Raw genomic sequence first — 57,671 nt, 5'->3', positions numbered from 1 at the left:
CGGGTCATCGCAGGAACCAGAAGCGTATGATAGCGACAGGCCCCCACGCGCAACCAACCTGACGACACCGCGGCCTCTGCGACATCAGCCTCGTCGGCCATATGGATGGCCACCTGGGTTCTCAAACAGGACAGAAGGGTCTGCCATATGGCGTGCCGTAAGCCCTCGTGTGAAGTCCTATCCATGCCCGGGGCCAGGTCCCAATAGGATGCTAAACTGTTTAGCACGGCGATTCCGCCCGAATCCTTGGCACCATCCAGGATCCCCTCCATTTCAACAGACCACCGGTTGAGCTCGCTAATCCCCTCGAAAATCGGAGTTTTCGGCCCGTAATCAGGCGGGGCTTCATGAGCCACCACCCCCTCCACGCTCTGGAAAAACCCATGCAGGAAAAAGCGGTCAATCCCCAACACCTTGTGCCAGGCGATGATCTGATGACACTTTGCCGTCGTGGTGTCCCAGTCGAATAGCGCAAAGGTCTCGGCAACCGCCGCCGGTGAAAGGGTTTGGGCGCGGAGCGACCCGGCCCGAAGGCTCCCCAGATTCACCGTCGGGGTCTCCCGGTCCCCCACAAACGGCGCAATCAGGTCGGTTCCCGGACAATGTAGAATCTTCATCAGCGGCATGACGCTACCGAGACAACCGGCCTCGGCCACCGGATCATCCTCGGGCGACATATGCCCGACAAGCGTGAGGCCACAGGTTTCGCACCACGTCCGGTAAGGCGTCATGAACACATTAATAAAGCGTCTGGCGATCCATTCCCGCAACGCCATACGCGTCTCCACATACTGGTTCGAGAGCGGTTCGCCGAACAATTGATACAACCTCGGCATGAGGTCAAACCCGTAGTCCTGCCGGAAGGCTTCGAAGAGGCCTGGGGTGACAGGCCAAAAGCCATGCGGCTTTTCCTCATCTGTAAAAATCCCGGGGATCGTCTTCCCGAACTCGTGCCCCACCCACTTTTTGTAAGGATCCAGGCTAAGCGTACGGAAGGTCGAAAACGTATCGGGATGCAGACAGTCCGGTAAGGAACCCCACGACCCGTTTACGCCGCACAGTTCCCGCACAATCGCCACCAATCGGTAGCCCTTGGGGATGGCTGGAACACGCAAGACATAAACTTGGCGGATGGCGTCGCCCCGCACACAGGGGAACGTCGGAGTCGCAGGATAATAATGCCGACTATCCCAGGGCGTCACAAACCAGTCGCGCCGGACCGTCCCCACCTGAGCTGTGAGGTCACGGACGGCCAAAGGGTGGTCAACGGGAACCAAGCCGGCCCAAACCACGGGCTGTTCGGATATCTCCCAAAGTTGGCCCGCAACAAGACCAGAAGGAGGTTCGCGCAGCACCAGTTGGGCGGCCTTCAGATCGGCACGGTTGGCCATCACCTGTCCCCCCGCGGCCCCACTGGGATAGGGATCTTCATCATAAAGCCAGAGTTTCATATCCAATCGGCGGCCTTCCTCGACCAACGCCTGGATGGTCGAATACCATTCATCCGAGGCATAGGGAATCAGGTTCCCGCTCCGGCAATGCATGGCTAGCGCCCGGATGCCGCCTTTCCGGCAGGCCCGAAGATACTGGATCTTCTCCGCCACAGAGGAGGCATCATTGAATAACCAGAACGGAACCATTCCAGGTTGAATGGCATCAAATTTCATTGAATGAACACGATTAGTCTTCATAAAAGCAACACATGCTTTTGAACTTTAATTGTTAATTTTGCCTATGGACGTTCCACTGTGCTCAACCCGCGGCGCTTTGTAATTCTGACGCCCCCCGTGCGCTTTCCAGCCCTTGTAAACGCGCAACAGGAAGAAGTAACTGATCGACGCGAAAATAGCGGACCAGATGTACATCCAGCGATAGTATTCCTCGTCCCCGTGATAGAGCCTCTTCATGAAGTCTAGGAAGAGTCCCGCCACCACACTGCCGAAAATCGTGACGATGGATCGCGCCATCGCATCCGCCGAGCCGAACTGGCCAAACTGATCCTTGGGGAAAAGCAGCCAATTCAGCGGCATGGCGGCCGCTAATTGTAACTGGGCGATGGGAAATGCAATCAGCGTCAAGATGATAACACTTCTGAAATCATGGACAAAGAAGAAGGAAGCAATCGCCATGACAGGGCCAAAGAGCCCAAGCCCGACAAGCACCCGTACCGGGTGAATCCGATCACTCAACATCCCCATAGGCACCATGAGCAATAATCCCGGAATCGCCATCCAGGTATTGAACTTACCCAACTGTTCCAAAGAAATTCCCAGGTGGAGATAGAACAGGGTTGCCACAAAACCACAGGCACCGGCCACCTGCCCCGCCGCCGACATCGCAAACATATTCAGATAATAAGGATGGGTGAAACATTCCCGGAAATAGGTCTCAAAACAGGCCAGCAGCCCCGTCTTGTTCCCCACCAGGGGAGTCGGCGGGGGATATTTGCCTTCCTTCAGGCTGAAACACATGGACATGAACCCGACAAAATAGAGGACCGCCGCACCCAGGAAAATAAACCGCATGTGCGTCTGGGCATGGGGAAACACGAAATAATTGAAGGTCATTCCCGCCAATGTCCCCACCACCCGGAACGCGGCCATGAACCGCGCCAGATAGGCCGCAGGCACCATGTCGTTGAATAGATAGTAGTAGACCGACGAAATGAACATGTTGAAGAACTGGAAGATGACGAGCAGCAGCCCAATCATGCCGATGATGACGGTGTTCTTCCCAAAGCCCCCGTATCCCGCCATCAACCCATGCACCCAGGAGCCAATTTCAGGCGCAAATGCAATAGCCACAAGCACGACGGTAATGAACGGTGTGGGCGCCAGCAGGAAAGGAATCCGCCGCCCCCATGGTCCCCGGTGCCGGTCACTCCGGAAACTGATGACCGGATTGACAAAGAAGTTCATGGTACTGGGTACCGTCACCAGAAAAATACCCATGACCATGTTGGGCGCGCCGAGGGCCTTGAGTTGCAGGGGGAGGATCGACGGCAGCACCGTTTCCATCAGACACATGGTGAAATCGCCCCACAAGAGCCAGAAAAATACCACGACCAGTCCGAAGGTGGTGTAGCGAAGCGTGCCACAGGTGTAGACGCGCGGTTCGCTGTGGGGTCTACCCCGCCGGGTCATACGGTTTATAATCCGATCCATCATCGAGGAAATTTTAAGTAGAGTCATGATTTAACAGTTTCTTTCATAATCTGATCGTCGCTTTTTCGGAGCCCTTGGCATTTATCGTTTGATCTCCGAATGCTCCGCATCTTTCTGATCAGCCACATCATAAATTTGAAATGATTCTAATATTCTTTTTTTGCAGGGTTCGACCTGTCTGACGGCCTCTTTATATTCAGCGCTGTCGAAATAGCCTTCCGGTGGCTCCCAGACGGTCCGAAATCCAATATGATAATATGTGTTTTCTGGAGGGAGGCCGAAGCGTTTCGCGGCATAAAGACTGGCTTTACCATGATACCAGGAACCGCCCCGCAGGCAGGCATTCTGGTGGGCGGTATAGGCGCGCATCTTATCCCGTTGCGGATTATTCGGATAAGGCTCGACCCACTCGGAAGTCCATTCGTACTGATTGCCGAGCATATCCATCACGCCATAAGGCGAAGCTCCTTTAGGATATTTGCCAGCACGGGTGTAGATGCGCTTATGATCCCAGCCGCCCTTTTCGTCAGGACTGAAATGGCCGATATCCGGAATAAAGGTGTTGCCCCAGGGATAGAAACGACCGTCGGTTCCCCTGGCCGCTTTTTCCCATTGCTTCTCGCTCGGCAATTGCTTCCCGGCCCAATTGGCATAGCGTTGCGCTTCGTTCCAAGCGATGGACGCCACCGGCATCGCCTGCGCTCGAGGATCGGAATAATAACTTGAGATTTCATCGAGTTTCAGCTTGAAATCGGGTGTTGCCTTGATGAACTTCACCCACCGTTCAGTGGATACCTCATATTTATCAATGAAGTATCCTCCTGTATACTCCTGACGCTTCGGCAAACATTCCCACATCCAAAGAGTGTCGGAATTCGTATACCCAAGCTGGCGGGCGATGGTCGTGGCCTCGTCCTGATTCAGCCCCATGATGAAACTCCCCGCCGGTACATAGACCATGAGCGCGCCATCGACAGGATGCACGATTTCCGTGCCCGCCACGGGCGCCTCTTCTGCGGAGCAAAAGGAGCACCACCAGATGCCCAGCGCCCACACGAAAATGGACAATCTTTTCATAATGGTCCTGTTATCCGGATCAACACGACCGCGTATTCACCCAGCGGCATTTCAAGCGTCATGCGATCCCCGGAAAAGGTCTGACGCTCATGCAGTTGAATCAGCTCCAGATTCCGGTATTTATCCAGGATGGCTATTTCGGTCGTGGCCCCGTCCGCAATCAGTTTACCTCGCAATTCAATTCGCGAAACGCCTCGCTTGCCATCGAATTTAGAGACCAGGATGGCCGCCTTCTGCCCTGTACGCTCCCGCGCCGCCAGGCAGGTCAGCGTATCCGCTTTCCCTGTAGGTTGCGGAAGTGACGGGGCCCAGGCCTCATGAGCTTTTGATGGCGCAACCGTTCCGCCATCAACCGAAACCTCCGCGTGCACACGATCCGGGTAATCCAACAACTGGCGGAAGGCCTTGAAGGCATGGAACGTCTTTTGAGGAACACCATAGATATCGAACAGGCCGCACCAGGGACTCCAGGGCTGCGTATCGTAGTAATTGGCGACATCCACCGAGGCATCCTGCAAGAGGGATAAGACGGAAGCGACAAAACTGGCTCCCTCCTCGCTCTTATACCGTTCAAAATGCTCCCGCTTGACCGCTTCGAAGCCCTTTTCGAAAAACCCCTCGTGTTTGAGGTTCCATTCATTCAAATGACTTTCAGTTTTAGCGTAGCCGTGTTGGTCAAGCTGCGTGCGAACATGCCGCGCATTTTCTGCAACAACCTGCGGATCATTGCTGTAGGTGTGCCAGGAAAAAAAATCCAGGGGAGCCTTATGCTTGCGGCAGTAGGCCAGGAATTTCGGCACCAGTTCACTCCTGGGGAAAGCGGCCGCATAGCCACCCACTTTCAACGCTGGATCAAACGCGTGGATGGCCTGGGCCACCGTCACATAGAGATCGGCATACTGTTTAAAGGTTCCCGACCATGTCATACCGCCCGAACAGTCCTGATCCCACGTAGGCCCGAGATCCGGCTCATTCCAGATTTCCCAATATTGAATATTAAAATGGAACCCGTTCGCCCACCCCTGATTGTAATGCCGGATGATGCCAAGACACATTTTTGCCCATTTCGTGTAATCCCTGGGGGGGTGCGCATAGTACTTTTTCTGCGTATGCTCGATATTCGCGCCGAGCCGCCAGATGATCTTGGCGCCGACATCCATAATACTTTGAATATACACGTCGGTACGTTCGAAATCGTAATGGGCGGGATCCTCCGGATCGGCATTTTCATCCGGGAAGATCTGCGCCACATCAATCACCCGTGAATTGGGCCAATCCTGATCGTGGAGCCGCACATGCGGAACGGCCAGTTCCCGATAATAATCCGAGAGATCCCACAGTGTGCACATGTGCCGTGGCCCGTTCCCCATCCCCTGCAGCGGCTTGATGGAGCCGGCGGTTTTGTCGAAATCAACTACGATTGTTTTCATCAACAACCCTCTTTCTTAATATCCGGAAGGGGTGGGCGAACCAATGGACAGGCTTGCTGGGCGTGGTATATCTCAATCAACTCTGCAAACGCCTTCTGGCACAAGCCATTCGGTGCCCCCCCATTGGCCTTGAGTTCGGCATCCAGCAATGTCCGTAGATAAAGCACCCGCCAGCGCCATGAGGCCCGGGCCTGGGGCGTGATCTGCCCCTCCACGCGCTGGACAAGGGCGTAGGCCTCTTCCGCACCCGGGTCCGCCTGAGGAGCAGCGCCACGGGACGGGAACCAATTCATATCCAGCTCGACCCCCTCCAGTTCGCCCGGCCACCACCGCCAATGATGATTCTGCTCCAGGGTGGTAATGACCTTGACGATCTCATCAACCACCTCCGCCGAATACTCAAAGGCAACGTATTCCCGCAGGGTCTCCAGGGCAGGCCGATCGTTCCAATAAAACTGGCTGAACACGACCTTGGTGATGTCGTCGAAGAGTCCCTCGGAGTAGGGAAAGCCTCCCGAGATCTTCCCTTTAACGGCATCCCATTGTCCTTGGGAAAGGCGCGGCAGCGGCGTGGCCCCAAATCCGCCCCACGGGAATGTTTTATACATACTGATTTCGGGGAACCCGACCATCGGCAATCCTCCCGGCATGGCCCGGGCCGTTCCTTCGGCCATCATGTAATCAACCCACGGCTCTTTTGCGGAAAAGGCTTTATCCACCCCCTGCCATTCGGGTTCATCAAAAAACCAGGTCGACATAATGACCTTCACTCCCGGCAGTTTCCTCCGGGCCAGCGCCGCAACCGGTTCGGCAAGTTTAAGGAATCCTTTCGCGCCCCAGGGCTGGCACGCACTGCAGCCACACCCACCCTGATCGTAAGGCCAAATCCACAGATAGCGCGGCTGCAAATCGGCGCACCAATCGAACTCCTGGCCCAGAACACCCAGCACGTACTCCAGGCTGCCGGGCTTGCTCGGGCAGACATCACACTCGTACCAGCCACCACGCCGGCCACTCAGCTCCGCCCGAAGTTCAACTGGCGAATTATGGTAAGCCTCGTTGGCGAGTAAGGTGAAACTGACATCCAGGCCGATACTCCTGGCCGCCTCGCAGATCGCGTGAAGGCGCGTACGGAACGTCACCGCCTCAGGATCGTCAAAACCACTGAAGTGATGCATGTCGTACCAGACCCCCAGTACGTTGTAACCCCAGAGTCCCAGTTCTTCCACATACCTTTGAATTTTCTCAACGGGTGCATCATGGTAGAAGTTATGGAAATGCGTCGCCAGATAGATGCCACGTACGGGTTTCTCCGGCACCGAGGTACCCCGCCACCATCCCGGGGTGAACCCGCCTTGATCATAGCGTGAGGTCCGCAGAAACTTGCCTACGCCATAAAGCAATCCGCGCTCGTCGTTTCCGGCAATTCGCACGCCACCGTCCGGGCGGTCTTCAATCCGGAAGCCATCTACTCCGATACCAGGTGCGATCGCAAGCTCCACCCGGAATGGCACCTCACCTGCGGTCATGACCCTGGCCTCACAGCGTTGCGCGACCTGTCGCGCGAATAACGCCACAATATTCCTCATCACCTGTGATACGTTATCAGGAATCACCACCCCTACACAGGCAACCGGCGCTGGACTCTCATTCATGATCTGTAATCTTACCCGGCATAGCCGGAACTAAAACTCACTTGATTCAACTTAAAACAAGCCCCTCTAATCACGGTGGCGTTCGACGTCCTCGGCGAACGATTCTACGTTCTGGCTGTTAATCAGCCGCCGGGGACGTCGGCTGCCACCTGTGCTCCGCTCTAATTTTCCCACACGGTTTCTTCCATGAATTACCCGGCTACCGGCTGGGGACTCCACTAAGGCGTCAAAACATTTTTGATCATGTTGAACGCCAGCTTCGGGTTCCGATAGGAATCCACGATTCCCTTCGCGTTCACCCCGGAGATGGAAATGGACGAGCATTCATAATCAAAGAAAATCCAGATGAAGAACCCGGCCATGAAATCCCTCTTTAAAATCTCTTTTATTTGACGGCACAACAGCTCAGCCTGGAAATCCTCTGAATAATGGGGCATGGAAAGGGATCGTACGCCCGCACTGGCCTCCGCCCCGAACTCGGATACGATGATCGGCTTATCCTTGATTTTTCCGGCAAAATGGTCCAGCAGTTGCGGGAGATAAGAGGCTTTCTCCCCATACCAGGCCGCATAATTATTCACCCCGAACACATCAATGAAAGCGGAGGTTGGCGGCGCTTCGCCCGTGGGCGTTCCTTTCACTTTTTTGACGACGGCCAGGTGTTCGGGCGGTTCCGGACTCTCGGCAGACAATGTCAAGCGGGACGGATCGTTTTGCTTGAAGACGTCATTGATTGTCCGGAAAAAGTTAACAGCAAGGGGATCGAACGTGGCCGACTCATTCTGGATGTTCCAGCCAATGATGGACGGATGATTGCCCAGTTGCTGGACCATGGAGGCGGCATACGTAGAACAATGCTTCAGAACGCCGGCGTTTCCAAAGTGGTAATGATTGAATTGCCAGCAGGGGAGTTCGGCAAGACAGACAATACCCTCCCGGTCACAGGCGGCATAAAATTCCCGCGAGTAGGGATAATGTGCGGCGCGAACGGCATTCAACCCGCAATGCTTCAGGAGTTTGAGATCATTGATCCACTGCCAGCCGGGCACACTGTTCCCGAAAGTCGGATGCTGCTCATGAAAGGAGGCCCCCAGGATTTTAAATTTCTTCCCGTTGATGAGAATATCGCGGCCCAGGGTTTCGACCGTCCTGAAGCCGAAGGCATCATGGGCACGATCGATCACCTGATCTTTACGGGATAGGGTTAAGGAAATTTCCGAAAGCAGCCCCTCGCCCGGGCGCCAAACGACCGGGTTGTCGCAAAAAATCCTGGTCGCAGCCTTATCCGTACCCGCAAAGTTGATTTCGTCTGTTTTCTTTTCAGCCCCGGAAATCAGTTCAACACCCAGTGTACAGTCCGCCTTCTGATTGAGGGTGACCGTTATATCTGCAAACCATTTGCCGTTCTCCCGGCCCGGCACCACCCGATAATCCCGGATAAAGAGATCAGACCGGTATTCGATGTAGAAAGGACGGTGAATCCCGCCGTAATTCTTCCAGTTGAATTGTTCCTGTGGGCAACCGTCCTTATCCCGGTGGTTATCCACGGTCATGACGAATGAATTTTCCCCATCAACCGTGAAATCGCTGATATCAAACTCAAACTTAAGATGCCCATTCCGGTTCTCGCCGACTTTGACCCCATTGATGGATACCGTTGTTTTGTAGTTACTTCCTTCAAACACGATAAATTCACGCAGGCCGGGCTTCTTGTGCAGCATGATCCTTTTGCTATAGGTGATCTCGCCTTCAGAGAATTTTCGTGCTCTGTCCCTGAAATTCTGATTTTGCAAGGGACGGGTAATGGCGGAAAGTTCCTGCTGGTCCGACGGCCATTCCAACTCTTTCGTCTGCATGTTCCAGGAAAGCGGGACATAAAAAGGCTTGCTAATAGTTTCCGGCGACGCGACGTCAATCGCTGAGTTCAGTTTCAACTCGCCGTCCCAGAATCCAGATAAGATTTTTTTTTCACGGGTGCCGTTTTGACTGTTCATTTTTTCATCTCGATCTATACGGAATCTTGCCTGATACGCTTCGTTTGTTAAGAACGATAACTTTAAAGGCGCTCAAGGTCAAATATAATACACATAATGCAATGCGCATAATATTGGAAGTATAAGCCATTTGCCATTGACAAACCGCATGGTCATTCAGGAATTGCAGCAGACCTCAACAGGGTCAGGAATTCAGCGGGAGAAAGCACGGCAACAGAACCGCACCGCTCAGGTGGAAAATGCTTCTTATTCCCTGTCACCAAAAAAGCGCCAGCGGTGTCCGCGACTTCCAAGAAAGGGAGGTCATCGATATCGGGAAGGATTACACTCAAGGGCCTGGCGTTAATAAAAACCATGATCTCGCGAATACAAGCCAGAATGGTATGGGTGGCATGAGAATCGAGGCCGAGACGGGGCTCGTGACAAACCCTCTCATATTCGGCGAGAATCCGATCATCCGCACATACTTCAATTCGTCCAGCCAACACCGCCCGGAGGAGGGTTGAGCAGGTTCCCCCCTCTGTCAACAAGGCTGAAACGAGGACATTCGTGTCAAGCACGACTCTCAATGAACGACCCTCACGCGACGGACATCCTTGATGACGGCATCAATTTCCGGCATGGTCATCCGGTCCGTTCCCGCCGTTTTCGCTGAAGCCTGTGCCACATCCAACGCCACCTGTGCCCGTGCCCGGCGGATCGCCGACAATTCCCGATCAAACGACTCGGGATGCACAAGGGAGACAAGGGCATAAGGTTGACCGCCTGCCGTCAACACGACCTCTTCCTCCCGCTCCAAACTTGCCCGAACGGAACCCGTATTCCCTCGAAACTCGCGTACAGTCATAAACTTCATCGCTAACGCCCTCCTCTGTGTACCTATTACGGTACCACATTCGAGTCACAAATCAAACTTCAATAAAGGTTACCGGAGGGCGCATGTGACTTCAGTAGGGCTTATTCACAGGCCCACAGTAAAACGGGAAAGATTTACCACGGAGACACGGAGACACAGAGAGGAAGCAGAAAGAGAAGAAAATGTTTAGCGATTTTTCCAAATGGCGAGTACACCATTTGAAAAAATCGCTAAACACCTCTCCGGGAGTAATTCCAGGAGAAAGAGGAGATGGGACAACAAACAATACCTCTCCTCCTTCTGGCTGTTTCCTCCTCCACGAAACCGTGGCGTTTATTTTGGCCACGGTATTCCCGTGGACGAAATAAACGCCACATTGTATTTTCTGTCTCTGAGTCTCCGTGTCTCCGTGGTAAATCTTTTATCTTCGCCTTCATTTGAGGCACTGAAAACCCCTACTGAGCTCATATGCGCCCGTTACCGGACACGGTAACAGGATTCAGGCGCTTGGCTTCTCATAAAAAGTGATGCCCATGCGCTGGATATGTTCAAGGAGATCGGCATCGCTGATATCGCGGAAGAGCGACACATCGAAAGAATAAGGCAGGTGCAGTTCATCAAGTGCGTCCATGATGTCACCGAGGATATTCAGTGTCAGGGCTTCCCCGCCCTGGAGGGTCAGATCAATATCCGAGCCATTCTTGAAATTCCCTTTGGCTCGAGAACCATACAGAACGGCTTTTTCAACTTGCGGGAACGTGGAAAAAACATCACAGATTAATTGGATGATGTTGTCTTTCAGGCCGTATTTCACGCCATTTCTTCCTGTTTGATTTCCCCTAACTTGACTTCCAGTGCCTTGAATTCCTCGAAATAGATATTTAGAATGGCTGAAATAATCTGATCCGCTGTGGCTTCGTCATAGGTATGCGAGGTCAAATTGCGGCTTTGAATCATGTCCATCCAAGCTTCCCCGTTTTCAATCAAGCCGGCCTTGAAAGCCTCACGCGTCGTATCTTTTGACCCATACAGATTGCGGACCTCACGGCTCTCAAAAAAATCTTTCAAGGTATTCCATGCCAGTTCATGCGTATATTCGAAGGCCTGTATCAGCCCCTGCCCTTCGAGCTTAGACAAGGGACGTTGTTTCGCCAGTTCAACCGCTTCTTTCAATTGTAAAAAAGCTTTGGCGAAATGATTGAGCCGCTGAATCCAACGGGTATCCAACTTAGTCATGAAACTCTCCTCAGACGTTTACTGATTAAACCCTAACCCAGCATAGCCGGAACCAATATTTTTGACAGAATGCACAAAATTTACAAAATAAACCCGTCGAGTACTCACCATTTTGATCATTCTGTTCATTCTGTCAAAAATTCTTTTCCGCTCCGAATCCTGACCGAAACGCGATTGATTAATGCCCTAAGGGACTACCCTATTCCTGCTTCAATCGCAAGCGAGGCGTGATCAGGATGCGCCGAGACTGGATATTTTTCTCTTCCGTGACTTCCCTCAGCAACGCAACGCCTGCCCGGCCAACCTCGGAAAGGGGCGACTCAATGACATCCAAACGCTGGTCAACGGCGGAAAAGTCTTCAATTTCGTATGCCACAAATGTCATGGCTTGCATGGCCTTATTTCCCGAATGCCGGGAGACAAATATCGCCATCCTCCCGAATTTCGGCTCGGCGAGGAAGATCGCAGTGGGCGGCGGGGTCAGGTGCTGCAAATGCTCAAACATTGCAGTGATGTCCATATCCTCGGGTCGACTTAAGGTGGTCTCGATCAGTTTGGGATCGGCCTCCAAGCCCATGTCTTTTATGGCCCGCTCAAAACCGGCCAACACGCCGCGCTGGTATTCAAAATGCATACTCCCCCCCATGAAGCCGATACGTTTATGACCAGCCGCCACCAGATGCTGTACCGCCATCCGCCCCACCGCCTGGTCATCCACCACCACGCTATTGACGGGCTCCGTGCACTGGTGGTCACCCAGGACAACAAAAGGGCGTCCCAGGGATTTCACAATGCGCACGATCTCATCATCCACCCGCCCCACCAGCAACCAGCCATCGACTTCACCCGAATGCGCCAAGGCCGTCAGCTTCTGGCGCCGTGACTCATGATCACAACGCAGAAAGGTCAACATTCCCCCTTTACCGGAAATATTGTATTCAGCTCCTTTCAGCATCGCCAGATAGGGAGCGGCAATCTCAGGCCCACGTACGTCTTCCACGATGACAAAGACGATACGATCCAACCCGCGCGCCTCCCCATCGCCAAACCGGCGCTGGGCCAGCTTACGCGCCGCATGGTTGGGCACATAACCAAATTTACTGGCGACTTCCATGACCTTTTGCCGGGTTCGGGCGGAAACCCGCGGATGATTGTTGAGCGCTAGGGAGACCGTAGCCAAGGACACTCCCGCCTTTTTTGCAATTTCGCTCTGTTTTACCATATTTAACCCAGCCTTTTGGTTGAAGATTTATGCCCGATGCAATGTTGCAACAATGCAATGTAAGCATAATGCAACGCCTGTTGCAATGCGTTTTCCGGGACGTATCTTCGGTTGAGCCGTCGTCTTATCCGCGGGTTACCGGATCAGGTACACGCTACCGGTGGTGAGGATATCAATTCCCATCTGGATCTCTTGCGCATCGGCCACACCATTTTGATTGGAATCACTGTTCAGGGAAGTCGGATACACGGCACCGATGTAAATATCATCCAAACAGGCCGCATTCGTCTCATCATTCAGCAGCAACACCGAGGCATAATGGGTGAGCGTCGTATTGATGAAGGGCAGTTTCTGCCGCACCAGGACCCCGTTCAGGAACACCGCGCATTCCTTGGTGGCATAGTTGTTGTTCACACTGATGCGGGTCCACTGCCCGTTCACCAACGGTGCCACCGGCTGCTTCCAGACATTAGACCTGCATTCCTCCCAGCTCTCACTGACCCGGTTGTATAGATTCAAGTAACCATTACTCGATACCACCATCATGAACGCCGCGCCCGATTCGACGCTCCGGGGATCATCAAGGAGGTCGTAGCAGAGAATACCCCTGAAGTCGGTCCACACTTGCGTCGCAGCGCCCGCATCCACCCGGTTGGATAAGACCATGCCAAAGCCGATATCGACCCCGTTCGAAACACTATTGGCCCGGTTCGTCTCCACCACCACCCGGCTGTCGGAAGCCCCCCAGCCGCGGAAGCCCAGCGCCGACAGCGGCGTCCCCACCTGATAGGTATCGAAGTTATCCTGAAAGGTCAGCGTCGAACGCGCCTGCTGACCCCACCGCTCATCCACCGTGAAGGACCCCGACATCACAAGGCCGTCGGCCTGTAACGAGCCGTTCGTAATGACAAGCGACCCGCCCGCCGCGATGGTCAGATGCGTCGCCACCAACGCCCCGGCCACGGTCAGGTGTGCGGCATTGGACACGCTCAGGGTGCCGCAGGTCAGCCCGCGGGTATTCACCACGGCCCCCGCGCCAATGCTGAGCGCACCATTGATCGTGAACGCCCCGCCGGTCAGGCTCGCCAGACTTTGCACGAGGCTCACGCTTTCGTTGTAGGTTCCCGCCGCCACATTCACCGTATAGCGGGGCAGGGCCGCCTCCACGGCCGATTGGATCGTGGTGTAGGTCTGGCTGGAACCGACTTGGAGCGTAAAGGCCAGATAGCCGTAGGTGCCGATTTCACTGGCATCCGTAAGGCCGTCCGTATTCCAGTCGTTCGACAGGGTTGCCGAATTCGTCCGGCTGATCCCGAAGTCGTCCAGATACGAACTCGTCATACTGCCCCCCTCAACTTGGAAGGATGAACAGGCGGTGACATTGCTGACGAATGGCAAGCGTTCCTTGAGCAACAGGCCGTTCAAAAACACCGCGCACTGCTGATTGACGTAGTTCTGAAAGACGGTGACCCGTACCCACTGCCCATCGGCCACCGCCGTCACGGGCGCCCCCCACGTGGTGTTGCTGAGGGTCAGCCAGCCGTTCGTGCGGTCATACGCCAGCAGATACCCCGTACTGTCCAGTTTGACTTGCGCCACGGCATTACTGTTAACACTTGGGGTACTCAAGTCGAAAAACGGCTCCATACGCAGATAACAGTCGGTCCACACATTCGTCTGGGCGGCCACGACGATGGCATTTGACAGCATCGTCGTCGCCGGAATTTCCGCCGCCGCCACCCCGTTGGTGAACACATTGGTTTGCACGACCACCAACGCACTGGACGCATCCCAGCCGACATTGGTCAGCGAGGATACCTGTGTCCCATGAGCGTATTCAAACCCATTGCTGAACGGGATTGTCTGGGGCACCGGGGCGGCCATGCTGGACGTCACCCCGCACAACCCCACAACAACCCATCCCGTAAAGCCCCTAATCTTTTGTATCAAGTCCATTGTGTTGTCCTCCGCATTCAGTCCGCCAACCGACACCCCGTTCAGCCGTTGCTACTGAATGATCAGACTGGTTCCGAGCGTTCGTAATCTTGTGGAAACCACCACCCCGTTTCCGCTCGCCGTGCTGATGCTGACAATATAGTTCGTGTTGTTGATCGTCGCCATATACCGGCTGCCGGAGGAAAACTGGCCCGAGATCGTTCCCGCGCTGGTATTACTGATGATCATGAACGGCGTATCGAGCACCGGCGGAGACCCCAGATTGAGATTCAATGTGCAGCCATTGAGGTTCACGTTGGTCGCCACGAGATAACCGAACCCGCTCGAGGAACTGACGTCAACGCTCAAGGTCGAATTCGACACAAACGACAGCGCCCCATTGATCGTGCTGACGCCATTGGACACCAGCAGCGTCCCGTTGGTCCCGATGGTCACGTTGCCGCCGCGGTAGAGCGACCCGTTCAACAGTTCCAGCCTCGCATAGTTCGTTGCCCCCAGGCCTGCCGCGAACGTGTAATCCTGACCCGTCGTCGCATTGGTCGCGGCGTTCAAGCGAAAGGCATTTGTCCCGGTGAACAACATCCTTGCCAGTGACGTGCCGCTCCAGTTGGTCTTCACATTCACACCCGTCACATTGCGGAACGCGATCGTGCCGCCGTTGATGGCAACGGAACTGCTACCACTGGCCGCCGAAATCACGGGCGTATTCGTGGTAAACTGGTAGATTCCTCCGGAGTTGCTGATGACGTTGTTGTTGACCGTGCCGCCGAAAGTCAGGCTCGTGGCTTCCACGAGGCCACCGTTGATTACAGTCAGGTAACTGTCAACCGCGTTAGCGGCAGTCGATATTGCTCCGAGATTGACTGCCATGCCGCCATCGATCACCATCCCGTTACCGGTGCTGGCGCCGATCACCAGATTGCTGCCTGTGCCGAATAATTTGCCGCCACTGGCGATCACCAGACGATTGCTTTCCGCCACGCCTGATTGACCGCCGGCACCATGACCAATACTGATGGCACCCACATTCGTGAGCACACTGCCGGTATCCACCCAAACAAGACTACTTCGCACACTGGCACTCCCTGCCCCGCTTGAGGCTTTCCCAATCGTCAGGCTACCCGCACCAAGATCCCACAGCGAGTTGGCCGTCATCGTGACGCTGTTGCTCGTGCCGGAGTTAGCGTTCGCAAGCATCAAACCTACATATCCGCTTTTGGAAAACACTTTGGCCCCGTTAGTAAACACAGCGGTGTTGTTCACTACAGGTAACCCACTATACCCAACGGTAAATTGATTCACATTGGTCACAATCCCTCCGTCAATGCGCAACGAGTTGGATGAGCCGAAAAAGCCAAAAAATAAATTAGAGCCTCCAAGATCCCACCGTGAAAGCGCCGTCGGGCTACCGACAACCAGGCATTGGTTCAAAGAGCCGCCGATCACCGCGTCACCACCACCACTGAAGAGTTGGCCGCCGTTGGTAACGCTCAGGTAACTGCCTGCTGAACCGTTATTACCAATCGCAACTGCTCCGAGATTGGTCGCCACAGCACCTCCGGTCACGCCTCCGCCATCGATCACCATCCCATTACCGGCGGAATAACCATTTACGGTCACGCTACTTCCCGTACCGAATAATTTACCACCACTAGCGACCACCAGTCGGCTACCGGTCACAGTACCCCAACCACCAACCCCTGGGGTGCCGCTATTGCCGCTAATGTTGATGGCACCCATATTCGTGATGACGCCACCTGCATCCACCCATACAAGGCTATTACTCGCCAAGGTGCTCCCCGATCCACTCCAGGCGTAGCCAATCGTCAAACTGCCCGAACCAAGATTCCACAGAGAGTTGTCTGTTACTGTAATGGTATTGCTCGTGCCGGCGTTGCCATTAGCATTCTGCGAACTCACAACACCACTCTTCGAGAACAATCTGGCTCCAGTGGTAAGCACGGCGTTATTGTTGATCTGGGCTACACCATTATAGCCAACTGCAAATTGATTCACATTGGTCAAGGTCACGCCAGCCATGAGCAGTGAAGCAGTTGATACAGTCAAACCAACGTATGAATTCTTGCCACCCAGATCCCATATCCCGCCCGTGCCGGTGACCAGAGCCTGCATGCTGGCCGTGCTAATGGAAACGTCGTTGGTCGAGAACAGTTTGCCGCCATTGTTCAAATAGACCACGCCGTTGGTGCCGGTCCATGTTAGGGTGTTGACATTGGTCAGAACACCATTGTTGTCAATCTGCAGCCGGCCGCCATTATTCAGGGTCACGGTGGATGCGCCGAGCGTCGCGTTAGTCAGGATCAGCCACGCCTGTCCAGCGGCATTGGCATTACTAAGCGATAGCGCGTTCAGGGGGTAGGTAAGAGTGGAGTCGAGAATGCAGGTGTAGGTGTTTGCAATGTTTGACGTCAGGTAGGCCGTCTCACCCGCAGCACCGCTGCCGGGGTAGTTACCCACTGATTGGTTCCAGAGGAGGCCATTGGTCCAGTAGCCGCTGCTGTTGTTGGCGGTGTTAGTCCATGTGGCGGTAGCCGCCTGAGCCGATCCCGCAAATGCCGCCAGAAACCCGGCCAGCACCAACACTGGGACTACTCTCCTCATCCGCAAGCCCCTCACAAACTCAACCCTCATTTGCGTATTCATCTTTAACTCCCCTTCTGTTTACCGACTCGCCCGCTTATCACGATTTCAGCTTAACGAACGGTAATATTGGACACTATTTCTCAGGCACAGTCAACAATAAACTAAACATCTTTCGCAATGCGCGTTGCTTGTCTTCGGGTTGCACAAATCCAGAAACTCCATTTTGACAATAAAGAGAGCATAACTCTTTTCCCTCGGCCTGCCGTGAGCGATGTCGAACGACGGACGATTCTACGCTCTGGCCGTCAATCAGCCGCCGACATGTCCGCCGGAGTACCGTAGGCGGAGGACGACGGCTGCCACCTGTGGCCGCTCTGATTTGTCCCCCCTTGTTTCGTCCATGAGTACCGCCACGTGGATCAGTTTTGAGGTGCCAAATTGGCACCTCAAAGTTGCAAGCTCGTTCATATCGAGCAAAAACATGAAATCTTCAGGGATACGATCGACATTCCGCGTGACTGCCCGCTTCAGGATGCTGGTGCGAACTTCGTATAAATCAGCCAAAGATTCACTGTTCGCTTCGCTAACTTTCTATATACCCGCACATTTAGAATCAAGGTTTGATCACTTCACCCAGTTCACCACCCGGCAAAACACGGCGGATTTCCACGCTCCCTGCCGCTTTTTTCTCAAGTCGCGGGCCGGCAAAGAGGAAGGCGGGCCGGATCAGGCCGCCCAAACCGATCTCATTGGCCTTGGAATTGCGAACCACTTCAATCGCCAGGAGGTTGTCGCCCTCCTGTTTTACATCCTCCGTCAGATCGAACACCGAGGGCTTGCTGAAGGCCCGGCCGGAGGTCCCCACAAATTTGCCATTGAGCCACACCCGGGCTTCATCCTCCACCCCCCCGACAAACAGTCCGATCGGCTGGCTCTTCGCGTCAACCGGGAGGGCGAAATGAACCCGGTACCAGACGGCGCCAGCGCGGAGCCCCGACAACCCCTGGGCATCCCAGGTCGAGGAATAGGTCTTGGTCCGGATACAACCGGAATCATTGACGGAAGGCTCGAAGTAATTCATCCGGTGCCCCACCTCGTTCGGATCGAACATCGTGGGGAGGGCGTCCGGCAGTTTATAGATCATCCGGTACGGAGTGCTCGCGTATTTCAATCCCTGCTCCACAAAATTCAAAATAAAGCGCTTGAGATATTCGGGCACCTCATTAGCCACCAGTTCGGTATTGACCTGGTAAGTCTTAGCCCAGTGCGCGCCCATGGCCTCGTAGGCGGTTTTGGCCGCCGTCAGATCGAAGTCCAACGTCGTCTGGTAGTAGGCCTGGTAAAGCCGGAGTGCTTCCACGCCATACCCCACATACTCAATGCGGGTCTTGTCCTCCGGCGTACGGGCAATCTTGAGGGCTTCAGCCAGATCCTTCTGACTGGTCTTGACCCACTCCTCGTTGAAAATCAGCGGGAAGGCACTGAAGGAACCGGCTTCCTGCCCGGCGGCGTGCTGCGTCTCGATCAGCCGCAGGAAATAGCGTTCCATGGCCGGCGCACCGCTTCCAAATGATTTTTCACAATAGGTATGCAGCACCTGCTTCCAGTCGCGGGAGGTATCCCACGCCAGCTTCATGAAGATATAGTCGGATGCGCCGTTAATGGACCAGGCCTTGGTGGCTTCGACCGTGAGTCCAACCACGCCATTGGCTTTGTAGAAGGGCAGTTCTTCACCCCAGATCCGCACCTTGCTATAGGGCAGCATGTTCTCGGCCAAATTCCAATTATACCCGCGGTAGATCAGGACATTGCCCTGTTCACGCGCGAGCTTGCCCCACTGCTCCACGACATCCCGGTAATACCGCTGGGTCTTGGAGTTCGGATCCAACACCCCGTGGAACCGGGAGTAATTGATGGGGGCAAAAATCGCCACCATCTTGGAATCGGGTTTGTAGCGGGCCGGGTAATCCGCATGCGTGGAGTAGGAATAAAAGCCCACATAGGCATTGGGATACTCCTTGTGCACCTCGGCCAGGATCCGGTTGCCCATCAGCACCAGCTCATCAGTCCGATCCAGCTCACCCACCACCGGATCCACACGCCCCGCCCCCGCCGCCACCGACTCGGCCGACAGGGAATAATCAAGCCCGTCAGCAGGTCCGATCCCAAAGGCGCCCACGGAATCCCGGGTCCATTTACCCGCTGCAATGTTTTTACGATAGGCGTCCTTGATATCCTGGACGAACAGTTCAATCACCCGGGGATGAGTGGATTCCAATTGGGGCCCCCGGCGCTGAAGGGTTCCGTCCGAAGCCCGCACCAGCGCCAGCATGGTCGGATCCTTTTCGATCTCCACTTTATGCTTTTTAATGAACGCATCCCACACATGGCCGGCCGCGCCAGCCGCAGGATGGGACCAGGCCCCCCCCTTCTGCCGTTGCAGCCATTGACTGAAATTCGCCTTTTCCAGAGGAAGGCGTGGCTGCGGATAGCCACGGTACCAGAGCCGGCGCATCGAGAAATCGGGAGCGGACGACTCATCCATAGCGGGAACGCTCACCGTGCTCTGACGGGGAATGATCTCGCCCATGGCGCCCGGCATCACCCAGTCGCAACCGAGTTTCTCAAGGAGGCTGTACACGCCCAGGAGCACGGCGTCATCGCTTTCGCCACCGATCAGCACCTGATTCTTCGTGACCTGGATACGGTACCCTTCCAGGGACTCACAGGTCTTCCGGGGAACGCAACCCAGTGTCTTCGCCCGATCGCCCAACACCAGGGCGGGACCACGTATCACCTCACTGGCATTGGTCACAACCTCCAGGGTGGCACCGGCCATCTTTTCAAGATGGTAGTTCAGTTCCTGGACCGCCATGGCATTCATTGACCCGGCGTAGATCCGGGCCAGAGGCTTCCCCTCTTTGACGAGCACCACCTGTGCCTGCGTCACCTGGCATAGGGAAAGCAAGCCCCCCGTAGCCACTGCCAACAAAAACCCAAACCATGGTTTCAACTTCATCACTCGACTCCTTCTTATTTTGTTTATTTTGTTCATTCTGTCGAAATCACGTATCCCCCAGTCTCAGTGCAAATCGTCCACACGAAACGGCAGGGCCGGAAGCCCATCTTTGTTAAACAGATTCGCCCAGGGATGACTGCTGGCCCAGGCATAACGCACCGCCATCGGCTTGGGGATCTTGTCGCTTGAGACCACAACCGTATCTCCATCAATAACGGCATCAGCCCACACAAACGCCCGGCCGGCGGCGTTCGAACTGGCCCCCTCGCCGGACAAGGCGAACCCCTGTAGCTTCTGGCCGTTCTTAAAGGCCAGACCCTTGCCGATATGGGAATAGCGGATGATCACCTTGTTCCCTTTAATCTTATGGGACTTGTAAATCGGCCCATAGATTTCGCCGCCCCGCCCGTAAACCGCACCCAGCGCGACCCGCGCGGCCCTGACGCCATAGCCCGACTTATTGGACGGATGGCTGCTTCCGCCCATATCACTGCTCGTGACCATGAACGTGTTAGAATAGTTCATGATACGCAGGTATTGCTCACGGGTTTGACCATCGTTGGGAACCACAGCGGGAAGTTCCTGGAACGTGTCGCTCTTGCAGGTCACCAGATCATTCGTATCCCACGCGCATCCCCCGCCGCTCGGTTTCTCAAAATAGATAAAGGGATAGTCACCCTGTCCCCACACTTTACGCCAACTCCGGATCAAGGCGCCCATCAGGGTGTATTGATCAACCCCGACAACGGCCGTTCCACTTTCGCCCTGATCCCACAAGATGCCGCGGATGGCAAACGTCTCAAACTGAGGGATACGAATCGCATGTTCATAAACCCGGCCAATCGTTTCCTGCCAATAGGCCCCCTTGCACTCGCCTGCTTTCAGCGGCATGATCCTTCGCGGCTCTTCTTTTGTCCCAGCCAACTTGGCCGCCGCAGCGGCTTTCGCCCAGGCATTCGACGCCTCCTGGAACTTGATCACGGCTTCGTCGTAGTTCGTCGCCGCATAGTGGGCCTGCAAGGGCTGGTCGGCATTATCAAACTTCTTGCTTGCGGCATATTGCGCAATCTGCACCTGACAGGCCGCATCATTCGAAAGGGCTTCCGCCGTAATAAAGAGGCCGGATGGCGTCCCTTCGCACGCCGACGAGATCAAGCCGACCGGGACATTGAGTTCTTTCTGTAACTGCAACCCGAAGCTGAAGGCCATGGCGGAAAAGCGCCCGAGATTGGCCGGCGTGGCTTCCTCCCAGTTGCTGAGGTAGCCGCCCTTCAGCCGGATTTGCGGATAGGGACCCGCCGCCATATTCTTCGCCAGAATCGCATCATTGAACGGCTGGTTGGTAAAACAAGAGATCGGCAGCGCCATATTGGACTGCCCTGACCCCAACCAGACTTCGCCTACGAGCACGTTCGTGCATATAAGATTTGAGATTCTAGATTCAAGATTGCCGGTAACCTTGAGTTCGCAAGGCTCGGCACTGGCCGTCATGGGATCCAGCTTGACTCGCCATTTACCCTGGGCATCCGCCATTGTATCTTTTTTCTGTCCAAAAAACTCAACGGTTACCCTCTCATTCGGCGCCGCCGTCCCCCAAATGGGAACCGCCATCCCGCGTTGCAGCACCATATGACTGCTGAACACCTTGGGCAGCGCAACCGCACCGCACTCTTGAATCCCCGCCACTCCCGCCCCCACTGCCAACAAAACCATAAGCCATTTTTTAATTTTCATCACTCGACTCCTTTTCATAAAATCATTTGATCCCCTGCCCATGCGGCGCCGACAGAGCGACGCCCTCCATTGAAATCCCCTCCACTATCACGACAATGTCTTTTGGAGGGCGTCGCTCTGTCGACGCCGCGTCCTTAGAGGTGCTGACTCCATTTTACGGCTTGGTCTCCTTTGCGAAAATCAACACATCGGCGTACTCAATCGGCAGAACCACGGCGACGGCCCCACCCTCATGGCGCAAGGGCAGTTCCCCACAGCGGCTCGACCAGGCTTTGACAATGCCCTTGCCATCCGTAAGCGTGACTTTCAAGTTCAAGATCCGGGTCCCGTCTTTCTCATTGAGTCCGCGCAGGTTAACCAAGGGAACCGCCACCCCGTTGGTGCTCACCAACGGATCCGCCACAATCCCCGGAACATTCACGGTGACCGGACGGGTGATCCTGGCCAGTTCAAGCGCAGGCTGGCTCACGAGGTCCGCATGTTCACGGTTGAATGACGAGGCCCAACCGGTGTCACCACAGAGCTCCACGGTGCTTTTCCACCAAAGCGACCCTTCCCGCTCCTTGAACCGGACCACCCAGCCTTTGCCGAGCCGGGTCTTGCCCGGCTCAGGGGCGAACACGCTCAGCGGTTCGTTATATTCATCCTTCGTAGCCGCCTCCGGCCCGAGCGCCAGAACCCCGCCCGCTTCAACCCATTTCTTCAGATCTTCAGCCGCTTTCCTGACTAGAATTGTATCCACCGCATAGGCCGCCTTGTAATTATTAACGAACCGGTTCAAGTCCCGGCCGGCAATAATGTCCACCGGGATTTGATTCTGCTGCAGCATGCAGTAGAGGTGCTGCCGCTCAAACTCGTCATCCTGAGTCTTGGCTGTCTCAAGCCAGAAAAAATTCTCCACGCTATAGATCAGGCAGACCTGGGGATCGACCGGCATCCCTGCCCAGAGATACGGCTCGATTTTGGCTCCGCCAACCATGCGGGCGGTATCCGCGACGCCGCGGGCGATCGGCGCGGAATCGGCCCAGAGATCACAGGTGGCGGCGGTGGTCGGCCCGTAGTTGAAGTAGGAGAAGGTCTTGCAGCCCTGACTCAACAGCAAATTGACGCGCATGGGAATGTCACGAGACAGCCCCACTCCTTTGGGATCCCAACCCAGACAGACCGTATAAAACCCAACGCTCTTAGGTCCGATTCCCTGATACCGGGCACCCCCTCGCAAGAGATCGGCAAAATACGCAACCTTCTGGTACATCCCATTACCCCAGCTTGTGAGCCGGCCAAACATCCAGTCTTCAGTCCAGTGCAGAGAAACCGCATTGAGGCGCCCATCCTCGAACCAATCAATACTACCGGGGCCACCCAGGGCGCCACCAATCAGACCCGACTGATGATCGGAATAATTGATGGACACCGGCACATTCGCCAGGTTCTCCTGAATCACCTTATTGATACTGGCAAAATACTGGCTACTTGCCAGAAAGGTATAACGGCAGGACCAATACCAAAGCCGCCTCTGCACTGCTGGCGCATCCCCAGCGACAGGTTGATCGCGCCGGATATGCCGGATTTCATCGAAGCTCTTCACCCCAAACCATTCGGGTGTCGCACCCTGTTCCTTTAAATAATCACGAAAACCCTGTTCGCCCGTCTGAGCCCACATGCGACTGAACCCGGTTTGCCAGCTGGGCTCATCTTCCATCTTTACAAAAGCCAGGCGGGCACATTCTTCAGGGGTATACTTCAATGTCTTCCCCCATTCCGGTGTGCCCCCCGTTGTGGCAAAAGCCAAATACTGATCCGGGATCCATTTTTTTGACCAGGTGTTCAACCCCAGCCGCCGTGTCGTTTCCAACTCAAAGTTCACGCTATCGGCCACCGTGGAGTCCCCCCCCACTTGACTCGCGCCAAATCTAAGCCATTTCGGCCGCAGGTCCTCCGGCACCGCCACGGCATCCGCCACTTGCCGACGCCGTAAAAACGTCTCAGGCAGGGTTTCAATCAGATCCGGGGTTTCCAAGATACTGGGCGGCAGGGTGAAGGCAACCTGCGCCCCCGTCGTGCTTTCGATCGTCATCGACCGAGCGATGTACTTTTCTTCCGGCCAGGAGGCGACCTGCACCGCCACCTTGCAACGTGTAATCGGGTCGGCGCCTTTGAGCGTGATCCCGATGTCACCGCACATGGGACTGGAGGGCAGCCGCCGCCAGGGCGACCAGACGCCGGGCGGAATATAAAGCCCGCCATTGGAAAGCATACCGGGCATCGCATTGCGGCCCCAGGAGAAATGCATGTCGGGTAAGTCCCTGTTCGAATGGGCCGAGACCGATGCCACTGAGGATATCGCCGGCTCGAGCAGGCGATACCGCATGTAGCGTTCCTCGGCCCGGCCTAACATGACAAAACTCAAAACAAGAAGAGCCGCTACCTGTGTTCGTTGAAATGTTTTCATAGTTGGTCCAATCCTAACCCCCAATTCTTAATCGTAATCTTAATCTTAATCATAATCCTTGTTCTCCAGCCGTCCACCAAGCCGACCAGAATAGATTACGATTAAGATTACGATTACGATTATGATGGGGAAAACTGCTTATATTAGCTGCATTCGTGACTATCCGTCACGGTCCCGTGACTTCAAACACCTGAATCTGTGATTCACCTTTGACGAAGAGATAGTCCTTACCGTCCTTGGCGCCCACCGCCAGGGAAGCCGGGCTAACGGGAAGGCGGCCATCCACATCCTTGTTTCCAAACGCCCCCAGCGACTGGCCTGTCGTGGCATCCAGGGCAAGGACGCCACCCCCAGCGGCCGGAACCCATAGCACCGATTTCATGAGGACCATGGGCGGCTTGGCGGCGACTTCCCACACTTTGGCGCCATCCTTGCGATAGCAGGTGATTTTATCACCCACTTGCCCATAGATACGCTGGTGATCGGCGCTGACGGCTAAAGCGCTGTCGGTGAACTTCGCGCCATCCGAAGGCTTGAAAAACGCCGTAGGTTTATCCAACGCGGCAACATCCAATTTCTCGATGCCGCCCTCCTTTACATAAAAAACACTTTTCCCGGCAGAACAATAAGCTCGTGCCGACGTCGCCCCGCCGTAGCCATTGATGAGGGCGCCGGTGGTAGCGGACAACGCCATCACAGACCGGGCAGGCGGGTTGAATACAACCACTGCGGAAAGATCGGCATAGGCCGCCGTGAACCACCAGTTACCCGGGCCCACAGTCGGATACTGTTTGAGATCGCCGAAAGTGACCAGCCCACTGGTCCACAGCGGCTTGTTGTCCCAGGACAACTTGCATGATCCGCCAACCGTGACGTTCAAGTCCGCGTCCACAACCAACCCGTTGCCATTCAACCCCATCAGGAGGCTGTCTGGTTTCCGGGTTCGATCGAAATGGAGCAGCGTCGGCAACTTACCCCCACCATCATTGCCAACCCAGATACCGCCCGCCGGGTCCACCACGATATCGCCACGACCGGCAGCAAAAGCGAACTGATCCGCGGCCCAGACCCCGCTGTACCCGCCGCCGCGCCCAATCTTCACACCCGTCGGCTTCCCGGTGGCACTGTACTCATTGATCGTGTTCACTAAATCGCCACCCACGCCGCCTATGGCGATATAGATCATCCCTTCGCCGGGTTCAACATCAAGGGCCACGGCACCGGCAAACCCATCGATCAGCGGCCCCTTCCCGGGATTCCCTTCGGCATCGACCTCAAAGACGGATTCGCCGGTCAACAGCAGGAGGTTTCCGTTTTTGGCCTTCGCAATATCCACCGGGGCCAGCGCCATCAGCCGGCTGCTGAACGGATGCTCTTTCCCGGTAGCCTTATCCACCCGCAGCAATTCATCACGTCCCGTATCCACCACATAGAGGAAGGAACCGGAAACGATTAAACTTCTTGGACCGACCAAACGGGGAAACCCGGTCATTGTCGAATCCGCGCCCGGCCCCCAACTCACATTTCCAAACCCCCAAGCGGCATCCATCGTGCCACCCGCCATCGTGAACCGTCTCAGCAGGTTGGCCTTGGTGACATAAACATACTCACCGTCAATGGCCGTGGCGATATCGCCATATCCGCCACAGTTGGACTGCCAGATAATCCGGCCGTCGGGCGCCAGTTTCATGAGCATGTTCCAGGGGGCATTCACCCCGCCGTTAAGATAAAGATTTCCATCTTTGTCCACACTCAGTCGCGAACCAACCGTCTGAAAGGGTTGCCCCTTGACATTCGTCTGCCCGAGCGTCTTGACATAACTGACGGCCAAGCCCCCCACCGCCGCAGACTGCGCCATCAGAACCATCGCCGCCACGCCACCCAGCCATTTCATCGTTTTTTGCTTCATAGAATCCTCAGTTTTCTTTTAACAAACAGTTCTTTTCTTCTTCGCGGTCATCGCGAACTTCTGTTCAAATTTTTCCGATCCCCATCATGTGCCTTTTTCTATCGCGAACATTTCCTTCAGCCATTTCGCAATGTTATTGAACGTGAACCCGGCCAGATGGAGCCCTTCAAACCAGGTGGCCTGATAGTTGCCTTCCATGCCCAGTAACCGGTAGATGCGCGCTATTTCCGCACGGCCCTCATCATTTTCCGCACGCCATTTGCTGAAGGCGGCCTGCCGCTCCTCTTCCGTATGTGGCAACATGTTGGCGAGGGCATAACAAGGATCATCCTTGCCATCCATCAACCACAGCACCCGGGGCGCCGCCAGACAGTGGATGGTCCCCAACGCCAGCGGGTATTCCGATGCGGGATTCACCTCCACAGCCCCCTCAACCGCTCTTCTGTAAAAATATTGATCAGAAAGTCGTGGCGGGGTTGTGAGCGAACTGCTGACAATGCCGCCCGCGACCCGGGGGTCGGCCCCCATCATGAACGTGGTCACCAAGCCTCCACCGGAACTCCCCATGCTGACAATCCGCGTCACATCCACATCCGGACGCTGAACCAGGAAATCAACGGCGCGCATATGATCCCACATGTCCATGGCCTTGAGGTTGTAACCCGCGGCCCAGGCGCGTTCCCAGCGCTGACCATGGTTCGCCTCCGACCATTCCCCCCAGCCACGCCGGTCGGGAATCAACACGACACAACCCAATTTATGAGCGAACTGGTAAGGCGAAGGCCACTGGTCAAACAAAGTCGGGTTTTGCTCCTCCCCTGTCTCATCGGGCACGAATGACGACTTGCCAGCTCCACTTCCGTGGGGAAACAGGATCGCCGGCATTTTGGTCCCCACCGGAATCCGTCTCGGCCGGACTAGATAGGCGGGAATCCAGAGATCATGTTCGGTCTTGATCAGAACCTTTTCACGAATGCAAAAGGGACCGGTCTGCCGCTCGACCACGCGCGATGCCAGCGGCACCGGAGCCGTCACCGCATCCTCCATCCATTTCCGCAACCTCCCTCGCGCCGCTTCCCGCCACGGTTCAAACGCCGCCGCCGTCGTGCCAGGAAAAGCGCCTTTCTCAGCATGCCAGCGCTCATCAAGATAAGTGGAACACTGTTTGACCTGGAAGGAGTAACACGGTTCGATAGCCGCATCAGGCTCGACGCGAAGCGTGACCAGCGGCTGGCCTGCGCGGGAAAGACGGACCTCCACGACCTCCCGGCCTTCCAGTCCGATCGGGCCTTCCAGAACCATCACAACAGGCTCATAGGCGGCCAATGACCGGGGCGGTTGAAGCACCCGCCAGCCGGAACAGCCCGTGACCTCCACATGAAGGGACGCGAACGGCTGAAGCGGAAACAAGTTGACCGTGGCTTGCGCCTTCGTGCCGGACGGGTCCGCACGGAACTGTGAAAAACTATTGGACGCGGCGCAGCGGTTGGCCGAGGTAAAGGGGACTTTATCAAGATGCGATAACACCATCAGGCCGTTCACCCGCTCCTCCGGCAAGGCCCAACTCCCCAAGATGGGAAGCAACGAGGCGGGATCCCAGCCCGGTTCCCGAGCCGCCCCAAGCTGATGTTCCAATTCGATTGGCGCCGCATCGGCCCATTTCTTCCACCCGTCCGGCCCCTCCGTCAGGGCGAGGAACATATTACCCCGCCAAGATTGGCGCGGAGGGATTGTGAGCGTGACGCCACGCAATTCCACACACCCCTCGGTCGAGTCCTTGGCAAAATAGTCAGCCCGCGAATAAGAGGCCATACCCATCAACCATTCGGTGCCTGCCCCGAGCAAAACCGCGAGGGAGCCGTCGTGGCTCGCACTGATCAGGCGCATGGATTTGCCCGCTACCGCCCGGTGCCCGGCCCAGGGGACGTCTTCCCACAAGTACGGTCTTTTTTCACCACCGAGAGTCACAAAGGTGTCCTGCACCCAGCCGTGGAAATGGCTCTGCAGCCAGGGGGTGACCCGGCGCACCTCATCCGTCAGGTTGGTGATCTCCAGTTCCACCGACACCGTCGCCGTTGCGGCATCGAAGGTAACCGTCTTATCGAGCAGGAGGCCATCGAGGTAAACGGGATTGATCTTGTCGATCCACCCGAGGCGCCGGGCAATGGCATTGGAGGCATTCCAATAATGACGCAGACGAATGGAAAAACCCTGCGCATCGTTACGCAGGAGTTGAGCCAGATGCGGGGTATTGAAGCTGGTGCCAGGATACCGTTCCTCACCCAGCATCATGCGCAGGAGTCCACCGTCCTCAAGCCCCACTTGCTTGACGAGTTCCCCGGCACCGCCATGCCGCCACGAAACAATCCGCCCGCCACGCCGGGGGGATACAATGAATTCATCCTTCTCACCCTTCCAACAAAAATCATCCAGCAGATGCAGTGTATTCATCTCATCAACCCTTTCGAAATAAGATTTACCACCCGCTTCGCTTGAGACACAGAGTCACGGAGAACTCGAAGAGAATGTTGCGGTATTTTTAATTCCGGAGTACCAGAATGAAAAATACCGCAACGGTTTCGTGGAGTAATACAACGAGAAAGATGAGAGGTTAATGCCTCCTCCACCTCTATGAATTCCTTCAAGAAACCGTGGCGCTTATTTTGGTCACGTGTACCCGCGTGAACGAGATAAACGCCACATTTGTATTTCTTGCCCTTCGCCATTTTAGCGCAGGAGGATCTTCGCCTTGTCTCCGTGTCTCCGTGTCTCAAGCGAAGCGGGTGGTTATCTTTATCGTTGCTCAGCATTTGGATCACGTCTGTTATTTCTGCGGCGTTACACGAGCAAGGGTACAGCGGGGATCCAGGAAGAACGGGATCAACATCGCCGGGAAATTGGAAAAAGGCAGCAGCTCAGGCGCCAGTGTGAGGCCCAACTGTTCGGCCATGAACTGACGCCGGAGTTCAATCCGCTGCCACATCTGGGGATAGTGAGTCCGGATCTTTTCCCTTAGCGAAGCGTCCGCCAGCGCGAGGCCATCCTCGGCAAAAGCGCCATGATGGGCCGTTGGGACTGTGCCGAAGAAATCAGCCTGCCAGTACATCCCGCTGCAAACCTGCTGCTTGGATCCGGCGGTCACCAGACTGTGCACCCATTCATCCGTCGCGATCAGATGTCCGGCATTGAGCCCGACCGTGACGCCCGCCTTATCCAGAATCGTGTGGACCGCGGAGTGAAGTTCCCCACCGGTGACCCCGATGCGCATCGCCTCGTACCAGGCGAAAAGCGCGGAAGCATACGGCGTGGCTACCCGCTCCACATAATCCCGGATATCCGGCGCCAGCTCGGCGGCAGACGAGGCCAGCCAGCCGAAACGACAGGTATTGGCGCCCTGATAGGACATGGTCATCATAATGGGGTCACCCGGACGGAGGAGATTGCTGGTGGCGTTGGCCATACCATGCCGGCGTGCCCGCTCACCCGAAGTACACAGGGGATGACAGCCATGGGCCAAACCGTTGTACCCCATCAGGCTAGCCCCCGCAAACTCCGTCATCCCCGGACGGATAGCTGTAATGCCATCCAGCAAGGCCTGGGAATTACAGGTGGCGATCCATTCGAAGTTGGCCAACTGCTCCAACTCACACACCGCACGCAACCCGCGCTCCGCGTCCATGAACATGGCCGTTTCATTGATGACTCGGCCCCCGGACTTGACCGCCGCCCGCAGGGGTGTCGCGATATAATCCGGCAGATCCAGCACCGTTTCAGGATGAGGGAACTCCGCCTCGGAAAAATACTTCCAGCCTGCCGAACCGACCCGCGCGCAGGATGCCAATCCCGCCTCCCGCAGCAAATCAACCAGCGGACGCACCTGATCGCGAGGCTGTCCGAGCAGGCTCAGCGTCTGCCACAACCGCCGCTCGACATCCAGCCGGGCTATGGTGGAATAGCCCATCCCCTCGTTGCCGACAAAGAGAACTGGGCGCCCGGAAGGTAGTACAACAAGGAGGGTCTCCTCAAACCGGGGATCATAATGGGTCAGCCACTCGATATTACTGAAGTGCTCACGGTCACCGTAGACGACTAAGGCATCCAAGCAACGCTCTTCCATCCGTTGCCGCACGAGGGTTAAACGCGAGTTAAAAACTTTCTCCGTCAATTCCGGGCGGGGTTCCTGGGGACAGCCAATTGAGGGAAGCGTAACTTTCTGCAAGACCAACTGTTTCATTGTTTTCTCCGGTATTATTTACAAATTCTTAATTTGCGAGATGGCCACCTAGCGAATCGGCGTCCTTGCCGTCGGGCGTTAACGTCAAATAAGAGAATGCGGGGGCGGGCATACACAGACGCAAAATGGTGTTCTTCTCGTCCAAGATTTCCTGGCCCACCAGTGTCAGGTTGCGGTCGTAATCGAGCAGGTAACGTTTGCAGACTGCTTTTCCAGGCCATGGCCAGTCTTTAATCGTAACCGCAAAGTGGGCCGCGCGCGCCCTGAAATTCGCAAGCAGAATTCCCGCCTTTGGCGTATCCGCCACGCCAGCTAGCAGTGCACAACCAGTCAGCGGATCGTTCGGTGTCGTCCTCACACGATGCGGCGTATCAAGCATGGAACGGAACGCATGGAAAGCATAATAGGTCTTATTAGGCGCACCATACTGATCAAAGAGCCCCCATGTACCATTGTTTGCGGAATAATAAAAGTTGGCCACATCAATGGGGCAGTCCTGCATGAGGATAAGAAAAGCCGCATCAAAGGCGGATCCTTGAGCACTGGCGATTTCTTCGAAAGCGCGCCGAATGCAGGCAGGATCCTTCCTCCGGGAGTTAAAGCGCCACCCCTCCGAAGGAAGGTAGTTCCATTCGTTCAAGTGGCTTTCGGCATGCGCAAACCCGTATTTCGCCAGCAGGTCTTTGACCTTGAACGATTCCTGCACCATCTCCAGCGGATCCAAGTTGTAAATGTGCCAGGAATAAAAATCCAATGGCGCACCCATCTTTTGGCAATGCTTCAAAAAGTTTTCACCAAAGTTTCGCGGGTTGGTTGCCCCGACGGTCGAGGGTCCGCCCACCAGCATTTTGGGGTCATGACCTTTGATCGCCTTGGCCGTCACTTCATAGAGCCGATAGTAATCCTCATCAGACCCCGTCCAGCAATCGGGTTGGTTCCACGGTTCATTCCAAATCTCCCAATAGCGAATCCCATGGTGAAAACCTTTACCCCAACCTTCGTTATAATGCCGGATAATGTTCACACAAATGTCTGCCCATTTTTTAAAATCCTTCGGGGGATGGACAAAATACCGACCCCGGGTATGGTGCTCAATGCTTTCCCCAAGGCGGTAAATGACCTCTGAGCCGGTATCCAAAACGGAACGGACGTAGTCATCCGTGATCGCGAACCGGTAATTATTGGGATCCTGCGGGTCCGCATCAAAAATCGGGAAAATGCTATGCACATCCACCGTCTCAGACACCGCATAAGGACAGTCATGCAATCGCGTCTGAGGAAACCCCAACTTCTTGAACTCGTCAGAAAGATCCAGCCAGCCATTAAACGAGAGCGGCCCCAAGTTGACGCCATTGAGCGCACGAATAAGGCCCGCCTGGTGGCCCAAATCCACTTCCAAATCAATTTGTGGTAATGCCATGATTAATCCTTATATTTTCCCATGATCAAAACATGATTTTAAACATCACTTGACGGTCAGGAACTATATTTATGCAGCAGGCGCATGTCAATCTATATGCGAGTTTATGCAATGCGCTTTACCTAATGATCTATCACATCCACAGCATAGAAAGTATCCATATTTAGAGTTACTTTATGTGTCTCCCTGATCGGAACTCGTCGTCAAGGAACCACGGTGTTCCGGGCAATGCATTTCTGATAATAATACCAACTCTGACGCGGATTGCGCTTCAATGTTTTAAAATCAACCTGAAGCAGCCCGAAACAGTACCGGTAGGCGCTTGTATTCTCAAACGTATCGAACAAGGACCAGTAAAAATAACCCCGCACCTTGATTCCCGCCTGCAGACAACGCACCACTTCCCGCAGATGCTCCCGGATGAAATCGATTCTGGCCGGATCCTCCAAACCCGCACCATGCGGCTTTTCACGGTCCGTGGCATATCCATTTTCCGTGATATAGAGCTCCACATCGCCGTACCGCTGCCTGAGGTAGTTCAGTGAGTCATAGAGGCCGGGTGCGTAAACGGTTTTCAGGGACTCCGACTGGCCCGCAAAGGGTTTGACCACATCCGACTCCAGGAACGCACCGGGCTTATGCCCCACCATGGAGGTGGTGTAATAATTGACCCCCACGAAATCCATCGGCGAAAAGGCCTCCTGAATGCGCGCCTGCAAGTCAGGCGGCAGGATGGCGGCCATGTCCGGGTGTTGCGCCAGTTCTTCAGGATAGGTCCCTTTGAGCATCGGATCCAGCCATGAGTTTGTCACAAGGTGCTGCCGGAGCCGGGCTGCCGTTTGATCCGCCTCGGACAAGGATGCCGGGTAGACGGGGACATAGGCCATGACCGCGCCGATCTTGCCGGGCAAGCCCATGTCGCGATATGCCCGTACCGCCGCAAAGTGCATCAACAGCACATGCATCTGCCAGCGGCGTAATTGCGATTCATCGTCATTGGCGGGATCGAACGGGTTAAAGCCCGACAAAACCGTTGGCTCATTGATGGTGCTCCAACAGGAAACCCTGTCGCCCAATCGTTCAAAGCAGACCCGCGCATAATGCTCGAAATCCGCCACGATCCCCGGATTGTTGAACCCACCCTCCTGCGCCAATGCCCAGGGCAGATCCCAATGATAAAGATCCACTAGCGGCTGAATCCCCTGCGCCAGGAGCGTATCCACCAACCGGTCATAGAAATCCAACCCCGGCTTGTTAACGGCCCCGCGGCCCTGGGGCAATATACGCGACCATGAAAGTGAAAGACGGAAGGAGTTAAGGCCCAGTTCCTTCATTTGGGCGATATCGTCAGGATACCGGTGATAGAAGTCGGCCGCAACAGCCGGGGTGTGTCGCTCGTGGAAAAGCTCAGGCCGGGTGGCCGCCATGTGATCCCAGACACTGGGACCGCGCCCATCCGAGGAAGCGCCCCCTTCGATTTGAAATGCCGAAGTTGCCGCGCCCCACATGAAATCCGGCGGAAAGGGAAAGGTAATCATTAGTTTGTCCTTATTATTTTAGATGCGTTTGCGCATGGCGAGAATACACCGCATATTCCCGCCCAGGATGGCGATCAACACCTGATCGGGCACATCCAGTGACAACAGCCGACCCAACTCCCAATTAAAATCATGGGCCATGGCATCGGTACCAAAAACCACCTGCCTGGAATCCACTATTTTCAAAGTCTTTTCCCAGCAAATGGTTGAGCAGAAACTCCCGCACCACTCCAGATACACATTTGAATATTTCTGAGCCAATTCCTCCGCTTCAAGCCGCCCTTTATCCACACCGCCGGCATGACCAAGAATGAAGGGAACATTGGGATATTCTTTTACCAGGTCTTCAAATTGAGCCGGGGAATCATACCCATCCGCTCCCCAGGTGTGGGAGAGCACCGGCAGATGATGCTGGTTGGCATATGTCCACATCGGGATAAATCGCTGATCCGTGATTGGGACCTTCCAGTAACTGCACAAGGTCTTGAACCCCTTGTAGACCGGACCGGCAAAGTAGGCGTCAAATTTCGGGATCAGTTCATCGGCATAAAACGGGTTGAACACCACATATCCGGAGATCCGGTCCGCCTGGGGACGTAATAATGTTTCCAGCAGGTCATTCCCTTCCACCGGCCCCCCGAACAGGGCTTGCATCCCGGAGACCATCAAGGTGCGGATGCCGATGGCATCCATGACTTTCACTCCTGCCTCAATCTGCTGGCGCTCATCCTGCGCCTCCAGCATGTAGCCGCCGGAAGGCCCGAGGTGCCCATGGGCATCCACCACATCCACGCCCAGAGGTTTGCCTTCCAGAAATCTCGGCCACAAGGTATTGGCGGTCCAACAGGAAGCCGCTTTCACCGGGACCGTGTTCAGTCCAGTCAATCGATCCAAGTTGCCAGAGGCAATCAAATGCCGCTGTTCAGCGGTGATATTGGCGCGTGCCAATGCCCCCATCGCCGCCCCATTGTGGGATTTATAGCCTGTGCCGAAAAGCAGACGCTCCGCCCCGAAATGTTTCACAACCAATTCCACGGCATTGAACGTATGCAGCCATGAGGACTCCATCAGAATGTTCTGACGGCGGCGCATTAAATCAAAAACCGTATTGCAAGAGCCCCAGGTGATTTCAGTCAATACGAGCGGAATATCCGGGAACAGCGCCGTAAATTCGAGAATATCCGCGACGGACGCCTCGTCACGATTCAGGATGATAAACGGGCGCAAACTGCGGATGCGCTGGATGACCGGCTCCAACTGCATCAGCGTCAGGCGCACCATGCCGGCCGTAAAATGCAGGGCCCGGCAGGGCATGGCGTTCAGCTGCTGCTCCATCAACGCCAACCCATCGTGCTCATAGGTTATAAGACTGGAGACGGCGAGAGCCGGAAATATCCGCCCTGCGGCCCCGGGCGTCTTCAGGATACCCTCAATCAAAACCGTATTGCTGGCCAGCACACTGTTCTGGCGCGAATCAAGATTCCAGACCAGGGATCGGCTGATCCCAAGCCGATCCATGGTGTCCAGCCGATCCTGGATGGCAGGGAAGTCAGTCCCCCCTGAAGACGGCTTTCCGAAAGACGCATTTACATCGAATAGAACGGATACATTACTCATTGCTTAACTCCGTTTCAGTGCGGCCACTCAGCGCTCCAACACAATGATGTCCACCGTTGCTAACGTGGGCAGTTTAACCACCACTTCGCCGGCCTCGTTTTTCACCAGGGAAATGCCTTTCGGATAGTAGCAGGACCAGGCGCGCTTTACTGAACCGGCATCGGTCACGCGGATTTCCACATCCTTGAGGTCGCCGTTCACCTGCTGGCCGAGATTGACCACCGTGAGCACCGTCGACTTTTCAGATTTCAAGCGGTTGATCACCACACCCGGCGCACTAACAATCGTATCAGGCTGGACGCCCGCCGCGGTGACCGGGCTCAGGATGATGCCCGCCGCCGTCGCATCCCAGGTCATGGGTTCAATCATCCAGCGACTGGACTGAGCGCCGCTCTTGCCTTGCGGCATGACGGGCATGCCGGGCTGGAGATAGGCCTGACCGGGCAACAGGCCGGCATAAATCGCGCGCCCCTTACCATACGTGTGCTCAATCAGCGCAGGCTTGCCGTTCTTGTAGGAACCCAATACTTTCGCGTCCTTGGATGCCTCAAACTCCTCCCGGCTGCAGAGGGCGTTCACCGTTCCCCCACTGGCCAGGGTCACCTGATCCAGCGGTTTCTGCCAGATCAGTTCCAGACGCGCCCGTAGCGGGCCCTTATAGTGCTGATAGCTAACCTGTCCGCCGCGCCCGAACAATTTATCGAGGGCCTTCGTCGGCGCATCAAATTCGTCGAACCGGGCGGCGCCGGCCGTGGCAAAGACCACCCCGCCCGCCTTCACCCATTTCTCAACCGCCTGGGCCGCCTTGGCCTCCAGATTCTGGCCACAGACATACAACACACGGTACTGCTTGAGCAGGCCCTCACTGCAATCCTCTTCCGTAACCACATCCACCCGGTACCCGGCACGGCGCAGGGCGTACCAGATGGCCTTACGCTCTTCCTGGGACACATTGGTGGCCTCGGACCCGGGCTCGACCGCCCCCTGCCCTTTTCCTTCCGTCTCCCAAAGATCGCTGGACTCGCTCAACAACATGGCAATCCGGGCGGGCTCAACGCGGGCGGGCAACAGATGATCTTCCACCAACCCCGCCATACTGCTAAGGGTGCGAACCGCTTTCAACGTGGGTAGGCCACCACGGTACGCCACATAATTTTCCGTTGCCCAGATATCCGGGTTAATTTGGTAGAAGTCGAGATCCTTCACTCCCTGCCCCCACTCCAGGACCGCGTTCTGGATCAGGCACTCAGGGGTATTGCCGGGCCAATGCGGCATGCAGTAAAATTTCATGGTCGTATCATGGTAGCTGGCCCCCTTGCGCAGGTAAGCCACCTCAAAGTCAGCCACCAGGCGTGACGCCTCAGGTTGGCAGTAGGTATAATCCTCGCTCCACGCCAGGCTCATGGCGTTCTTCTTGAACGCCTCGATGAAGGTCGCCTGGTGCATCCAGAAAAACGGCATCATACTCCCCAGATTGGCCGCAGTATGCACCTCGGGGCCCAACGCCTCACGGAAAGTCTTGGTCTTTTCGGCAAAGGTCCGAATGCCCAACTCCACCTGGAATCTTTGACTGTACCAGTAGAGGCGCTTCAGTTCAGCCGATATGCCCCCATTACCTGAACCCGCCGGCAACACACCGATTTGCACCGCCACGGCCGGGGAAAGCGAGGGCAACGGCTTCACTTGATCCCAAGCACTAACCCCTAATGTTTTCGGGGTCTCCCCTTCATGCTTTAGCAGCTCCCGGAATTCCGCCACCTTGGCTGTATCCTTGACATCAATCGCCGGCAGCCCGATCTCATCACCAAAGGAGAGATAATAGAAATTGTCCTCCATTTTGTTATCCTTCACATACTTGATCATCGTCGGGATATCAGTGGAGTGCAGGAAAATCTCCGACCGCGTCACCACGGGGGTCTCCGGTTTATGGCGGGCCAGGACAGCGGGGATACTCTTGGGGCTGTTGATCGGTAGGGTGTTGATCCCCAATGCCTCGCGGAAATCCAAGGCGGCCGCGGACATATCATCACCCGACAACGGCCCCTCGGTCTGCGCAAACAACTTTAACTTCCTGGGGACAGGCCCCAAACGCGGTTCAGCATTCAATGCCCGCGTCAACTCCTGGTAAATCTCCAAGGTCGAACGGGTAAATGCCACGCCCTCTTTCCGATGCAAATCCGGCTGAACGAGTACGCCCAAGGCCGGTTCACCCCGGGGAAGTTCAAATGATTTCAAGATCTTTGAGGCCACAGGCTCAAGCGCCAGGTCAACGGCAAAGGGCATGCTCTTGCTATCCTTGGCTGGCTTTGCACCGGGCGGATTGGCCGAAAACTGGTAGGGACTTGTCGACTCAACGTTCATCGTCGGCCCCAGGTCAAACCAGGGACTGATGGCACCAGGTGCAATGGCATTCGTCCAATCGCCATTCTTACGGGTCCCTAGCGATTGACCGTTCTCATCATAGAAACAAATCTTATCCGTATTCATAGGATAATAGTAGTCAGGCGCCCGGTGATTGTAATGCGTCCAACTAATCTTCATGGGCGCACTCCCCGTATTCCTGAAGCGGAAATAGACGTGGTTGGCACGACGGAGTTCATCCAAAAGCGGAAAGCGCGTAAAGCGCGGCGCAGATACCGGCGAAGGATCGGTCGTGAGCATGATGACATCCACTGAGCGAGCGCCAGCGGGTACAGGGTTCGTCTTTTTCGAGAGGATCAGATGGTAACGTCCTTTTTGCAATGTAACGGGATAACCTTCGGCTGCATCATGATCCAATCCCCAGTTCCAATAGAGATCGCCAGTCAAAAGCTGGCTTTTAAAGCTGAAATGCTTGGCCGATTCGCGTAATCCATAGGTCTTTTCGTAAACCACTTTCCCGCGGCTCTCTTCAAGACGAACGCCAAATGCGTAATTGAAATTAGGTGGACACTCATACTTGGCCCAGACCATATAGGTGCCGTCGACGGGCACATCAATATCCTGGATGGCCTCAGCCGAATTGTTGCCCTCATCGGTCATGGCATTACGCAGACGACTCGACCAGGCGCCGCCGAAGGTATTGTTCTGGTACAGATCATGGCCCCAGCGCCCCACCTGCCAGCCGCTACCCGGCCCGAAATGTTCCTGATCCACGCCCTTCATATCCTCACACTCAACGACAATGCGCGTTGGCTCCGGATTCGTGACTTGGGCAAAGGTTCCGCCGGGGGAACACAGACACAACGCACCAACAACCGCACAGGCTTTGATCTTCATGAAGAGGATTCTTTCCGGGTTCGTCAACTCATCGTATCTCTGCAATATTTAGATTCACTCTTACTCTGACCCATGGGTCTCGTCAACAATATTTAATGTTTTATGCAATGCGGATTAGTAATTTCCCTTAAGACTTCATCAATGCCCGAACTCACACTGCGGCTTGATGGCGGAAGAATCCGGCCGTAAGTCAAAACGGAAACAGCCTGGGTATACAACAAGGAGGACGCCTGTCCCGGTGCGGTGGTGGTGCCCACGGAGGAAATGACGGAAAAGAAAAAGGAATGGGCTCGCTTTGATAAGCGGTCGTCGCTTGAAAAATATCTGCGAATATGCAGGGCAAGCCGGTCTTTCCGGCAATCGCATAGGCTCAGTGCATGCGCAAACAGGATGGCACTGTTTGCGCATGCATTACCCCGCAGCGCCGGTAACGCCAGTCCCGAAAAGCTGAAAATCGATCACCCCGAGTCCCATCCCTGGAGGCCAACCCACCATGCAAAGTTTTACGGCGCGCACTTCCGTCGGCGCCAATTCCTGGTAATCGATCAGCAGATCATCCTTATTTCCTGTGCGATCCAGCAGCAAAACCCATGCGCCATCCAGGCTACTTTGGATCAACACCTTGTATTGAAACGGCCCCGGCAAAACTCCGTGCTCGTAGTCCAACCCCGGCTCTACCCAGCAAATCCGCAGCGCCTGGACCTTGAACGGAGCCCCCAGATCCACTTGCAACCATGGCTCCCGATCCTCACGGCCAGCCTGCCACCAGGTGCGCATCGATCCATCCACGGCATAGGACGAAACATGACCCTCCGCCTCACTGGACACCCGGGTAATCTTTCTTGCGCACAAAGGAAGCCAGCCTGTATCGCCCTCCCGCAAGGGATCCGCTTTCATGCCGGGCGCCCACTGGGGCCATTCGGAGGCGCCGAAACAAACGAGCTGGCCGTCTCCATCAAACCCCACCGGATCCATGCCAATTCGCCGCTCGAAGATGTGATGATAGCAAACCAGGCAGGTATAAAACGCCCAGATTGTATGGGAAGGTCCTTTAACGAGACACCCATGCCCCGGCCCCTGGACGAGACCATGCGGATCACGCAAAAAGGGATTGTGTTCGGCATAACGAAAAGGCCCCATGGGGTGGTCCGAAACATAGACCCCCATGGCATAGGAGGATAATTGCGTCGCCGGCGCACAATAGGTCAAATAATAAGTGTGGCCATGCTTGAACATCCAAGGCCCTTCCACCCAGCTTCGGGACGGGTCCTCATTATGACATCCATACCGTTCCCAGACGTGAGCAGGGTTGTAGGAAAACAAGATTTCCGGAGCCGTGACGGCTTTTTGCGGCGCGGCAGGATCCATCTGCATGCCATAGATCCCGGCCCCCCCGCATCCCCAATAGAGATAGACCGAACCGTCATCATCAGAAAAATACATGGGATCCCAAAATGCCGGTGGGGTTCGCCCCTGTTCATCGACAATCGCGCCACAGTTTATCCAAGGGCCCAAGGGCGTATCGGCACGATACAGGCAAGGATGTTCACGATCTGAGGCTGTGAGATAAAATGCGTCCTGATGAAGCATGATCGTGGGCGCATAGCCCACGTCCTCCAAATTCATCTGTATATGTTCCCAGGAACAGAAATCTTCACTCACCCAGACCATTCCCGCGGAAGGGTAGAGATACCACTTATTTTCGTAATACAAAACACTGGGATCAGCCGTCTCCCTGAAATCGCGGCGTGCCCCGTTATTGAGCCACCCATAGGTCTTGTTTTCCTTGTCCCGGCAATATTTCCCACGGGGGTAATCAGGTAATGCCAACGGATTGCAATAGGTTCGGTTGTTCATAATATTCTCATTCTTTTCATCATGGCATCCAATCATCAGTTCTGAACGGTGATGCGGGTAGACCCGCCTGATTAAATAGAGTCGCAGCCGGGTTGTTGGCCCAGGCATAGCGCACGGCCACGGGATGCGGGACAGCCGTGCTGGAGACAGCGACTCCATCGAGCCCGATTACCGCGTTAGCCGGAATAAACCGGCGATCTTCCCCGGCCATGGTAAATCCATGGAGACCGCCCTCCTTCGCGACCAACCCGCTCCCGGTATGCGTAAAAACAATGTGCGCTTCGTTACCCCGGAATGAACACGACTTGAACAAGGGGCCACACGCAACAATATCCCTTCGCTGGTAAACACCCCCGAGGGCGGATAGCGCCAGCCGTCGCCCGACATCCTGTTTGTTCTGCGGATGAATATTTGACTCATCTCCAATGTCGATGGTGACAGCCATGCCCGTCTCAGGTAGCGCAAGGGCCATCGATTGGGCTTCACGAATCTCGGCCCAGGAACTCCGCCCCTGTTCATCCCTGAACCCATAGTTCGGCAACTGCACAAAGAGAAATGCAAAAGACGCCTGATTCCACATGGCACGCCAGTCGCGGATGAGCGCGGGCAATTGCTGACGATAGCGGCCGGGGGCCTCGGAATTCGATTCGCCTTGATACCAGATGGCGCCCCGCAAACCGAAGGGGGCAACGGGGGAGATCATCCCCTGATATAAAATCGTGGGGCTGTTGGGATTACCGTCTCCAAAAGGCGCAAACGGTTCACGCGGCCGCAGGATCTCCCCGAAATCCTGTTCAATCCGGTAGCGCCAAGGCCCAACCAGGCGCGCAATCGTCCGGGTCTCATCCAGCGTCGTAAGCCGCAGGGCTTCGGCCCGGCCGCCAAACCCGCCGGCATAGCAATCGGACATGACGCGTACGGCGATCACATTCCGACCGACCTGCACCAACCGGCCAGGCACCCGATACTGACGGGCAACGGACCAGAAAGACGGCGTGTCCTTGCCGATGCGTCCGATCTCCTCCCCATTGAAATAGGTGACATCGGTCTTGTCGATTGGCCCAAGACTGAGAAGCAGGTCACGCCCTGCATCCGCTTCCGTGACTACCACTTCACGGCGGAACCAAAATACGCCACTGATCGGATGCCCGGCAGGTTGCCAGTACCCGGGCAGGTTCATTTTTCCCCAACCGGTCTGATCCCACTCCGGGGCCGCCCATCCCAGGGTGTAGCCTGAGTTACCTGTATCCTTCGGGAGATTCGCTTCCTCCCAGTCCTTACGCTCCAACAAGCGTTGGGCGTGCTCTTCCGCCAAGGCGACGGGATCCGTCTGGATCCGCTCATACGTCAGTAGTTCCTCCCGGCACTCCTCAATTCCGAGAAGCGCATCCCGGCTGGTCCACGCTTCAATCCGGGTTCCGCCCCAGGAGGAATTGATCAAGCCAATGGGGACGCCGAGCGCACGCTGAAGTTCCCGCCCGAAATAGTAGGCGGTTGCGGAAAATGAGCCCACGGTATCCGGACCACACACCGACCAGGCCGCCGTGACATCGGAAGTCGGCGCAATTTTCGCCTGCTTGGGGACGGTAAAAAGGCGAATGCCAGGCTGGTCGGCCGCCGTCACTTCGTTTACACCATCAGCGGCATCACGGACGCCCATCTCCATGTTAGATTGACCTGAACAGATCCAGACTTCACCGACCATGATATCGCGGACACGGATCTCTCTGGTCGCGGAGACCACCAGTTCAAACGGACCACCCGCCTCCAAGGCCGGAAGCGTCATCCGCCACGCCCCGCTCACACCGACAATGGCACTCTCAACATGCCCCGCGAGGAGAACGATCACCGCCTCCCCCGGTTCACCCCACCCCCATACCGGCAACGGGATTCCACGTTGCAACACCATGTGATCCCCGAAAATTCCCGCTAATTGCATATTGGTCCATTCCATCGATTTGTTGTTTCAAAATAGCACAACCACCGTCGTAAGACAATATACTATTATCTATTGCAATCCGCATATACATAGCGTATTGATATTACGAATGACAGTTATGAGCAGGAGCACGCCATGCGACCGGACAAAACCACTATGACGCCGCCTATTATCGCCTACCATTTGGATCTCAAGGGCGTCCAGATTCGATCTAACCACATTCCGCAACTGCTCGCAGATTTAGCCGGGCAGGGAATTAACAAGGTTCTCGTGGAATACGAGGATACCTTTCCCTTTACCCCACCTGTGCGTGTGGCCTGGGATCCCAAAACGGCTTTCACAACCGCATCGCTCACGGCATTCATAACGGAAGCGAACCAGTGTGGTATTGAAATCATCCCCCTGCAGCAGTGCCTGGGACATCTTGAGTACCTGTTGAGATGGAAATGTTATGCGGGATTCGCTCAAAACCAGGAATATCCCTCTACCCTGCGGTTGGACAAACCCAAGGCAAGGGCGTTTATCCGGGAAATGCTGCGCCAGGTCATAGAAGCCCATCCTGATAGCCGCTTCATTCATCTGGGCATGGATGAAGCTCGGCATCTGAACGAAAGTTCTCTTGTCCGAAAACGGGGAGCCGTCCTTCCCGTTTTTATGGAGTACTTGGAAGAGTTATGCGATTGGGTGGAAAAGTTCGGCAAAACCCCGATTATATTCACCGATATGATAGAAAACCACTTCCAGGTGGACAACCCTTTGGCTCGGTTCAAAGATCGTATCATCCTTATGCCTTGGGACTACACCGCACGGGGTGAGTGGATGCAGCAGGGGCAGATCCTTGGGCCTCGGATCGGGCGGAAAACGGCTCTGGAGGCCCAGAATGGCCATGGGGGAATGATTCATCAGGACACCAAGTTTGTAGAGGATTTGCCCCAGGACATCAGGCGTGTCATCAAACCTTATTATCGGAACGGACGCTTCAAGACGCTGTGGCAGGTAGACTATTTCACCAAGCTTGGATTCCGTGTCATCGGCGCCGCAGCGGGCCGGGTCAGCGCCGACGGGGCCGTGCTCCCCTCGTTCCGGAAGCGGTTTGAAAATATCGAGGCGTGGAGTCAGGCTATCCACAGAAACCGTCAAATGGGCCTCTGTGTGACCTCCTGGGCTCGCGGTAATTCGTTCAGTCCCCCGAATTTCAATATTGATCTCTGCTGGCCCTCCATCACCAGTTGCACCCAACTCATGGGCGCAAGGCCGCCTCAATTCTGGAGCGGCATCCCGGACAAACCGCTTGAAAAGCTCCTCTGGAGCATCAGTCAATTCCGGGAGGGATCAGCGCCAGGGAAACCGATCCTCGAAATCATCCGGCGCTGGCTGCCCCGTATTAAAACCCATCGTTATGAATGGCAAAGTCTCACCCTCATGGTCATGACACTGGAACTCCAGCGCAAATGCGCCTTTGCCTGCGAGGAAAGCGTCTGGTTCGGCGCCTCCCGGCGCCTTCCACCCCTCCAGTGGCAACGCTTAATTCAAGATCATGAACGATGCGAGAAAGAGATCATCACGCTACGACGTCGGATCCAGACGCATTTCTCAAAACGCTATCACGGGAAAGCCTTTCAGGATTGGCTCTGCTATCTCTTCGGCCCAGCGGAAAACCGGCTACGCGACAGCCTGACGTTCTGTCGCACTCAAAGAAAAAAATCAGCCCTGTTGAACTGAATACCTAATGGCTTTTCTATCCTGCTAACAGGATTTTCCCGATCCGATCCAGGGTCGGCTTGAGCACACCACAATCCCGTGCAAAGGAGGGCCACCGTTTTACAGCCGCACGAACCTCGTCCTCGATCTGCGCGGCTTCGGGTGCGCCAATACCGGCCCCTGCTGCAACACGGCGGAACTGCTCCTGACCGGGTGCCCGTCCTTCTCCGCAAACCGACGTCGTGTGTTCACCACCGGGCCCTTCGGTAAAGGTCAGGTCAAACCCCGGGGCCAGCATCCACCCCTCCTCCGGCTTGTAAAGAAAAGCGAAATTCTTCACATGGTCATCCCGGTTGTGAGCCAGCACGTTGAAAACCATCAGCCGGTAAATCTTCCGAACCTCCCCCATATTCCCCGTTAAAAGGCGCACCACTTTGTGGATATCCTGATAATCAAAACAGGGCAGGCGGAAGTTGGCTCCGGTCAGGTTCCCCAGACTGTGCATGTGAATGCGCCGCGGCCCCTCCCGGTCAAACCTCCTGACGCCAAAAAAGCGGCCCTCCCGAACCTCGAACAGCCTGTGCTCCGGAAATGAAATTCCCGCCGCCCGGGCCATGAGGGCGTAAGCCGCCTCCACCGCTCCCGTATCCGGTGAGTCAGTCCTCGCAAAAAATTTAACCAACCACGGGGCATACCCTCCGGGATACGGCTCCGGCCCCGTAACAAGGTCTCCACCACAGACCCCGGCCAGCACTTTTGGCCGTGCCCCGCCGGGTGAGCCACCGGCCTGCAGGAGTTCAGGCAAAACAACTGCGGCGTCCCCTTCCAACACGGCTTGAGCCTCCCTCGCCAACCGCCCCAGTTCCCCCCCCTTCACACCCTCATCTGACTCTCGTGAAGAAGGATGGAAGGAGAGCGCGCCAAGGGCACTCTCTCCCATCCATGCCAAGCGGTCCAACTCGGTAAAGGCTGCCGACGAGGCCCCTCTCTGACGCAGGAACCTGTCCATCAACAAACGCCCCCACCCATCCGGAAGCGCATCATCAAACACTCCCGGCAACTGCGGGAATGTTTGTAACCCAGGTACCACCGGCAACTTGAAGGGCGAGAGCGGGTCCCCCTGCGTGATGAAGGCCTCGTCAAACTCGAAAAAGTAGCGCCCCCGGTCTTCCGCTAACTCTCCCACGGGAATGACCTGGCCGGGCGCCCTATGATAACGCACAGTTAGCCGCTTCACCGCACTCCCCGCTTTGGCAGAGGCTGCCGTAAACGCCGGTCCAATTCATCGATACTCCGGGCAGGCGGAGGGCCGAGCAACGTTCCGAACTCCTCCAGTCGGCCTAGGGAAAAGGCGACACGCAAAACAAGTTCCAACGACGCCTGCCCCGTTTGCTCAAACCGTTTGAGTGACGCCCCGGAAACCCCTGCCCGCTCAGCCAACGTCAGGCGCTTCCATCCAGCTAACAGCCTCAACGCCTTCGCTTTGGCCCCCAGGGCTACCGACATCTCTTCTGGCATCAATTGATTCAGCAATTCCATAAGGATAATATATAGTCTTCTTCATACGATATTTCAACAATAAAGACAATATAATAACCTCAATCCTTGCCGTTCAATTCATGCTTGCGCACCAACCGTTGCAGATAGGCGCGCTCAATCTGCGCTTCCCGCGCGGCACGGGAAATATTGCCGTCATTGCGATCCAGTAATTTCACCAGATAGTCTTTCTCAAACTGGTCAACCAACTGGTTCTTGGCTTCCTTGAAGGGCAGGTCCGACTGGTCATCCGCCCCAGCGTCAGGATTCGTTGCGCCCATACGCCCCAGTGAGAGGCAGGCCCCCAGATCAATGGCCCCCGTCGAACCGCGTACCGCCATCTCGATCACATTTCTCAACTCACGGGCATTCCCCGGCCAGTCATGCTGCCGGAACAGGGTCATACTTTTCTCAAACTCCGCCCAGGCCGTCACATCATCGGACCCCGTGAGGTCTTTCAGGATGCAGCGTACCAGCAGCGGGATGTCATCCTTCCGCTGCCGCAGCGGCGGCAGTTCAATTTTCACAATCGACAGCCGGTAAAAGAGGTCTTCACGGAACCGGCCCTCACGGACCTCCCTCTCCAGGTTGCGGTTCGAGGCCGCAATGATCCGCACATCCACTGGGCGCACCGTATTCGCCCCCAACCGCCGCACTTCTTTCTTTTCCAATACGCGTAGCAGTTTCGGCTGTAACGACAGGTCCAACTCGCCAATCTCATCCAGGAACACCGTCCCTCCATGCGCGGCCTCGAAAGCCCCTACCCGCTCTGCACCCGCCCCCGTGAACGCCCCTTTCGCATGTCCGAATAATTCGCTTTCGATCACCCCGGTCGCCAACGCGCCGCAGTCAATGACCACAAACGGCTTCTTGCTCCGGGGACTATGCGCATGCAGCGCCTCGGCCAGGAGTTCCTTGCCCGTTCCCGTCTCCCCTTGAATCAGAATGGCCGCATCGCTCCGGGCATAGGTCTCCGCCAGATGAAAGACCCGGCGCATCGCCGCACTCACCCCGTTCAACCGCCCGAACTGCTCCAAGTCACTCAAGGGATAGGACATCGTTTCCTGCAGCGGACTGAACACCATCCGCGTCGTCCCCACCTGGAATTCCACCCCCTGGGTCAGATACACCTCACAGACCCGGACCCCCTGCACCATCGTGCCATTGGTGCTGCCCAGATCCCGCAAAAAGAAGCCCTCTTCACGCTGATGAATCTCGCAATGCCGGCGCGAGGCCGCCGCATCCGTCACAATCAGGTCGTTCTGTGCGCCCGCGCCGATCGTAAATACATCCTTGTCGATCGGGACTTCACGTCCCCGTTCGGTACTGCTGATCATCAGGAGTTTCGCCTTTTTCAACTGCAAGGCACGTGGTGCCCCCTTGCCGGGGAGCATGACCGTCTGGAGTCCGCTTCGGACCGAACGCTTGATGGCTGTCTTAGTCATAATGGTGATCTTGAGGCTACGCCGCCCTCCCCTCACCGTCAACACGAAACTGCATACAACAGAATGCACCTAACCCCGCTAACTGCATACTGTGCAACACAACCCTGGCGCCCGTCATCATCGCACTCTTAATCATAATCGTAATCGTAATCCTAATCGTAATCCTCTGCCCCGGAAAAGATTACGATTAGGATTACGATTACGATTAAGACTAGAAGAATGAATCATGGCACACCTCGTGCTAAATAACTGACACATCAAAAGGAGCCGCTATGTCGAACATTGAAGAACATGCCAACGCCGTCCCACCGCCTGCCACCCAGGGCGACATCGAAACAGTCAAAGCGCTGAATGTCGCCTACGAAAAATTGACGAAGGAGGTCCGCCAGGCCATTGTCGGCCAGGACAAGGTGGTCGAAGAGGTCCTCGTGGCCATCTTCTGCCGGGGCCATGCGCTGCTGGTCGGCGTTCCGGGCCTTGCCAAGACCCTGCTGGTGAGCACCCTCTCCCGGGTGATGGATTTGTCATTCAAGCGCATCCAGTTCACCCCCGACCTGATGCCCGCCGACATTACCGGCACTGATGTCCTCGAAGAGGATCGCACCACGGGCAAGCGGGCCTTCCGGTTTGTTCATGGCCCCTTGTTCGCCAACATGGTTCTGGCCGACGAAATCAATCGGACGCCGCCCAAGACCCAGGCCGCGCTGCTGGAAGCCATGCAGGAGCGGATCGTCACCGTGGGCGGAGCCAGCTTCAAACTCCCTGACCCCTTCTTTGTTCTCGCGACCCAGAACCCCATTGAACAGGAGGGAACCTATCCCCTGCCCGAAGCCCAGCTGGACCGCTTCATGTTCATGATCAAGGTGGGTTACCCCACCGCCGCCGAGGAGCTGGCGATTGCCAAGCAAGTCACCGGCACGTACAAGGCCCAGCTTGAACCGGTGTTGTCCGGCGAGGACATCCTTAAGCTGCAGGAGATCGTCCGCCGCGTTCCGGCCGCCGATCATGTGTTTGAGTACGCCCGCGATCTGGCCCGGGCCACCCGCCCCGGACCCGACTCCCCGGCGTTTGTGCGGGAACTCATCCAGTGGGGAGCCGGCCCGCGTGCCACCATCAACTTGATGATGGCCGCCAAAGCCCGCGCCATCCTGCACGGGCGTTATCACGCCACCACGGAAGATGTTCGCGAGCTGGCCGTGTGCGTCCTGCGGCACCGCATCGTGCCCACCTTCAATGCGGATGCCACCGGCATCACCACCGACCAGATTGTCCAGCGGCTGCTGGAAGAAATCAAACCGTCGGCGTCCGGATCGCTGACTTAACCATCATAATCGTAATCTTAATCTTAATCTTTTTATTCCTCTGGACAATAGCCACCCCCAAGAATGATTACGATTATGATTAAGATTACGATTAAGAGTGAAACATGATTGACGCCCCCCAAAGCCCTTCGACCTCCGTTCCGGCCCACTTCCAGTTACTGGATCCTGAGGCGATGGCCAAGATCAACCGGCTTGAACTGCTCGCCCGGCAAACGGTGGAGGGATTCATTTCCGGGCGGCACAAAAGCCCCTACCGCGGCTATTCGGCCGAATTTGCCGAACACCGGGAATATGCGCCGGGCGACGACCTCCGCGATCTCGACTGGCAAGTCTATGCCAAGTCCGACCGCTATTACATCAAGCAGTATATCGAGGAGACCAACCTCCGGGCCACCATTCTGCTGGATGCTTCGGGATCCATGGGCTATCGCGGCGAAAACGCCGCCAAACACCAGGGCCAACCCCTCAGCAAATTCGAGTACGGCCGGTTTCTCGCCGCCAGCCTGGTGCGCCTGCTCCTGAATCAGCAGGATGCGGTCGGCCTGGTGACCTTTGACACGGCGATCCGCCGCTACCTTCCCTGCCGGACCCGGACCAATCACATGAGTGTCCTGCTGGAGGAACTGTTCAAAACGAAACCCGGCGAGGAATCGGCTCTCGCCCCGGTCTTCCACGAGGTGGCTGAACGGGTCCATCGCCGCGGCCTCCTGATCATCATCTCCGACCTGTTTGATAACCCGGAGAACCTCCTCAAGGCGCTCCATCACTTCCGCTTCCGCAAGCACGAGGTCATTCTCATGCATGTGATGGCAGATGAAGAACTGACCTTCCCGTTCAAGCACTGGAGCCAGTTCCGCGATCTGGAGCAATCAGGAAACCATTTGGAAATCGATCCGGAGTCCCTGCGCTCTGCTTATCTGAGCGAAGTCCGATCCTTTCTTAATAGGATCGAAAAAGGCTGCGGCGAGATGCGGATCGACTATGTCCCCTTCTCAACCCATCAGGATTTTGACCTGGCCCTGGCCAGCTATCTGGCACACCGGAAGAGCCTGGTGAAGCGATGAGAAAGCCGGTGAGCAGTGGACAGTGGGCAGCGAGCAGTAGGCAGTGGACAGAAGGCAGAAGACAGTTTTTTGCTTCCTGCCCACTGCCCTCTGCTCACTGCTCACTGCTTACTGCCCACTGCCCACTGCCCACTGCCCGCTGTGTGGGGGCGCCTTCATGACATTCCTGAATCCATTAATCTTATTTGGCCTGGCGGCCATCGCCATCCCGATCCTCATTCATCTGATGAACCGGAGCAAGCCCCGTCCTATCGCGTGGGGGGCCATGCAGTTCCTGATGGCCTCGATGACCGCCCGGAGTCGCCGGGTGAAAATTGAAGACGGCATTCTCCTGTGCTTACGTTGCCTGGCGCTGACCGCCCTGGCGTTGGCCATGGCGCGCCCGTTCCTTCCCAGTATGTCCGCCGTGCCCTGGGTCCTCATCCTGCCCGGTATGCTGCTCGCCGTGCTCTGCGCCGGCATCGCCACCGTCATCTGGCCCAATGTCAAGCTACGCGGCCGGCTCCTGAAAACCGCCGCCGTCCTGCTGATCATCGCCGTGCTGGCCACTCTCCTGGAACAGCGGATCCAGGCCCGCCGCTGGATGACGGCGTCCGGCGGAGGCGATACGGTGATCATCCTCGATGCCTCGCTCTCCATGACCCTGGTCGCCAACGGACAAAGCCATTTCAACCAGGCGATCCAGGAAGCCCGCCTCCTGATCGAGCAGGCCCGTCCGGGTGACGCCCTGGCCATTATCCTGGCCGGTCCGGTCCCCCGGGCACTGATCAGTCGCCCTACGTCAGACCGACAGGAGCTATTGCGCGCCCTGGCCGGCCCGGACTGCAAACCCACTGGCGGCATCATGGCCGCGCTGGAAGCCCTGAACCTGGCGGCCTCCCTCCTGGCCGATGGCCCCAATGTCACCAAGTCCGTCGTGCTCTTCACTGACGGCCAGGTCACGGGATGGGATCCCCAGTCCAGCGCCCGCTGGGCGTTTCTGGCTTCCAACTTCACCCAACTCCCCGCCCCGCCGCGGGTCATCTGCCGCCGCCTGCCTCAACCGGAAGGGTTCCGCAACGCACTGGTCTCGGAAATCAGACTGTCACGTTCAATCATCGGCACCGATCGCCCCGTGAAAATCGAGGTGAGCATTGCCAACTCCGGCACGGTCGCCGTCCACCCTACCGCTCTGGAATTGAGTGTGGCCGGCCAACCGCCCGAACGCATTCCCATCATGAAGGACTTGATGCCTCAGACCTCCGAGACGTTCCTGTTCCCTCATCGATTCGAGGCCCCCGGCCCTCAACTCGTCCAGGCCAGGCTGATGACGGAAGATGATCTTCCGGCGGACAATGTGCTCGAACAGAAGGTCCAGGTCCTGGAACGCCTGCCGGTCCTCCTGGTCGAAGGGGCCTCCACGGAGCGCTTTTTCTTCCGCAAAACGGCAAGCCTCATCCGGAGCGCATTAACCCCGCGCGAAGCCACCTCAGGCCAAGGGGCCGGTTCCCCGGAATCGTCCTTTCTGGTTAAGCCCACGATTGTCGAGGCCGCTGATATCGGGACGATCAAGGATCTGAGCCCTTACCGTGTGATCATCATGGCCGATGTTTCACGCCTGCCGGCCACCGAAGCCGACCGGGTGTCTGCCTTTGTCAAGGCGGGCGGCGGACTGCTCGTGACACCGGGCGCCCGGGCTGAACCGGCTTTCTACAACGCCTGGCAGACCCCCGCCGGCGAGCCCATCCTCCCTGCCCGGCTCGAGCAACGCATCTACCCGCCGGATCCGCTGAAGCTGGACCTCAAGTCCTTCACCCATCCCGCCGTCCAGCTGGTGGCACAACCGGATCAATCCGATGCCCGGCTCGGCCTGATCGCCGGCTACTGGAAACTGGCACTGGATCCTGCGTCCAGCGAGATCCGAGTCGGTGGCAAACTTGAATCCGGTGCCCCCTGGCTTCTGGAGCACCCGCTCGGCAAGGGCGAAGTCCTGATGCTGCCCATGGCCTTTGATCGCCGCGACAGCAACCTCTCCTCGCTCAAGTGCTTTGTCCCGCTCGTCCATGAGATGGTGTATTTCCTGGCTGCCCCCGCCTTGCAGAACATCAATCAAGCGGTTAAAAACCCGCTCGAGGAAAGCACGCTCACCGGCCTCTCCGATGCCGATATCGCCGCCGTGCGCAGCCATATCGACCTGTTTCTTCCTGGATCCATGGAGGAACTCCTCACCGCCTTCACGGGGAAGGTACCGGGGCAGGAATTGTGGAAAATCCTGATTCTGTGCGCCTTGCTCACCCTCCTGGCCGAAGTCGCGCTGACCCGCTGGATCACGCTGCACCGGCATCTGCATCAGGCGAAACCGGTCACTCTGAAATCCCCGGCGGAAAGCGTGCAAGCCATGAAATCACATCTAACGGAATTACTAGGCAATGATCGAATTCCCTAACAGTCTCGCCGTCTACAGCCTATTCACCTGCCTCCTCCTGGCCGGGTGGGTCCGCTCTCACATCTGGAGCCGCGGGCTGACGGGGCAATGGAAGTGGCTGGGCTTCACCGGCAGATCGGTGATCGGATTCCTGACGCTCTTCGCCGCTGCCGGAGTGGCCCAGCATGCCATCGTCTTTTCGACCTCCTGGCGCCTCTGGCCGATCCTGCTGCCTGGCGCCTTCCTGATCGAAGGCGTCATGGCACTCGCCCGTTTGGAACGGAATATCGTCTCTCCCCGTGCCGGGAGAACCCTGACGGTCCTGCGGGTCTCGTCGATCCTGGCCGTCCTGCTCATCCTCTGCCAACCCGTGGTCGTGTTCAACGCAGTCCGTCACATCCAGCGCCACGTCGTGGTGCTGCTGGATGTGAGCGCCTCCATGCAGGTCCCCGACAACAACCTGTCGGCCGCTGAAAAACTGCGCCTGTCCGAGAGTCTGCAACTCCCTGCCGCCCGCCGCACCTGCCAACTGGATCTGATCGCCAGCCGTCTGGGCGAAATCAGCCAGACCCTTCTGGCCCGGACTGACTGGCTCAATGCCCTGTCCGAAGCCACGCCCGAGCTGCGGTCCCGTCAATTAAAACAGCAGGGTCCCGCCCAGCGGAAAGCCCTCAAGCAGATCGGGGCCTCCCTCGAGGAAGCCTCTCAAACCCTGGACACCGCGGCCGCCGCCCCGTTCCTCCAGAAGGCCGCCAGCACTCAAATCAGCGATCTGAAGCGCTTCAGATCCCAACTGACCGCCGAAGCCACCCAGCCTCTGGACCTTGCGATCAAACAGATTGATGCCTGGGACAACGTTCCCCCCACTCCCGCCGACTCCATAACGATGCGAGATGCCCTCCGGAAAACGGCCACGTTCCTGGCCGGGGCGGAAGGACGGTTACGCCCCATCGGCGATGAGGTGGACCGGAGCTTCTACCAGACCTTGTCGGAATCAGACCGGAAGGCCATTGACCAGGTGGCCACCCTGCGCCGGAGTGAGCTGGCGGAGCGCCTCCTGTCCTCGCACGCCACCCCCGGAATTCTGGAACAGCTGGACGCAGACTATGGGACTCAGGTCTATTCCTTCGGGGCCTTCCCCACCGAAGTAAAACCCCGTACCCTGTTCAAGACATCCGGGGCCGGCCCCCAGGTCGCCCCGGCCCCCCGGCAACTTCCGAGCACGGACCTGGCTGGAGCCCTGAGTAAAATTTCCGAAACCCTCACCCCGGAACAAACCGCCGGAGTGATTCTCCTCTCTGATGGCCGGCACAATACCGCCAGCTCGGTCGAGTCCATCGCCCGCACCTTCGGCACACAACGGATTCCCATCTTCCCCGTTGTCATGGGCGGAAACCGCACGCCCCCCACCGACGCCGCCATCGCCACCGTAACCGCGCCCGAATCCGTCAGCACCAACGAACGCGTCTCCTTCGCAGTGGATTTGAAACTGGACGGTCTGTCCGGCTCCAACGTGACGGTCACCCTCTTCGATGGCGCCATCCCGGTCGCCTCCAACACCGTGACGCCAACCGACGGCGCCTTCCGGCAGCAGCTCCTGCTTTCCGATCTTCCCAAAACCAACGGCCTGCACGCCTATTCCGTCAAAGCCGCCTCCTTTGCCTCCGAAGTGGATTTCAGCAACAACGTGTTCAGCATTCCGGTACGCGTTGAAAGCGATTCCATGAACGTGCTCCTGATCGATGGCACCCCGCGGTGGGAATTCCGTTTTCTTAAAAACCTGTTCATGCAACGGGACAAGAACGTGCGCCTCCAGTACCTGCTGCTTCATCCGGACCAGATCGACGGGATCACCGGCCGGCCCCCCCGTCCCGCCTCCGTTGCGGCAGACCCCTCGGAATGTGAAGCGACCCTCCTGCCGGCCAATGAGGCGGAATGGATGAAATTCGACGTGATCATCCTGGGGGATGTGGCCCCGGATGAGCTCGGCCCGTCGAACCTGCGCCACCTGCAGCACTATGTCCTCAACCGGGGCGGCTCACTGATCGTGATCGCCGGGAGCCGGTATATGCCCCAGGCCTATACGGGCACCCCCCTGGCGGAACTCCTGCCCGTCACCTTCAAGCCGGCCATCCGCCCGCTTCTGGCCGCACCGGAAGCGGAGTTCCGGCTGAACCTTACCGCGGAAGGGCGTCAGGCGATGGTGATGAACCTCGATGACAACCCGGCCGCCAACCTGAAAGCCTGGGACAGCCTTCCCGGCCTCCACTGGCGCAATGGCTCCCTCACGGCCAGAAGCAGTGCCACGGTGCTCGCCTATGCCACCCCGTTCCCGCCGGAACGGGATGATCAGCCCGCCTCCATTCCTGATGCCGAAGCCTTCCGGCAACAACGACAGCGCGAACAGGCCAACCCCCTCGTGGTGAGCCATCAGGCCGGCTTCGGCTCCGTCCTGATGTTCGGATTCGACCAGACCTGGCGCCTCCGCTACAAACGAGGGGATCAATATCACCACAAGTTGTGGGGCCAGATTCTCCGCTGGGCGACCTCCGACCGGATCGCCACGGGGTCTTCCACACTCCGGATCGGGACCTCGCGTTCCCGTTACCCCGCAGGCAGCCCGGTGCGGGTGACCGCCCGACTGGCCACCCCGGACTTCATGCCCATCAGCAAGGCCAACCCCGGCGCGACCTTATGGACCGGTGACAAGAGGGTCACACGCTTCACACTGAGTTACCGGGAGAGCTCGCCCGGCATCTATGCCGCCGAGTTGGGCGCCCTTCCCGAAGGGCTATACCGCATCGAATTGGACACCGCCGGAATCAGCCAGCTTAATTCCGCCAGCCCCTCTCCCGTATCCGCTGAATTCTCCGTCACGGCCGCCGCTGACTCCGAAACCGTTGAACTCTCGGCCGATCGCGGCCTCCTAACCAGCTTGGCCGGGCTCACCGCCGGCGCCGTACTGGAACCTGCCGCTCTTAATTCCATCGCCAAACGACTTGGCCCGGCGACCCTCACCACCCGTGAGCGGCGTCAGGTGGATCTCTGGAATTCATGGCCCTGGTTCCTTCTGATCCTGACGCTCCTGACCGCCGAGTGGATGTTGCGCAAGAAAGTGAGACTGCCCTGATGAACCTATTTTCTTCCCAAGACGGCCCGGCCGGGACGCCTCGCCCTACCAAAATTCAGGAGATCCCGCCCCCTGCGCTGCCCGCCGAGATTGTCACGGCGCTCAGCGGGCTTATCCGGCGTACCCGGCGCCTGGTGATCCTCCGCGGCCTGTGCGCCTCCTGTGCCGCCGGCATCGGCGCGTTTCTGCTCATCATGCTGCTGGACGCCGGCGTCACCCTGCTCGACCCCTGGCCGCGCTGGCTCATGACCGGTCTGGCCTATTCAACCTGGGTGGGCGCCACCATCTGGTTTCTGATCCGCCCCCTGATGCACGCCTTCACTCTTGCCGGGATCGCACGGCTCATCGAGACGCATCACCCGGAATTGCAGGAACGCATCAGTTCCGCCGTCCAACTGCTGAGCAGCCGGGATCTCCCCTCCATCCGCGGATCCGACACCTTGATTGCCGCCCTGACGGCGGAAGCCGTACGCGAAGCGGTGACCATCCAGCCCCGGCGGGAAATCTCATTCCGCGGTGCCATCCCCTTCGTGGTGGCCGCCCTACTGGTACTGGGGGTGCTGGCCGCCTCCTACCTGGTCCGCCCACGACAGACCGGCTTCCTGCTGGCGCGGGCCGCTGCTCCTTTCCTGAATCTCCCCAACGTCCAGGCCATGGACCTGGTGATCGAACCGGGAGACACCCTGATCGCCGCCGGGTCCAGCCTGCAGGTTTCGCTCCGCACCGCCAACCCGGTCGTCACCTCCGCACGACTCCGTCAGGTGGATCGGCAGGGCCATGAGAGCGTCATCGACATGCTGGCACTCCCTCCCTTGACCAATCAACCCGGCCGGCGGTTTACCGTCACCCTGCCCAGTGTGATGAACGACTTCCGGTACCGCGTCCATGCCGGCGATGCCTTGTCCCGGTTCTTCACGGCCCGGGTGGCAACCCCGCCCGTCATCGAGCACCTGGATATCCGTTATCGCTTTCCCGAATACTCCCGTCTGGGCGTCAAGCATGAACACGACGGATCCGGAACCATCCGGGCCCTCGTCGGCACTGAAGTGACCATCTCCGCCGAGGTCAACAAACCCGCACGGCAGGCCGCACTCCAGATCAACTCCCCGACCCTCACCAACAGTATTACGGGAACGGTACGCACGGTTGGCAAAACGGTTTTCTACGACTTTTCCCTGACGCTTCCCAAGGGCTTGAATGGCGGTTGGACCCTCCGGCTGACCGACGAGATCAACCTGACCAATTCGCCTTTCGAACATTCCATCCAGGCCCTCCCGGATAACCCGCCGGTGATTACGGTGACCAGCCCCCTCCAGAAGGAACTGCACCTGAACCGCGCCACCCGCCTGCCGGTTTCCTACCGTGCCACGGATGACCTGGGCCTGACCGCCCTGGCGATGGTCTTAACGCTCCCGGGTTCAACCGACGACCTGATCCGGCCCCTCGCCTTTCCCGCTTCAACCACCAACGGCTCACTGCGACTCATCAACGGCGAAACCACCCTGATGCTTGAGGATCCCCTGTTCACCGGCGTCCAGCGCTTCTCCTTCCGCCTCCGCGCCTGCGATACCCGGTCGGGAGCCTCCGCCAAACCCCAGTCTTCAGATTCAGAAGTGATCACCATCCTCCTTGAAAGCCAGGCGGAGTCCTGGACTGAACAGGTGCTGGCCAGCCAGGAACAGCGCGTGCAGCAGGGGCTTAAACAGGTTCAGCAAAAACTCGCCTCGGCCAGCGAGCAGGCCCGCGCCCTGAATAACCCGCGCACCCTGCAGCAGCCGCTCACCGATGACACCACCCGGAAAATTGACACCTTGCAGGATACGCTGGCCGCCACCGACAATGCATTACGGGATATTGCCACCGATCTCGACAAGGGCTTCTTTGAGACCCTTGCCAGCAATCTGACCGCCCTGGCTGAAAATCATGTCAGTAAAGCAGAGAATATGGCCGGCCAGATCCGCCTCGTGGATACGCCGGCGGAACGGATGGCTATCAACAGCAACATCACCGCCGAAATTGCGACCTCCCAGAATATCCTGGAACGGGCCATCAAGGATCATGAACTGGCCCGCTCGGCCGTGCACCGTGCCGTGGAACTGGACCAGCTGGCGGAGAAACAGGCGGCGCTCGCCCAAACCCGGCAGGATATGGAAAAAGCCATGACCGATCCCGCCACCAACGCGATGTCTGCCGCCCAAACCGCCGCCGCAAAGGAGTGGCAGAAGGAGCAGGACCGAGTGGCGGATGAGCTCGCCAAGCTGGCCCGTGAAAACCCGGACTCCGTGAGCCAGGTTGCCGCCGACATCAGTAATCGCACCACGCAAGCCAGTGTCCAGGCCCTGGAACTGGCCCATCGGCAAACTGAACTGGCCGCCGCGACCAAAGAGGAATCGGACCAATTGCAAAAACTGGACACCCAGTGGCACGCACTGGCCACCCGCCAGAACCAACTGGCAGAACAGGCCCGGACCGAGCCCCTGGCCACCGCCCAGAACGAAGCCATGCGACAGGCTGCCCGCGACCTGGAGTCCGGCAAAAAAGAGCCGGCCATTGAAACCCAGTCCCGGATCGCCTCGGCCCTTCATCAGAAAGCCGACACCCTGGCCAAGGCGGCCGACGTCCCGCAGGATACGACCAAACCTGATCCCGCACAGGAATTGGCCGCCCGCGCGGCCGGCCTGAAAGCCGGATCGCCGAAGACCAGTCAACCCAACGCGAACGAGGCGGCAGCCAAAGCGGCCGCGCAAAAGGCCGCACAGCAGGCGCGGGAAGCCGCCGAGCTGGCGAAGCAGGCAGACCAGCTTGCTGGCCAGAAAGCAGAACAGGCCAGCCAGACCGCCCAGCAAGCCGAACAACAAACGGGTGCCGCCAAGGACAAGGAGGCCACCCGCGAGATCG

35 protein-coding genes (1 of these 35 running past the window's edge) are annotated in these 57,671 nt (G+C 57.0%); 6 read left to right on the top strand and 29 right to left on the bottom strand.

The features are described from left to right. The 26 genes from WCS52_15635 to WCS52_15510 all read right to left on the bottom strand — a co-directional run. On the bottom strand, nucleotides 1–1,691 hold the 5' portion of the coding sequence (locus WCS52_15635; protein ID MEI6168615.1) for a hypothetical protein. The gene continues 1,477 nt to the left of window position 1, outside the view; only the first 1,691 of its 3,168 coding nucleotides appear in the window; the start codon lies at nucleotides 1,689–1,691; its stop codon lies beyond the left edge, outside the window. A 24-nt stretch (nucleotides 1,692–1,715) separates the two neighbouring features. Further along, entirely contained in the window at nucleotides 1,716–3,191 is a 1,476-nt protein-coding gene (locus WCS52_15630) for an MFS transporter (GenBank protein ID MEI6168614.1), read from the bottom strand. Nucleotides 3,192–3,245: 54 nt separating this feature from the next. After that, complete coding sequence (locus WCS52_15625; protein ID MEI6168613.1) at nucleotides 3,246–4,241, bottom strand: formylglycine-generating enzyme family protein; 996 nt, start codon at nucleotides 4,239–4,241, stop codon at nucleotides 3,246–3,248. Further along, on the bottom strand, nucleotides 4,238–5,671 hold the full coding sequence (locus tag WCS52_15620; protein ID MEI6168612.1) for a hypothetical protein: 1,434 nt from the start codon (nucleotides 5,669–5,671) through the stop codon (nucleotides 4,238–4,240). The genes WCS52_15625 and WCS52_15620 overlap by 4 nt, the downstream gene beginning before the upstream one ends. Next, complete coding sequence (locus WCS52_15615; GenBank protein ID MEI6168611.1) at nucleotides 5,671–7,326, bottom strand: hypothetical protein; 1,656 nt, start codon at nucleotides 7,324–7,326, stop codon at nucleotides 5,671–5,673. Before WCS52_15615 ends, WCS52_15620 begins: the two co-directional genes overlap by 1 nt. A gap of 218 nt (nucleotides 7,327–7,544) precedes the next feature. Continuing rightward, complete coding sequence (locus WCS52_15610; GenBank protein ID MEI6168610.1) at nucleotides 7,545–9,320, bottom strand: glycoside hydrolase family 2 TIM barrel-domain containing protein; 1,776 nt, start codon at nucleotides 9,318–9,320, stop codon at nucleotides 7,545–7,547. A 152-nt stretch (nucleotides 9,321–9,472) separates the two neighbouring features. Next, nucleotides 9,473–9,880 (bottom strand): putative toxin-antitoxin system toxin component, PIN family, encoded by a 408-nt coding sequence (locus tag WCS52_15605; GenBank protein ID MEI6168609.1) that lies wholly within the window; start codon nucleotides 9,878–9,880, stop codon nucleotides 9,473–9,475. A 5-nt stretch (nucleotides 9,881–9,885) separates the two neighbouring features. Next, nucleotides 9,886–10,176, bottom strand: a complete 291-nt coding sequence (locus tag WCS52_15600) for a hypothetical protein (GenBank protein ID MEI6168608.1) — start codon at nucleotides 10,174–10,176, stop codon at nucleotides 9,886–9,888. A 499-nt stretch (nucleotides 10,177–10,675) separates the two neighbouring features. Further along, the gene (locus WCS52_15595) at nucleotides 10,676–10,990 is read right to left on the bottom strand and encodes a nucleotidyltransferase domain-containing protein (protein ID MEI6168607.1); all 315 of its coding nucleotides are present in this window, start codon (nucleotides 10,988–10,990) and stop codon (nucleotides 10,676–10,678) included. Beyond that, on the bottom strand, nucleotides 10,987–11,412 hold the full coding sequence (locus tag WCS52_15590) for a nucleotidyltransferase substrate binding protein (protein ID MEI6168606.1): 426 nt from the start codon (nucleotides 11,410–11,412) through the stop codon (nucleotides 10,987–10,989). Before WCS52_15590 ends, WCS52_15595 begins: the two co-directional genes overlap by 4 nt. Before the next feature lie 199 nt (nucleotides 11,413–11,611). Further along, a complete protein-coding gene (locus WCS52_15585) occupies nucleotides 11,612–12,634 on the bottom strand; it encodes a LacI family DNA-binding transcriptional regulator (GenBank protein ID MEI6168605.1) in 1,023 nt (340 codons plus the stop codon). 135 nt (nucleotides 12,635–12,769) lie between these two features. Continuing rightward, on the bottom strand, nucleotides 12,770–14,590 hold the full coding sequence (locus tag WCS52_15580) for a hypothetical protein (protein ID MEI6168604.1): 1,821 nt from the start codon (nucleotides 14,588–14,590) through the stop codon (nucleotides 12,770–12,772). 51 nt (nucleotides 14,591–14,641) lie between these two features. After that, nucleotides 14,642–17,254 (bottom strand): hypothetical protein, encoded by a 2,613-nt coding sequence (locus WCS52_15575; protein MEI6168603.1) that lies wholly within the window; start codon nucleotides 17,252–17,254, stop codon nucleotides 14,642–14,644. A 249-nt stretch (nucleotides 17,255–17,503) separates the two neighbouring features. After that, nucleotides 17,504–17,758, bottom strand: coding sequence for an ORF6N domain-containing protein (locus WCS52_15570; protein ID MEI6168602.1), 255 nt, complete (start codon nucleotides 17,756–17,758; stop codon nucleotides 17,504–17,506). 49 nt (nucleotides 17,759–17,807) lie between these two features. Then, nucleotides 17,808–20,213 (bottom strand): DUF4838 domain-containing protein, encoded by a 2,406-nt coding sequence (locus tag WCS52_15565; GenBank protein ID MEI6168601.1) that lies wholly within the window; start codon nucleotides 20,211–20,213, stop codon nucleotides 17,808–17,810. Nucleotides 20,214–20,276: 63 nt separating this feature from the next. Then, a complete protein-coding gene (locus WCS52_15560; GenBank protein ID MEI6168600.1) occupies nucleotides 20,277–21,947 on the bottom strand; it encodes a sialate O-acetylesterase in 1,671 nt (556 codons plus the stop codon). Between the two features lie 154 nt (nucleotides 21,948–22,101). Beyond that, nucleotides 22,102–24,399 (bottom strand): hypothetical protein, encoded by a 2,298-nt coding sequence (locus WCS52_15555; protein ID MEI6168599.1) that lies wholly within the window; start codon nucleotides 24,397–24,399, stop codon nucleotides 22,102–22,104. Nucleotides 24,400–24,565: 166 nt separating this feature from the next. Then, on the bottom strand, nucleotides 24,566–26,308 hold the full coding sequence (locus WCS52_15550; GenBank protein MEI6168598.1) for a hypothetical protein: 1,743 nt from the start codon (nucleotides 26,306–26,308) through the stop codon (nucleotides 24,566–24,568). An 84-nt stretch (nucleotides 26,309–26,392) separates the two neighbouring features. Then, nucleotides 26,393–28,759, bottom strand: coding sequence for a prolyl oligopeptidase family serine peptidase (locus tag WCS52_15545; protein ID MEI6168597.1), 2,367 nt, complete (start codon nucleotides 28,757–28,759; stop codon nucleotides 26,393–26,395). Between the two features lie 373 nt (nucleotides 28,760–29,132). Continuing rightward, nucleotides 29,133–30,542 carry a M24 family metallopeptidase gene (locus WCS52_15540; protein ID MEI6168596.1) on the bottom strand — a complete coding sequence of 470 codons (1,410 nt, stop codon included), beginning with the start codon at nucleotides 30,540–30,542 and terminating at the stop codon, nucleotides 29,133–29,135. 28 nt (nucleotides 30,543–30,570) lie between these two features. Then, a complete protein-coding gene (locus WCS52_15535) occupies nucleotides 30,571–31,962 on the bottom strand; it encodes a hypothetical protein (protein ID MEI6168595.1) in 1,392 nt (463 codons plus the stop codon). A 203-nt stretch (nucleotides 31,963–32,165) separates the two neighbouring features. Next, nucleotides 32,166–33,500, bottom strand: a complete 1,335-nt coding sequence (locus WCS52_15530) for a family 1 glycosylhydrolase (protein MEI6168594.1) — start codon at nucleotides 33,498–33,500, stop codon at nucleotides 32,166–32,168. Nucleotides 33,501–33,518: 18 nt separating this feature from the next. Beyond that, a complete protein-coding gene (locus WCS52_15525) occupies nucleotides 33,519–35,117 on the bottom strand; it encodes an amidohydrolase family protein (protein ID MEI6168593.1) in 1,599 nt (532 codons plus the stop codon). A 27-nt stretch (nucleotides 35,118–35,144) separates the two neighbouring features. Next, the gene (locus WCS52_15520) at nucleotides 35,145–38,375 is read right to left on the bottom strand and encodes a beta-galactosidase trimerization domain-containing protein (protein ID MEI6168592.1); all 3,231 of its coding nucleotides are present in this window, start codon (nucleotides 38,373–38,375) and stop codon (nucleotides 35,145–35,147) included. Between the two features lie 411 nt (nucleotides 38,376–38,786). Then, entirely contained in the window at nucleotides 38,787–40,232 is a 1,446-nt protein-coding gene (locus WCS52_15515) for a family 43 glycosylhydrolase (GenBank protein MEI6168591.1), read from the bottom strand. A gap of 19 nt (nucleotides 40,233–40,251) precedes the next feature. After that, entirely contained in the window at nucleotides 40,252–42,171 is a 1,920-nt protein-coding gene (locus WCS52_15510) for a sialate O-acetylesterase (GenBank protein MEI6168590.1), read from the bottom strand. Between the two features lie 135 nt (nucleotides 42,172–42,306). On the opposite strand from WCS52_15510, the gene WCS52_15505 reads away from it, so the two are divergent. Further along, a complete protein-coding gene (locus WCS52_15505; GenBank protein MEI6168589.1) occupies nucleotides 42,307–43,893 on the top strand; it encodes a family 20 glycosylhydrolase in 1,587 nt (528 codons plus the stop codon). Between the two features lie 16 nt (nucleotides 43,894–43,909). Here the strand turns inward: WCS52_15505 and WCS52_15500 are convergent, their stop codons facing one another. The 3 genes from WCS52_15500 to WCS52_15490 are packed head-to-tail and all read right to left on the bottom strand — an operon-like array spanning nucleotide 43,910 to nucleotide 46,853. After that, complete coding sequence (locus WCS52_15500; GenBank protein ID MEI6168588.1) at nucleotides 43,910–45,109, bottom strand: type II toxin-antitoxin system HipA family toxin; 1,200 nt, start codon at nucleotides 45,107–45,109, stop codon at nucleotides 43,910–43,912. Beyond that, nucleotides 45,106–45,411: an XRE family transcriptional regulator gene (locus WCS52_15495; GenBank protein MEI6168587.1), complete on the bottom strand. Its 306-nt coding sequence runs from the start codon at nucleotides 45,409–45,411 to the stop codon at nucleotides 45,106–45,108. The genes WCS52_15500 and WCS52_15495 overlap by 4 nt, the downstream gene beginning before the upstream one ends. 59 nt (nucleotides 45,412–45,470) lie before the next feature. Next, complete coding sequence (locus tag WCS52_15490; protein ID MEI6168586.1) at nucleotides 45,471–46,853, bottom strand: sigma 54-interacting transcriptional regulator; 1,383 nt, start codon at nucleotides 46,851–46,853, stop codon at nucleotides 45,471–45,473. Nucleotides 46,854–47,125: 272 nt separating this feature from the next. Between WCS52_15490 and WCS52_15485 the strand changes: the two genes are divergently transcribed. From WCS52_15485 to WCS52_15465, 5 genes are all read left to right on the top strand, one after another. Then, nucleotides 47,126–48,175, top strand: a complete 1,050-nt coding sequence (locus WCS52_15485; protein MEI6168585.1) for a MoxR family ATPase — start codon at nucleotides 47,126–47,128, stop codon at nucleotides 48,173–48,175. Nucleotides 48,176–48,279: 104 nt separating this feature from the next. Then, entirely contained in the window at nucleotides 48,280–49,239 is a 960-nt protein-coding gene (locus WCS52_15480; protein ID MEI6168584.1) for a DUF58 domain-containing protein, read from the top strand. Nucleotides 49,240–49,396: 157 nt separating this feature from the next. Then, nucleotides 49,397–51,664: a BatA domain-containing protein gene (locus WCS52_15475; GenBank protein MEI6168583.1), complete on the top strand. Its 2,268-nt coding sequence runs from the start codon at nucleotides 49,397–49,399 to the stop codon at nucleotides 51,662–51,664. After that, nucleotides 51,648–54,773, top strand: a complete 3,126-nt coding sequence (locus tag WCS52_15470; GenBank protein ID MEI6168582.1) for a hypothetical protein — start codon at nucleotides 51,648–51,650, stop codon at nucleotides 54,771–54,773. The genes WCS52_15475 and WCS52_15470 overlap by 17 nt, the downstream gene beginning before the upstream one ends. Next, nucleotides 54,773–57,671: hypothetical protein (locus tag WCS52_15465; GenBank protein ID MEI6168581.1), on the top strand; the 2,899-nt coding region annotated here is incomplete at its 3' end. The genes WCS52_15470 and WCS52_15465, both read left to right, overlap by 1 nt.

Source organism: bacterium, from assembly GCA_037128595.1.
In the GTDB taxonomy this organism is placed as follows: Bacteria; Verrucomicrobiota; Kiritimatiellia; order CAIKKV01; family CAITUY01; genus JAABPW01.
Note: the sequence above shows the minus strand (reverse complement) of the source record. Positions and strands in the feature narration are given on the sequence as shown.

What these genes read in the sequence shown, in the direction of transcription:
- WCS52_15630 (MEI6168614.1), bottom strand. Translation starts at nt 3,191, where the DNA reads ATGACTCTACTTAAAATTTCCTCGATGATGGATCGGATTATAAACCGT.
- WCS52_15625 (MEI6168613.1), bottom strand. Translation starts at nt 4,241, where the DNA reads ATGAAAAGATTGTCCATTTTCGTGTGGGCGCTGGGCATCTGGTGGTGC.
- WCS52_15620 (MEI6168612.1), bottom strand. Translation starts at nt 5,671, where the DNA reads ATGAAAACAATCGTAGTTGATTTCGACAAAACCGCCGGCTCCATCAAG.
- WCS52_15615 (MEI6168611.1), bottom strand. Translation starts at nt 7,326, where the DNA reads ATGAATGAGAGTCCAGCGCCGGTTGCCTGTGTAGGGGTGGTGATTCCT.
- WCS52_15610 (MEI6168610.1), bottom strand. Translation starts at nt 9,320, where the DNA reads ATGAACAGTCAAAACGGCACCCGTGAAAAAAAAATCTTATCTGGATTC.
- WCS52_15600 (MEI6168608.1), bottom strand. Translation starts at nt 10,176, where the DNA reads ATGAAGTTTATGACTGTACGCGAGTTTCGAGGGAATACGGGTTCCGTT.
- WCS52_15590 (MEI6168606.1), bottom strand. Translation starts at nt 11,412, where the DNA reads ATGACTAAGTTGGATACCCGTTGGATTCAGCGGCTCAATCATTTCGCC.
- WCS52_15585 (MEI6168605.1), bottom strand. Translation starts at nt 12,634, where the DNA reads ATGGTAAAACAGAGCGAAATTGCAAAAAAGGCGGGAGTGTCCTTGGCT.
- WCS52_15580 (MEI6168604.1), bottom strand. Translation starts at nt 14,590, where the DNA reads ATGGACTTGATACAAAAGATTAGGGGCTTTACGGGATGGGTTGTTGTG.
- WCS52_15575 (MEI6168603.1), bottom strand. Translation starts at nt 17,254, where the DNA reads ATGAATACGCAAATGAGGGTTGAGTTTGTGAGGGGCTTGCGGATGAGG.
- WCS52_15565 (MEI6168601.1), bottom strand. Translation starts at nt 20,213, where the DNA reads ATGAAGTTGAAACCATGGTTTGGGTTTTTGTTGGCAGTGGCTACGGGG.
- WCS52_15560 (MEI6168600.1), bottom strand. Translation starts at nt 21,947, where the DNA reads ATGAAAATTAAAAAATGGCTTATGGTTTTGTTGGCAGTGGGGGCGGGA.
- WCS52_15555 (MEI6168599.1), bottom strand. Translation starts at nt 24,399, where the DNA reads ATGAAAACATTTCAACGAACACAGGTAGCGGCTCTTCTTGTTTTGAGT.
- WCS52_15550 (MEI6168598.1), bottom strand. Translation starts at nt 26,308, where the DNA reads ATGAAGCAAAAAACGATGAAATGGCTGGGTGGCGTGGCGGCGATGGTT.
- WCS52_15545 (MEI6168597.1), bottom strand. Translation starts at nt 28,759, where the DNA reads ATGAATACACTGCATCTGCTGGATGATTTTTGTTGGAAGGGTGAGAAG.
- WCS52_15540 (MEI6168596.1), bottom strand. Translation starts at nt 30,542, where the DNA reads ATGAAACAGTTGGTCTTGCAGAAAGTTACGCTTCCCTCAATTGGCTGT.
- WCS52_15535 (MEI6168595.1), bottom strand. Translation starts at nt 31,962, where the DNA reads ATGGCATTACCACAAATTGATTTGGAAGTGGATTTGGGCCACCAGGCG.
- WCS52_15530 (MEI6168594.1), bottom strand. Translation starts at nt 33,500, where the DNA reads ATGATTACCTTTCCCTTTCCGCCGGATTTCATGTGGGGCGCGGCAACT.
- WCS52_15525 (MEI6168593.1), bottom strand. Translation starts at nt 35,117, where the DNA reads ATGAGTAATGTATCCGTTCTATTCGATGTAAATGCGTCTTTCGGAAAG.
- WCS52_15520 (MEI6168592.1), bottom strand. Translation starts at nt 38,375, where the DNA reads ATGAAGATCAAAGCCTGTGCGGTTGTTGGTGCGTTGTGTCTGTGTTCC.
- WCS52_15515 (MEI6168591.1), bottom strand. Translation starts at nt 40,232, where the DNA reads ATGAACAACCGAACCTATTGCAATCCGTTGGCATTACCTGATTACCCC.
- WCS52_15510 (MEI6168590.1), bottom strand. Translation starts at nt 42,171, where the DNA reads ATGCAATTAGCGGGAATTTTCGGGGATCACATGGTGTTGCAACGTGGA.
- WCS52_15505 (MEI6168589.1), top strand. Translation starts at nt 42,307, where the DNA reads ATGCGACCGGACAAAACCACTATGACGCCGCCTATTATCGCCTACCAT.
- WCS52_15495 (MEI6168587.1), bottom strand. Translation starts at nt 45,411, where the DNA reads ATGGAATTGCTGAATCAATTGATGCCAGAAGAGATGTCGGTAGCCCTG.
- WCS52_15490 (MEI6168586.1), bottom strand. Translation starts at nt 46,853, where the DNA reads ATGACTAAGACAGCCATCAAGCGTTCGGTCCGAAGCGGACTCCAGACG.
- WCS52_15485 (MEI6168585.1), top strand. Translation starts at nt 47,126, where the DNA reads ATGTCGAACATTGAAGAACATGCCAACGCCGTCCCACCGCCTGCCACC.
- WCS52_15480 (MEI6168584.1), top strand. Translation starts at nt 48,280, where the DNA reads ATGATTGACGCCCCCCAAAGCCCTTCGACCTCCGTTCCGGCCCACTTC.
- WCS52_15475 (MEI6168583.1), top strand. Translation starts at nt 49,397, where the DNA reads ATGACATTCCTGAATCCATTAATCTTATTTGGCCTGGCGGCCATCGCC.
- WCS52_15470 (MEI6168582.1), top strand. Translation starts at nt 51,648, where the DNA reads ATGATCGAATTCCCTAACAGTCTCGCCGTCTACAGCCTATTCACCTGC.